66 protein-coding genes and 1 pseudogene (2 of these 67 cut by a window edge) are annotated in these 56,980 nt (G+C 27.8%); 27 read left to right on the top strand and 40 right to left on the bottom strand.

Annotation, left to right across the window (positions count from 1 at the left end):
* From CP965_RS03790 to CP965_RS03810, 5 genes are all read right to left on the bottom strand, one after another.
* Positions 1-3,062, bottom strand: partial view of an AAA domain-containing protein gene (locus CP965_RS03790; protein ID WP_164970989.1) — the 5' portion only. The gene continues 229 nt to the left of window position 1, outside the view; 3,062 of the gene's 3,291 nt are visible here — the first part of the coding sequence; its start codon is at positions 3,060-3,062; its stop codon lies off the left edge, out of view.
* Between the two features lie 34 nt (positions 3,063-3,096).
* On the bottom strand, positions 3,097-4,230 hold the full coding sequence (locus CP965_RS03795; RefSeq protein ID WP_129060718.1) for a restriction endonuclease subunit S: 1,134 nt from the start codon (positions 4,228-4,230) through the stop codon (positions 3,097-3,099).
* Positions 4,223-5,248, bottom strand: a complete 1,026-nt coding sequence (locus CP965_RS03800; RefSeq protein WP_129060719.1) for a PDDEXK nuclease domain-containing protein — start codon at positions 5,246-5,248, stop codon at positions 4,223-4,225. The genes CP965_RS03795 and CP965_RS03800 overlap by 8 nt, the downstream gene beginning before the upstream one ends.
* A gap of 9 nt (positions 5,249-5,257) precedes the next feature.
* On the bottom strand, positions 5,258-6,814 hold the full coding sequence (locus CP965_RS03805; protein WP_129060720.1) for a type I restriction-modification system subunit M: 1,557 nt from the start codon (positions 6,812-6,814) through the stop codon (positions 5,258-5,260).
* A gap of 74 nt (positions 6,815-6,888) precedes the next feature.
* Positions 6,889-7,725: a sensor histidine kinase gene (locus CP965_RS03810; protein WP_164970990.1), complete on the bottom strand. Its 837-nt coding sequence runs from the start codon at positions 7,723-7,725 to the stop codon at positions 6,889-6,891.
* Between the two features lie 217 nt (positions 7,726-7,942).
* On the opposite strand from CP965_RS03810, the gene CP965_RS03815 reads away from it, so the two are divergent.
* Complete coding sequence (locus tag CP965_RS03815; protein WP_129060722.1) at positions 7,943-8,428, top strand: helix-turn-helix domain-containing protein; 486 nt, start codon at positions 7,943-7,945, stop codon at positions 8,426-8,428.
* Between the two features lies 1 nt (position 8,429).
* Here the strand turns inward: CP965_RS03815 and radC are convergent, their stop codons facing one another.
* The 4 genes from radC to CP965_RS03835 all read right to left on the bottom strand — a co-directional run bounded on the left by radC (position 8,430) and on the right by CP965_RS03835 (position 11,758).
* Positions 8,430-9,092: a RadC family protein gene (gene radC / locus CP965_RS03820; RefSeq protein ID WP_129060723.1), complete on the bottom strand. Its 663-nt coding sequence runs from the start codon at positions 9,090-9,092 to the stop codon at positions 8,430-8,432.
* Between the two features lie 81 nt (positions 9,093-9,173).
* Positions 9,174-9,392 carry an exodeoxyribonuclease VII small subunit gene (gene xseB, locus CP965_RS03825; protein ID WP_129060724.1) on the bottom strand — a complete coding sequence of 73 codons (219 nt, stop codon included), beginning with the start codon at positions 9,390-9,392 and terminating at the stop codon, positions 9,174-9,176.
* Entirely contained in the window at positions 9,389-10,498 is a 1,110-nt protein-coding gene (gene metX, locus CP965_RS03830; RefSeq protein ID WP_129060725.1) for a homoserine O-acetyltransferase MetX, read from the bottom strand. The genes xseB and metX overlap by 4 nt, the downstream gene beginning before the upstream one ends.
* Positions 10,499-11,758 carry an O-acetylhomoserine aminocarboxypropyltransferase/cysteine synthase family protein gene (locus CP965_RS03835; RefSeq protein ID WP_129060726.1) on the bottom strand — a complete coding sequence of 420 codons (1,260 nt, stop codon included), beginning with the start codon at positions 11,756-11,758 and terminating at the stop codon, positions 10,499-10,501. It lies immediately after the preceding gene.
* A 145-nt stretch (positions 11,759-11,903) separates the two neighbouring features.
* Here CP965_RS03835 and CP965_RS03840 point away from each other — a divergent pair, with 145 nt between their 5' ends.
* The 3 genes from CP965_RS03840 to CP965_RS03850 all read left to right on the top strand — a co-directional run bounded on the left by CP965_RS03840 (position 11,904) and on the right by CP965_RS03850 (position 13,888).
* Complete coding sequence (locus tag CP965_RS03840; RefSeq protein ID WP_129060727.1) at positions 11,904-12,164, top strand: hypothetical protein; 261 nt, start codon at positions 11,904-11,906, stop codon at positions 12,162-12,164.
* A gap of 129 nt (positions 12,165-12,293) precedes the next feature.
* A complete protein-coding gene (locus tag CP965_RS03845; protein ID WP_129060728.1) occupies positions 12,294-13,370 on the top strand; it encodes a YeeE/YedE family protein in 1,077 nt (358 codons plus the stop codon).
* Positions 13,371-13,465: 95 nt separating this feature from the next.
* Positions 13,466-13,888, top strand: a complete 423-nt coding sequence (locus CP965_RS03850) for an FKBP-type peptidyl-prolyl cis-trans isomerase (protein ID WP_129060729.1) — start codon at positions 13,466-13,468, stop codon at positions 13,886-13,888.
* A 26-nt stretch (positions 13,889-13,914) separates the two neighbouring features.
* Here the strand turns inward: CP965_RS03850 and CP965_RS03855 are convergent, their stop codons facing one another.
* The gene (locus CP965_RS03855; RefSeq protein WP_129060730.1) at positions 13,915-14,271 is read right to left on the bottom strand and encodes a thiol-disulfide oxidoreductase DCC family protein; all 357 of its coding nucleotides are present in this window, start codon (positions 14,269-14,271) and stop codon (positions 13,915-13,917) included.
* Between the two features lie 72 nt (positions 14,272-14,343).
* Here CP965_RS03855 and CP965_RS03860 point away from each other — a divergent pair, with 72 nt between their 5' ends.
* Positions 14,344-14,976, top strand: coding sequence for a LysE family translocator (locus tag CP965_RS03860; RefSeq protein WP_129060731.1), 633 nt, complete (start codon positions 14,344-14,346; stop codon positions 14,974-14,976).
* Between the two features lie 106 nt (positions 14,977-15,082).
* Entirely contained in the window at positions 15,083-15,577 is a 495-nt protein-coding gene (locus tag CP965_RS03865; RefSeq protein ID WP_129060732.1) for a flavodoxin, read from the top strand.
* 27 nt (positions 15,578-15,604) lie between these two features.
* Here the strand turns inward: CP965_RS03865 and CP965_RS03870 are convergent, their stop codons facing one another.
* Complete coding sequence (locus CP965_RS03870) at positions 15,605-16,165, bottom strand: LOG family protein (RefSeq protein WP_129060733.1); 561 nt, start codon at positions 16,163-16,165, stop codon at positions 15,605-15,607.
* A 138-nt stretch (positions 16,166-16,303) separates the two neighbouring features.
* On the opposite strand from CP965_RS03870, the gene CP965_RS03875 reads away from it, so the two are divergent.
* The gene (locus CP965_RS03875) at positions 16,304-16,723 is read left to right on the top strand and encodes an FKBP-type peptidyl-prolyl cis-trans isomerase (RefSeq protein ID WP_129060734.1); all 420 of its coding nucleotides are present in this window, start codon (positions 16,304-16,306) and stop codon (positions 16,721-16,723) included.
* A gap of 21 nt (positions 16,724-16,744) precedes the next feature.
* On the opposite strand, the gene CP965_RS14415 is transcribed toward CP965_RS03875, so the two are convergent.
* The gene (locus CP965_RS14415; RefSeq protein ID WP_267285274.1) at positions 16,745-16,876 is read right to left on the bottom strand and encodes a hypothetical protein; all 132 of its coding nucleotides are present in this window, start codon (positions 16,874-16,876) and stop codon (positions 16,745-16,747) included.
* 135 nt (positions 16,877-17,011) lie between these two features.
* Between CP965_RS14415 and CP965_RS03880 the strand changes: the two genes are divergently transcribed.
* The gene (locus tag CP965_RS03880; protein ID WP_129060735.1) at positions 17,012-17,458 is read left to right on the top strand and encodes a hypothetical protein; all 447 of its coding nucleotides are present in this window, start codon (positions 17,012-17,014) and stop codon (positions 17,456-17,458) included.
* 52 nt (positions 17,459-17,510) lie between these two features.
* Here the strand turns inward: CP965_RS03880 and CP965_RS03885 are convergent, their stop codons facing one another.
* From CP965_RS03885 to CP965_RS03905, 5 genes are all read right to left on the bottom strand, one after another.
* Positions 17,511-17,774, bottom strand: a complete 264-nt coding sequence (locus CP965_RS03885; RefSeq protein ID WP_129060736.1) for a hypothetical protein — start codon at positions 17,772-17,774, stop codon at positions 17,511-17,513.
* Positions 17,775-17,849: 75 nt separating this feature from the next.
* Positions 17,850-18,194, bottom strand: a complete 345-nt coding sequence (locus tag CP965_RS03890) for a hypothetical protein (RefSeq protein ID WP_228712665.1) — start codon at positions 18,192-18,194, stop codon at positions 17,850-17,852.
* Positions 18,195-18,289: 95 nt separating this feature from the next.
* A complete protein-coding gene (locus CP965_RS03895) occupies positions 18,290-18,715 on the bottom strand; it encodes a hypothetical protein (RefSeq protein WP_129060737.1) in 426 nt (141 codons plus the stop codon).
* Positions 18,716-18,813: 98 nt separating this feature from the next.
* On the bottom strand, positions 18,814-19,020 hold the full coding sequence (locus CP965_RS03900; RefSeq protein ID WP_129060738.1) for a hypothetical protein: 207 nt from the start codon (positions 19,018-19,020) through the stop codon (positions 18,814-18,816).
* Between the two features lie 65 nt (positions 19,021-19,085).
* Entirely contained in the window at positions 19,086-19,433 is a 348-nt protein-coding gene (locus CP965_RS03905) for a rhodanese-like domain-containing protein (RefSeq protein ID WP_206732241.1), read from the bottom strand.
* A 208-nt stretch (positions 19,434-19,641) separates the two neighbouring features.
* Here CP965_RS03905 and CP965_RS03910 point away from each other — a divergent pair, with 208 nt between their 5' ends.
* On the top strand, positions 19,642-21,159 hold the full coding sequence (locus CP965_RS03910) for an alpha/beta fold hydrolase (RefSeq protein WP_129060739.1): 1,518 nt from the start codon (positions 19,642-19,644) through the stop codon (positions 21,157-21,159).
* Positions 21,160-21,435: 276 nt separating this feature from the next.
* Here CP965_RS03910 and CP965_RS14195 read toward each other — a convergent pair whose 3' ends face one another.
* On the bottom strand, positions 21,436-21,606 hold the full coding sequence (locus tag CP965_RS14195; RefSeq protein ID WP_206732242.1) for a hypothetical protein: 171 nt from the start codon (positions 21,604-21,606) through the stop codon (positions 21,436-21,438).
* Positions 21,607-21,710: 104 nt separating this feature from the next.
* Between CP965_RS14195 and CP965_RS03920 the strand changes: the two genes are divergently transcribed.
* The 3 genes from CP965_RS03920 to CP965_RS03930 all read left to right on the top strand — a co-directional run bounded on the left by CP965_RS03920 (position 21,711) and on the right by CP965_RS03930 (position 22,874).
* Entirely contained in the window at positions 21,711-21,956 is a 246-nt protein-coding gene (locus CP965_RS03920) for an AbrB/MazE/SpoVT family DNA-binding domain-containing protein (protein WP_129060740.1), read from the top strand.
* Complete coding sequence (locus CP965_RS03925; RefSeq protein ID WP_129060741.1) at positions 21,950-22,285, top strand: type II toxin-antitoxin system PemK/MazF family toxin; 336 nt, start codon at positions 21,950-21,952, stop codon at positions 22,283-22,285. Before CP965_RS03920 ends, CP965_RS03925 begins: the two co-directional genes overlap by 7 nt.
* Before the next feature lie 277 nt (positions 22,286-22,562).
* Positions 22,563-22,874: an IS110 family transposase gene (locus CP965_RS03930; RefSeq protein WP_129060742.1), complete on the top strand. Its 312-nt coding sequence runs from the start codon at positions 22,563-22,565 to the stop codon at positions 22,872-22,874.
* A 659-nt stretch (positions 22,875-23,533) separates the two neighbouring features.
* Here CP965_RS03930 and CP965_RS03935 read toward each other — a convergent pair.
* The gene (locus tag CP965_RS03935) at positions 23,534-23,974 is read right to left on the bottom strand and encodes a GNAT family N-acetyltransferase (RefSeq protein ID WP_129060743.1); all 441 of its coding nucleotides are present in this window, start codon (positions 23,972-23,974) and stop codon (positions 23,534-23,536) included.
* Between the two features lie 333 nt (positions 23,975-24,307).
* On the opposite strand from CP965_RS03935, the pseudogene CP965_RS14420 reads away from it, so the two are divergent.
* The 3 genes and pseudogenes from CP965_RS14420 to CP965_RS14430 form a co-directional block, all read left to right on the top strand.
* A pseudogene (locus CP965_RS14420) lies at positions 24,308-24,486 on the top strand (site-specific integrase); the annotation flags it as partial.
* A gap of 150 nt (positions 24,487-24,636) precedes the next feature.
* On the top strand, positions 24,637-24,822 hold the full coding sequence (locus CP965_RS14425; protein ID WP_267285276.1) for a tyrosine-type recombinase/integrase: 186 nt from the start codon (positions 24,637-24,639) through the stop codon (positions 24,820-24,822).
* Between the two features lie 2 nt (positions 24,823-24,824).
* Positions 24,825-25,268, top strand: a complete 444-nt coding sequence (locus CP965_RS14430) for a tyrosine-type recombinase/integrase (RefSeq protein WP_267285277.1) — start codon at positions 24,825-24,827, stop codon at positions 25,266-25,268.
* A gap of 64 nt (positions 25,269-25,332) precedes the next feature.
* On the opposite strand, the gene guaB is transcribed toward CP965_RS14430, so the two are convergent.
* The 8 genes from guaB to rpmJ all read right to left on the bottom strand — a co-directional run bounded on the left by guaB (position 25,333) and on the right by rpmJ (position 31,234).
* A complete protein-coding gene (gene guaB, locus CP965_RS03945; RefSeq protein WP_129060744.1) occupies positions 25,333-26,778 on the bottom strand; it encodes an IMP dehydrogenase in 1,446 nt (481 codons plus the stop codon).
* A 22-nt stretch (positions 26,779-26,800) separates the two neighbouring features.
* Positions 26,801-28,162, bottom strand: a complete 1,362-nt coding sequence (gene gatA / locus CP965_RS03950; RefSeq protein ID WP_164970991.1) for an Asp-tRNA(Asn)/Glu-tRNA(Gln) amidotransferase subunit GatA — start codon at positions 28,160-28,162, stop codon at positions 26,801-26,803.
* Between the two features lie 172 nt (positions 28,163-28,334).
* The gene (rplQ, locus tag CP965_RS03955) at positions 28,335-28,685 is read right to left on the bottom strand and encodes a 50S ribosomal protein L17 (RefSeq protein WP_129060745.1); all 351 of its coding nucleotides are present in this window, start codon (positions 28,683-28,685) and stop codon (positions 28,335-28,337) included.
* Between the two features lie 14 nt (positions 28,686-28,699).
* Complete coding sequence (locus CP965_RS03960; protein WP_129060746.1) at positions 28,700-29,698, bottom strand: DNA-directed RNA polymerase subunit alpha; 999 nt, start codon at positions 29,696-29,698, stop codon at positions 28,700-28,702.
* A 15-nt stretch (positions 29,699-29,713) separates the two neighbouring features.
* Positions 29,714-30,340 (bottom strand): 30S ribosomal protein S4, encoded by a 627-nt coding sequence (gene rpsD, locus CP965_RS03965; protein WP_129060747.1) that lies wholly within the window; start codon positions 30,338-30,340, stop codon positions 29,714-29,716.
* A gap of 10 nt (positions 30,341-30,350) precedes the next feature.
* On the bottom strand, positions 30,351-30,743 hold the full coding sequence (rpsK, locus tag CP965_RS03970; protein ID WP_129060748.1) for a 30S ribosomal protein S11: 393 nt from the start codon (positions 30,741-30,743) through the stop codon (positions 30,351-30,353).
* Positions 30,744-30,752: 9 nt separating this feature from the next.
* Positions 30,753-31,118 carry a 30S ribosomal protein S13 gene (rpsM, locus tag CP965_RS03975; protein ID WP_129060749.1) on the bottom strand — a complete coding sequence of 122 codons (366 nt, stop codon included), beginning with the start codon at positions 31,116-31,118 and terminating at the stop codon, positions 30,753-30,755.
* 2 nt (positions 31,119-31,120) lie between these two features.
* On the bottom strand, positions 31,121-31,234 hold the full coding sequence (gene rpmJ, locus CP965_RS03980) for a 50S ribosomal protein L36 (RefSeq protein WP_044415264.1): 114 nt from the start codon (positions 31,232-31,234) through the stop codon (positions 31,121-31,123).
* Positions 31,235-31,551: 317 nt separating this feature from the next.
* Here rpmJ and CP965_RS03985 point away from each other — a divergent pair, with 317 nt between their 5' ends.
* Together CP965_RS03985 and CP965_RS03990 are read left to right on the top strand one after the other, a co-directional pair.
* Positions 31,552-31,938 (top strand): HIT family protein, encoded by a 387-nt coding sequence (locus CP965_RS03985; protein ID WP_407646391.1) that lies wholly within the window; start codon positions 31,552-31,554, stop codon positions 31,936-31,938.
* Between the two features lie 48 nt (positions 31,939-31,986).
* Complete coding sequence (locus tag CP965_RS03990) at positions 31,987-34,038, top strand: BCCT family transporter (protein ID WP_129060751.1); 2,052 nt, start codon at positions 31,987-31,989, stop codon at positions 34,036-34,038.
* A gap of 32 nt (positions 34,039-34,070) precedes the next feature.
* Here CP965_RS03990 and CP965_RS03995 read toward each other — a convergent pair whose 3' ends face one another.
* The 3 genes from CP965_RS03995 to CP965_RS04005 are packed head-to-tail and all read right to left on the bottom strand — an operon-like array spanning position 34,071 to position 36,580.
* The gene (locus tag CP965_RS03995) at positions 34,071-34,997 is read right to left on the bottom strand and encodes a DHHA1 domain-containing protein (protein WP_206732245.1); all 927 of its coding nucleotides are present in this window, start codon (positions 34,995-34,997) and stop codon (positions 34,071-34,073) included.
* An 18-nt stretch (positions 34,998-35,015) separates the two neighbouring features.
* Complete coding sequence (leuB, locus tag CP965_RS04000; protein ID WP_129060753.1) at positions 35,016-36,080, bottom strand: 3-isopropylmalate dehydrogenase; 1,065 nt, start codon at positions 36,078-36,080, stop codon at positions 35,016-35,018.
* Positions 36,080-36,580: a 3-isopropylmalate dehydratase small subunit gene (locus tag CP965_RS04005; protein WP_129060754.1), complete on the bottom strand. Its 501-nt coding sequence runs from the start codon at positions 36,578-36,580 to the stop codon at positions 36,080-36,082. Before CP965_RS04005 ends, leuB begins: the two co-directional genes overlap by 1 nt.
* Before the next feature lie 158 nt (positions 36,581-36,738).
* Between CP965_RS04005 and rpoD the strand changes: the two genes are divergently transcribed.
* Both rpoD and CP965_RS04015 read left to right on the top strand, forming a co-directional pair.
* A complete protein-coding gene (gene rpoD / locus CP965_RS04010) occupies positions 36,739-38,616 on the top strand; it encodes an RNA polymerase sigma factor RpoD (protein WP_267285275.1) in 1,878 nt (625 codons plus the stop codon).
* Between the two features lie 5 nt (positions 38,617-38,621).
* Positions 38,622-39,308, top strand: coding sequence for a hypothetical protein (locus tag CP965_RS04015; RefSeq protein ID WP_129060756.1), 687 nt, complete (start codon positions 38,622-38,624; stop codon positions 39,306-39,308).
* Positions 39,309-39,320: 12 nt separating this feature from the next.
* Here CP965_RS04015 and CP965_RS04020 read toward each other — a convergent pair whose 3' ends face one another.
* The 4 genes from CP965_RS04020 to hemL are packed head-to-tail and all read right to left on the bottom strand — an operon-like array spanning position 39,321 to position 41,796.
* Positions 39,321-39,872 (bottom strand): hypothetical protein, encoded by a 552-nt coding sequence (locus tag CP965_RS04020; RefSeq protein ID WP_129060757.1) that lies wholly within the window; start codon positions 39,870-39,872, stop codon positions 39,321-39,323.
* Positions 39,865-40,173: an AtpZ/AtpI family protein gene (locus CP965_RS04025; RefSeq protein WP_129060758.1), complete on the bottom strand. Its 309-nt coding sequence runs from the start codon at positions 40,171-40,173 to the stop codon at positions 39,865-39,867. Before CP965_RS04025 ends, CP965_RS04020 begins: the two co-directional genes overlap by 8 nt.
* Positions 40,174-40,180: 7 nt before the next feature.
* A complete protein-coding gene (gene ppnP, locus CP965_RS04030) occupies positions 40,181-40,504 on the bottom strand; it encodes a pyrimidine/purine nucleoside phosphorylase (RefSeq protein ID WP_206732246.1) in 324 nt (107 codons plus the stop codon).
* An 8-nt stretch (positions 40,505-40,512) separates the two neighbouring features.
* Positions 40,513-41,796: a glutamate-1-semialdehyde 2,1-aminomutase gene (hemL, locus tag CP965_RS04035; RefSeq protein ID WP_129060759.1), complete on the bottom strand. Its 1,284-nt coding sequence runs from the start codon at positions 41,794-41,796 to the stop codon at positions 40,513-40,515.
* An 85-nt stretch (positions 41,797-41,881) separates the two neighbouring features.
* Between hemL and CP965_RS04040 the strand changes: the two genes are divergently transcribed.
* From CP965_RS04040 to CP965_RS04055, 4 genes are all read left to right on the top strand, one after another.
* Positions 41,882-42,646 (top strand): energy transducer TonB family protein, encoded by a 765-nt coding sequence (locus CP965_RS04040; protein ID WP_129060760.1) that lies wholly within the window; start codon positions 41,882-41,884, stop codon positions 42,644-42,646.
* Between the two features lie 68 nt (positions 42,647-42,714).
* Positions 42,715-43,638: a methylenetetrahydrofolate reductase gene (locus tag CP965_RS04045; protein ID WP_129060761.1), complete on the top strand. Its 924-nt coding sequence runs from the start codon at positions 42,715-42,717 to the stop codon at positions 43,636-43,638.
* Between the two features lie 10 nt (positions 43,639-43,648).
* Complete coding sequence (gene rrtA, locus CP965_RS04050; RefSeq protein ID WP_129060762.1) at positions 43,649-44,248, top strand: rhombosortase; 600 nt, start codon at positions 43,649-43,651, stop codon at positions 44,246-44,248.
* Positions 44,249-44,295: 47 nt separating this feature from the next.
* Positions 44,296-44,925 carry a Crp/Fnr family transcriptional regulator gene (locus CP965_RS04055; RefSeq protein WP_129060763.1) on the top strand — a complete coding sequence of 210 codons (630 nt, stop codon included), beginning with the start codon at positions 44,296-44,298 and terminating at the stop codon, positions 44,923-44,925.
* A 26-nt stretch (positions 44,926-44,951) separates the two neighbouring features.
* Here the strand turns inward: CP965_RS04055 and CP965_RS04060 are convergent, their stop codons facing one another.
* The 4 genes from CP965_RS04060 to CP965_RS04075 all read right to left on the bottom strand — a co-directional run bounded on the left by CP965_RS04060 (position 44,952) and on the right by CP965_RS04075 (position 50,993).
* On the bottom strand, positions 44,952-46,238 hold the full coding sequence (locus CP965_RS04060; RefSeq protein ID WP_129060764.1) for a choice-of-anchor U domain-containing protein: 1,287 nt from the start codon (positions 46,236-46,238) through the stop codon (positions 44,952-44,954).
* Positions 46,239-46,254: 16 nt separating this feature from the next.
* A complete protein-coding gene (locus CP965_RS04065) occupies positions 46,255-48,372 on the bottom strand; it encodes a TonB-dependent receptor family protein (protein ID WP_129060765.1) in 2,118 nt (705 codons plus the stop codon).
* Positions 48,373-48,385: 13 nt separating this feature from the next.
* Entirely contained in the window at positions 48,386-50,377 is a 1,992-nt protein-coding gene (locus tag CP965_RS04070) for a GlyGly-CTERM sorting domain-containing protein (protein ID WP_129060766.1), read from the bottom strand.
* Between the two features lie 106 nt (positions 50,378-50,483).
* Positions 50,484-50,993, bottom strand: coding sequence for a hypothetical protein (locus CP965_RS04075; RefSeq protein WP_129060767.1), 510 nt, complete (start codon positions 50,991-50,993; stop codon positions 50,484-50,486).
* A 124-nt stretch (positions 50,994-51,117) separates the two neighbouring features.
* Here CP965_RS04075 and CP965_RS04080 point away from each other — a divergent pair, with 124 nt between their 5' ends.
* Positions 51,118-51,831 carry an SOS response-associated peptidase gene (locus CP965_RS04080; RefSeq protein ID WP_129060768.1) on the top strand — a complete coding sequence of 238 codons (714 nt, stop codon included), beginning with the start codon at positions 51,118-51,120 and terminating at the stop codon, positions 51,829-51,831.
* A gap of 15 nt (positions 51,832-51,846) precedes the next feature.
* Here the strand turns inward: CP965_RS04080 and speB are convergent, their stop codons facing one another.
* Positions 51,847-52,698, bottom strand: coding sequence for an agmatinase (gene speB / locus CP965_RS04085; RefSeq protein ID WP_129060769.1), 852 nt, complete (start codon positions 52,696-52,698; stop codon positions 51,847-51,849).
* 2 nt (positions 52,699-52,700) lie between these two features.
* Positions 52,701-53,807, bottom strand: a complete 1,107-nt coding sequence (locus tag CP965_RS04090) for an FtsW/RodA/SpoVE family cell cycle protein (RefSeq protein WP_129060770.1) — start codon at positions 53,805-53,807, stop codon at positions 52,701-52,703.
* A gap of 19 nt (positions 53,808-53,826) precedes the next feature.
* Between CP965_RS04090 and CP965_RS04095 the strand changes: the two genes are divergently transcribed.
* The 3 genes in view from CP965_RS04095 to trmB are tightly spaced (at most 4 nt apart) and all read left to right on the top strand, a layout consistent with a single transcriptional unit that may run on beyond the window.
* Positions 53,827-54,813 (top strand): RluA family pseudouridine synthase, encoded by a 987-nt coding sequence (locus tag CP965_RS04095; RefSeq protein WP_129060771.1) that lies wholly within the window; start codon positions 53,827-53,829, stop codon positions 54,811-54,813.
* Positions 54,761-56,035 carry a fibronectin type III domain-containing protein gene (locus CP965_RS04100; protein ID WP_228712666.1) on the top strand — a complete coding sequence of 425 codons (1,275 nt, stop codon included), beginning with the start codon at positions 54,761-54,763 and terminating at the stop codon, positions 56,033-56,035. The genes CP965_RS04095 and CP965_RS04100 overlap by 53 nt, the downstream gene beginning before the upstream one ends.
* Before the next feature lie 4 nt (positions 56,036-56,039).
* On the top strand, positions 56,040-56,980 hold the 5' portion of the coding sequence (gene trmB, locus CP965_RS04105; RefSeq protein WP_129060772.1) for a tRNA (guanosine(46)-N7)-methyltransferase TrmB. Its footprint extends 256 nt past the window's final position; 941 of the gene's 1,197 nt are visible here — the first part of the coding sequence; it begins with the start codon at positions 56,040-56,042; the stop codon falls past the right edge of the window.

Below are 56,980 nucleotides of genomic sequence, written 5' to 3' on the forward strand. Positions count from 1 at the left end.
TTATAAAACTCATAATCCTGTTTTAATTCAATATATTTTTCCAAAACTTCAGTATACCGACCTGCTTTTTTCATTCCCTCTACACTACCAAAAACCCAAAATGCACTTTTAGCTCTTGATACAGCAACATTCATCATATTCCCATCATCTTTATTTGTAAAATGTTCAAAACTACAATCTTTTCCTATAGTAGGAGAAAATATAATAATTTCTTTTTCACTCCCTTGAAAAGCATGAACTGTACCAATTAGTATTTTATTTAAATTAAACTCTTTTGATAATGATTTTTTAATTAAATATTTTTGATTATTAAAAGGAGTAACTATTCCTATTTTTCTATAAAAGTCTTTTGATTCTATTGAATCATATGTTTCATTATCTTTTTTTGTATAATGTTTCCAAGCATTATACAACTGTGTCAATTTTTCTATATTATGAAATAAAAAATCTGCAATTGCAGAAGCTTCAAGTTCTGAACGATTTTTATAAACTTCAGATTCAAGATTAAATATTTTAATTGAAGGATACTCATCTTTAGCATCATCTAAAAACAATTGGCTATTTACTTCTCTAACTTTAGGAACAAGAATTCCATTATAAACAATATCATTACAATACTCAATAATTTCATCTTTACATCTAAAATGTTCTTTTAACCATAAAGAGTTTTTTTCATACTCTTTCATTTCAAAGGTTTTAATATAAGTGGATTTATTTATAAGCTTAATTAAATTCTGATTTAAAACTGAATAGCTATCAATAAACTGGCTATAACCTATCTTTAGTTTTTGTTTTTCATAGATTATATTATCTATAGATTTATCAAAAGGGGCAATAGGTTCTATTTGTTTTTCATCCCCGACTACAATCATTTTTTTACTACTATAAATTATTGGCATTGCAATATGAGGTAAAATCATACCTGATTCGTCAGTCAATGTTAAATCAAAAAAATCTTTTCTTAATTCATCATTTTTTTTATCTTTAAATGCACCATAAAAAGAGTGCATTGTAACACATAACATAGGGAATAAAGGAGTGATTATAAATATATTATCTAAACTATTAAACTCATTTTCTAAGATACTTATCTGATATTTTTTATTATTTTCATTATATCTTAGCCCATACCTTATATCTTCAATAACCAAAGAATCTTTTAATAATAAATTTAAATCATCAATTGTGAATTCATTTTTAAGTTTATTAAACTCTCTATTCTTCTCTACCTCAAAACTACAGTTTTTACACTCAATTTTATTTTCAATAATTAAAGAACTATTACAAATAGGGCAAGAAGATTCATTTGTAATATTCATTTTATTTATTTTTTTAATATTCAGAATAAAAAATGCTTCAAGTAGATGCAAAGATGCAAAAAAGAATTCAAATCGTTCAAATTTATCAAGTTTTTCATAAGTTTCAAAATCCATATTTTTATTTTCTGAAATACTCTTTTGAATTCTTTTTTTTGCAGTTTCCATAAAGTTTATTAAAAATGAGATACAATACTCAATTGTTATTTTTTCTTCTTTGAAATCTTTTGGTAATATTTTCTTGTATGATTCAATAAAACTATTAATGTATTTTTTTTCAAAATCTACATAATCAAGACTATGAATATATTGAAATATACTTTCTAAACTTGTAAATAAAATATCATCTTTATATTTTTCTTCACTATTTCTTATTTGAGGTACAACAACAAACTTATCAATTAAATCAACTTTATTATATTTTTTATTTGATAATTCTAGCCATCTTGTAAATCTTATATCTATTTTTGACGAATCTTGAAATCCTTCTGATATTCCAGAAATTAGATTGTTTATTGCTTGTCTAACACTAGAAGTACCAAGAATTGGTTTTCCAGTATCAATTAACTTAAAAGGATTTTTCTTATTTTTTAAATAGCTATTTGCTGCTTTATAAGCATTTTTTACAATATAATTTGAAAATATACTACGAAGAAGTGCTGTTTTTCCTGTACCTGGAGGTCCATTTACAGGAACAATATCCATATTAGAAACAACTGCACACATGGCAAGTCTTTGAGACTTTGTTAAAGGAAAATTCTTACTAAAAGAGCCATAATGACGTTGTTGTAACTTATTTACATTATCAACACTTAGATTAAGTGAATTAAAGTTATTACTTTTATTGAAAGATTTACTTTTATCTAATAATCTATTTTCATGATTAAAGAAAATTCTATTAAACTTATGCTCTTTTTTTGAATTTTCTTCAATAAAGGGAATTATGCTTTTTTTATATGAATACCTTATTCCTCTTAACATAATATCAGCGTCTAATATCGCTTCACTATCTGCTAAAAGTATTCCACTTTTAAATTCAAAGTTTTCTAAAGTATCGTTTTTACGATTAAAACTCATCAAACCTTTATGAAATTTTTTTAATAATTCAGAATATTCTTCATTAGGATTTATTTCTAATTTTAATTCACTTTTACAATTTTTTAAATACTCTATTAATAGACTTTTAAAAAACTCAAAATCTTTAATAGGATATTTTACATTAAACTCTTCATCATCAAGTAACTCTCGTAATGTATCTATTTCTTCAAAGTCCATTGAATAAATATCTCTAGAAGCATACAGAGTATTAAAAACAATTTGTCCATTTTTAAAAACTGCTTCATTTGATGAATTATCTATTGTAATTGAAACTAACTCATCTAATTTATCTTGTGTTTTATCATCAATATCAAATATAAAATATATAGGAGAAGTAATATATTTATCATTTCTATTTAAAGAGGAGTATTGAGTAAATTTATGAAGAAAAGGGAAATATATAAGTCTATAATCTTTTCTTTTCTCAGGTTTAATATTTTGAATATGTTTTCTTATCATGTTAAGATTATCTATATATTGCTTTTTATCTTCTTCTTGATGATTTATATAAAACAAATTTATTTTAGATAATACTTTCTCAACTTTTACATCACTTATAGGAAATTTTAATCCTTGAAGAGAACTCTCTACAATACACTGGTAGTAGTAGTTTAAAATCTCTTCTGAACTTATAGAACTTAAACTCATTTGACTAAACAACTCCTTTATAAATGATTTCATATTACACAAACATCTTTTGTAAAAGTGCTTTTTTAAACCTTTGAGTCTCTTCTAGGGCTTTTTTATTTTGTGATATTTTTGTATCAAGAGAAGATAAAAAGTTTGCTATTTTTGTTTGTTCTTCTATAGTAGGAAAAGAAAATTTAAATTTTAAAAACTCTCTAAAATGTACTCTTTTTTTCTCCTCTAAACTTCCTGTTGCCATTTTGTTATAAAATTGAATGCTATTGTAATTTGTAAAATATAATACTGCAAAATATGAATTTAATTTTTCATTACAATAAAATATATTATAATACTTTGAAACCATAACATCTAATTTTTCTTTATGTCGAGCTAATGCACCAAATCTTAAATTCATGGGATTATAAGCAAAATCATTTTCTTTCATTGTTTTATATTCATAATCACTTTTTACTAAAAAGGCTCTTTCATATCTCTCACTCTTTGGGATAATACCTTTTTCTATTGTTAAACTATAAATAGGTAATAATTCCTCTGGATATTCAACTCTTTCAATTAGAAACTCTTTTAATTCATATTTTTCCCACTTAGGATAATCACTTCCATCTTCTTTTTTAAATCTAAGCTTTTGTGAAAATATCTTTTGCATCATAGCTTTTTTATAGTTTTGTAACAACTCATCTTTTTTTGATAGTTGATTTATCTTTTTATCAATAGAGGATAAAAAAGAGGCAATTTTTTCTTGCTCTTGTTTTTTGGGAACGTTTACTTTTACTTTTTCAATTGTAGCTTTAGAAAGACTTGGTACTCCTGATGCTTCATTATATAATTTCCAATTTATTTTTTGAAAAATTGAAAATATAAATTCTGGGATAGATTCCTTAAATGAATGTGTATAAAAAAGCGTATCAACAGTCCAAAATTTACCACTTAATAGCATTGGTTTATCAATTGTTCCTTTTCGTCCAATGCATACACTTACACCATCATATAAATAATCATTTACATAAGTCATTAATCCGCCTGTGCCATAGACAGGAATATTGCCATTTTCCAAATGCTTATAATCTTTTCCACTCCCAATTTTTAGGACTTGTCCTGTAGCTTTCTCTTCCCACTCCCCAGAAAACTCTTTAAACCTAAGCTTTGGTATGTTTTCTTTATTACTCATCTTCACTACCTTTAAAAAGTAGATTTCTTTCTCTTAGAAGCTCTTTTTGAAGCTCTTCTTCTGTTGGTAAAAATGGTAAATATTTTGATGAGAATAGTTGTTTACTTTCACTTAACACTGAATATTTAGCAACTGCAAGTGAAGGTTCACTACAAAGGATTAGTCCAATGGTAGGATTATCATCTTCAGCTTTTTCAAACTTATCATAAACTCTTACATACGTATCCATTTGACCTACATCTTGATGAGTAAGTTTTCCAAGTTTTAAATCTATAAGCAAAAAACATTTTAGTTTAAAGTTATAAAAAACTAAATCTATATAAAAATCTTGTTCCTCTACACTCAATCTTTTTTGTCTTGATACAAAAGCAAAACCACGACCTAATTCAAGTAAAAACTGTTGAAGATTATCTATCAAAGCTTGTTCTATATTTGTTTCAAGTAATGATTCATTTGGTAGATTTAAAAAATCAAAAACATAAGGATCTCTAAGATAATTTTTTATATCTGTAGTTTGAAGCTCCTTTATTTTTTCATTTGCTTCATTTACAAGTGATTTTTTATCAGTACTACTTAATAATCTTTCATAATAAAGCTTTGATATTTGTCTACTTAATACCCTAATACTCCAGTTGTTTTCAATACTTTCTTTGATATACCAATCTCTCGCATCTTTATTTTCTATTCTCATTATTTTACAATAATGACTCCAACTCAATTTGAGAGACAGTGTCTCCTGAATTGGAAATGTAAGGTATAATCGTCTCATATTTCTAAGATTTGTAGTATCAAAACCTTTTCCAAACTCTTTTGATAAGGTATTTGATATTTGTTCTAATTGCTTTTTTCCATAAGTAGCTCTTTGCTCTCCATTTTGTTCATCCTCTACAATAATTCTACCTATATTCCAATAGGTTCTTACCATTATACTGTTAACCGATTGTTGCAGTTGTGTTCTTGAATTAATTAAAAGATTTCTAATCTCTTCTATCATTTGATTATTTACTAAACTACTCATGATAAGCTCCTAAAATGGTGTAGATATATTTAGTTCTTTACAATATGAAGCTATTTCTTCATCTGTAACTTTCATATCTAGTTCCAAAGCTTTTAACTCAACAGAAACCTCATCTAAGTCTATCTCCTTTTCTTCTTCGAAAGTATCTACATATCTTGGGATATTTAGGTTATAGTCGTTCTCTTTTATCTCTTCTAGACTTGCTTTGTATGAGTATTTGTCTTCTTGGATTCTTTGTTTGAATGTTGTTACTATTTTTTCTATATCTTTAGCTCTTAGATAGTTTTGATTTTTCATCTTTTCGAAATGTTTTGAAGAGTCTATAAAAAGTACATCATCACTATCTTCTCTACACTTTTTAAATACCAAAATACAAGTAGGTATTGAAGTTCCATAAAAGATATTTGCAGGCAATCCTATAACTGCATCAAGATAGTTTCTATCTTCAATCAAGTATTGTCTTATATGTCCCTCTGCACTTCCTCTAAATAAAACTCCATGAGGTAATACAACTGCCATAGTTCCATTGTCATCAAGATGCTGTATCATATGCTGTACAAAAGCAAAATCAGCTTTTGTTTTAGGTGCTAGCTTTCCATATTGGGAAAATCTATCATCACTTAGATGAAGCGGATTTGCCGACCAGTGAGCAGAAAATGGCGGATTTGCTACGATTGCTTCAAACTTCATTCCCTCGTGTTGTGGTCGCTCTAGGGTATCTTCTTGTTTTAGGTCAAATTTTCTATAGTGAACATCATGCATAATCATATTCATACGAGCAAGGTTGTATGTGGTTCTATTTAACTCTTGTCCATAGAAATTTGATACATCTTTTACCTCTTTTGCAACCCTTAAAAGTAGTGAACCTGAACCGCAAGTTGGGTCATATACTGATTTTAGTTTTTCTTTGTTTGTTGTAACTATTTTTGCTAAGATTTTTGAGACACTTTGAGGAGTATAAAACTCCCCTGCTTTTTTACCAGCTCCCGCTGCAAATTTTGAGATAAGATACTCATAAGCATCACCTAGTACATCTCTATCGTGATTTTTTAGCTCAAAGTTTATATCATCAAGGTGAGCTAATACTTTTGAAATAAGAGTATTTTTTTGCTCTTCTGTTCTTCCAAGTTTTTTAGAAGTAAGGTCAATATCTGAAAACAAATCCTCAAAATCATCTTCACTCTCATGCCCCATAGTTGAAGCTTCAATATTTCGTAAAATCTTTGTTAAATCATCTAAGATAAAATTGTCTTCATCACTATTTCCTCTTTGTGCAATAGCAGAGAAAAGTTCAGTTGGTTTTAGAAAATAACCAAGTTGTTCTAGCGCATCTTCTTTGATAGCTTCAAGATATTCTGTATCTTTTTTTTCATCAAGGTTTGTATATATAAGTTTGTCTTCTTCTAAAAGCTCATTTGCATATGTTTCCATCTTTTCAGATAAATACTTAAAAAAGATAAATCCAAGGATATAATCCCGAAACTCATCGGCATCCATCTTACCTCTTAGGGTATTTGCTATATTCCATAATTGTTGTTCTAATCTTCGTTTATTTTCTTCACCCATTACATTCCTCTTTAAAAGTTTGTATTCTACAAAAACTTTGTAGTCATATGCTTTAAAAATGTTATTTAAAAATATTAAGTCCTAGGAAGTGTGATAAAAAAAGATGCACCTTTATAGTTTTTATTTTTATATTCAAACTCTTCATTAGAAACTTCGATTTTTCCTTTTAGGTTATTTTTGATTATAAGATAAGAGATATACAAGCCTAAGCCTGTATTTACTTCTTGATGTTTTGTAGTAAAATACGGTTCAAATACCTTGTTTAAGTTTTTTTCTTCTATTCCTCCTGCTGTATCTTTTATATTTATTGTAAACTCTTTTTCATCGGAGTTTATATCTAAAAATATATACCTATCTTTTATATCTCTTATTTCAAATACTTCTTTTGAGTTTGTTAATATATTTAAAAGTATTTGTATCAACTCATATTTATATCCATATATTGAGATATCATCCTTTATATTTAAAATTAGATTTATATTTGACATTCCTGTAAAAGTTGCTGTTAATTTTTGGATAATATCCATAGCATCTTCTATTCTATAAATCTTTTTTGTTCTTCTTTTTTCTACCATATCACTAAAATTTTCTATTGTTTGAGAAAGGTATTGAGCATTTTCATTTATTAAAATACAGTTTTTAAGAAGGTCTTCTTTTTTCAGCTCTCCACTTTTCTCATATAGTTCTAAACTTGTTGCAGCTACTGAAATTACGGATAAAGGTTGTCTCCATTGATGGGCTAAATTTGTTATTAACTCTTTCATTGAAGTTAGTTTAGACTGTTGATAGATTATTTTATCTTTATTTTTGCTATTTTCTATTTCATTTTTAAGTTTATTCTCATATTTTATTTTTAAACTTTCAATTTTTTCTTTATTTTCTTCTATTGTTTTTAATAAAGTTTTTTTCACTTTTTTTTCTTTAATTAAGAAAAAAAGCAAAATAAAATTAATCATCAGCAGTAGAATACTACTTATTAGTTCTATACCCATAAAGAATTACCTTTATTACTACAAAAGTAGTATTTATAATCGCAAAAAATGCTTTATTAAATTCTACTTTTAAAAGAATTAATATTCTATTAAATAAATAACATTTTTATATACAATTATGAAAAAAGGGAAGATATTGGAAGTTTTTGAAAGAATCAATACTATTTTAAAAGAAAAAAAACTTACTAAAAGAGAATTTGCTAAAAAATTACAAGATTTAGAACCAAAACTACATAGCACTGGAGAAACTCCAAGTGAAAAAACTATTTACAAATATTTAAATGGTACTATTTCCATAAAAATTGAACTTATTCCTTATATTGCTGATGTTCTTCAAATAAGAGAACAAGACCTTTTTACAAATGATACAAAAAGTAGAAAAAAGTTTTTTCAAAATATTTTAAAAACTGCTTCAAAAGAAGAGTTAGATATTTTGAAAAATAAACTTAACTTAAAAATAGAAGAAGAAAATCTTTTAAAAGAGCCTAAAACTTCTTATAATAAAAAAACTTCTAACCTTGAAAAAGATTTAATATCTTTATTACCTTATGCACCAAAACCTTTACTTAAAAATTTTGTAACAAAACTAAAAGAAATCAAAGACTTCAATGACTCCTTATAAATCATAAGATATCTTCTTGTGAAAAGCTATAATATCCTTCTTTTGTAAAAATAAGATGGTCAAGAAGTTCTATTCCTAAAATTTTTGCTGCTTCTTTTAATCGTTTGGTTACATTTATATCTTCTATACTAGGAGTTAATACTCCACTTGGATGATTATGTGCAACAATAATACTTGCGCATCTTCTTTCAATAGCATAAGAAAAGACTTCTCTTGGATGCACTAAACTTTGATTTAATATTCCTATAGTTATAAGTTTTGTTTCGATTAAATGGTTTGCACCGTCTAAATAAAGTGCCAAAAAGTATTCTTGTTGTTTGTTATGATATTTTTTTAATTCATTATAAACATCTTCAGAAGAAGTTATTTTTAGATTTTGATTTTTGATTAAATATCTTTTTGATAGTTCTAATGAGCTTATGATTTGACAAGCCTTTGCCTTTCCTAAACCATGTATTTGTAAGAGCTTTTCTAAACTTAAGTTTTCAAAATCATTTTCTAAGAGTTTTATTAGTTCTTTTGATAGACTAAGAACATCTTTTCCTTTTATTCCACTTCCTAGAAGTATTGCCATTAGTTCATAGTTTTTTAAAGAACTTGCTCCATTTTTTAAAAGTTTTTCTCTAGGTTTATCAATATTTTCAAGATTGCTTAATTTATTCATAATAAACTTCTCCTAAGATTTTAAAAGAAGTTTATCAAGAAATAAAACTAGATGTTATTTATATGACAATTTGCAATATTTTTAGAAGGGTTCTTCTGTAGATTTTTCTTTTTGAGTAAAGATTAGTTTTGCTTCATCTAAAAGTTTTTGTGCTTCATCTAACTCTTTTATTCCTTTTTTATATACGTCTAAAGAGTCGCTAAGAGTAATATCAGGATTTGACAAAGCTTCTAATAATTCTTTTGCTTTTTCTACTTTTTCTTCAAAAGATATTTCTTCTTTTTTTTCATTTTCACTCATTTTTTTCCTTCTAATAAATTGATAATATAATCTTCAAACTTTTCTACTTCTACTAAAAAAGAGTCATGTCCTGATTGGCTTTCTACCATTTTATAAGTTACTTGCTCACCCTTTCCTATTTTTATCATAATATCTTTTATTTCTTCCATTTCTTCTGGAAAGAAAGTCATATCATCAGAAAAAGATATTAAATGCAATTTAGATTTCACTTTAGCAAAAGAGTTTTCTAATGTATCTTCATTTCTTCCTGAATCAAAGATATTCATCATTTTACAGGTATATAAATATGATAAAGGGTCAAATACTTTTGGAAAATTATAAGCATTGTATTCTAAATATTTTTCAATTTCAAATCTTCCAAAAAGTTCATAAAGTCCATCTGTACTTGCATAGTCTCTTCCAAACTTTCTATTAAAAAGATTTGGGCTTAAATAACAAATAAGTCCTGCCATTCTTCCAATAGCAAGTCCAGGTAAACCTAATGCTTGAATGTCATCTTTACTATAGTTTCCATTTTTAAAAATAGGGTCATGTCTTATTGCTTCCATTCCTATTTTATTGAAACTTATTGCCCAAGGTCTTGTATATGCTGTTGTTGCTAAGGCAAAAACTTGTTCAGCAAAATCTGGAAATTCAATAGAATAACAAAGAGCTTGCATTCCTCCCATACTTCCACCAATAATTGCTTTAGCTTTTTTTATTCCCAATCTATCATAAAGTTTCATTTGTGCTTTTACCACATCTGAAATAGCTAAAACTGGAAATTTTAGTCTATACTCTTTTTTTGTAGAAGGGTCAATACTTAAAGGGTTTGTAGAACCATATGAACTACCTAAAGTATTTGAACAAATTACAAAATATTTAGTAGTATCAACAGCTTTTCCATCACCTATTAAGTTATTCCACCATCCAGCTTTTGCTTCATCTGCATAACGTCCTGCTGCATGATGACTTAAAGAAAGAGGATGACAAACCACAATTACATTTGATTTATCCTCATTTAACTCTCCATATGTTTCATAAATAAGTTCATATTCTTCTAAAATACGTCCACTTTCTAAACGAAGAGGTTCTTTAAATCTTTCTTTTTTGGTCTGTATTTTCATTTATTTTAAAGCTTCATCTAAATCATTTATTAAATCATCAACATCTTCTATACCAACAGATAATCTAATAAGTCCAGGTGTTACACCACAAGCTTTTTGATCTTCTTCTGATAATTGCTGATGTGTAGTTGAAGCACTATGAGTTACAATAGATTTTGTATCTCCAATATTTGTTACAAGTGAAAATATCTTTAATTTATCAATTGCATTTTTTGCCACATCAAATGAACCAACATCAAAAGACAATAATCCACTCGCTCCATCTTTTAGATATTTAACTGCATTATTGTAATTTTTATCCCCTTCTAAAAGTGGATATTTTACTTCTTTTACTTTTGGATGATTTTTTAAGAATTTTGCAATTTTTAAAGCATTTTCACAATGTTCTTTCATTCTTACTTTTAAAGTTTCTAATCCTTGAATCATTAACCAAGAGTTAAAAGGTGATGGAACAGAACCTAAATCTCTTAATAAACTAAGTCTTGTTCTTAAACAAAATGCAGGAAAGTCTAAATCTGTATAAACTAAGCCATGATAAGATTCATCAGGTTCATTGAAGTGTGCATATTTATCATTGTTTTTAAGAAAGTCATTTAAACCTTCTCTTTCTACAACAATACCACCCATAGCAAGACCTTGCCCTGTAACATATTTTGAAGTTGAATGAACAGAAAGGTCAATTCCCCATTCAAAAGGTCTAAATAAATATGGAGTTGCCACAGTATTATCAACTATTGACAAGATTTTATGTTTTTGTGCAATTTGTACAATCACTTCAATATCTGGAATATCAATTGATGGGTTTGAGATTGACTCAAAAAATATTGCTTTTGTATTTTCGTCAATTAGTTTTTCTGCTTCTTGTGCATTAAAAGTATCAAAAAATCTAACTTCGACACCAAATCTTTTTAAAGTATGTTCAAATTGAGTATATGTCCCTCCATATAATTTATCAGAAGCTAAAATATTGTCCCCTACTTTTGTTGCGTTTGCAATAGCATAAAAAATAGAAGACATTCCAGAAGCTGTAGCAATCGCTGCTGCACCACCTTCTACTTGGGCAAACCTTTTTTCAAAAACATCTGTTGTGGGATTTGATAATCTTGTATAAATATTACCTAACTCTTTTAATGCAAACAAATTTGCTCCGTGCTCTGTACTTTTAAATTCGTATGCAGTTGTTTGATATAAAGGAACTGACATTGTAAGTTGTTCGTCTTTTTCGTATCCAGCATGAATTGCTAAAGTATTTGGTTGCATTATTATCCTTTGTTATTTATTTTTAAGTCAGTTATTTTAGCTAAAAGTAGCTAAAAGTCATTTTTACACAATTTTTATTTTTTATAACTAAATATTTAAATCAACTAGATATAATGTCAATTAATACAAATAATAAAGGTAAATAATGGATAACATAAAAAAATTAGAAGAACTTGTAAAAAATGATGTTTTAGTAGAAGTTAATGAAAATATAGAAGAAATTAAAGCAGAACTTTCAAAAAAGAAAGATAAAGATTTACAAGAAGAGTTAGAATATATGAACAAAATAAAAGAGTTTTTTGATGAAGTTATTACAGATATTGAAAATAATAAAATGACTCAAGAACAAGCTTTAGATATTCTTGAAGGCCTTGAAGATATGAGAATAGAAAATCAAGAAGTTTAAACCCTACTAAATAAATAAAGATTTATTTTTGCTTAATTATTTTATTAATAAGCTTCGTTAATACAGTATTTAAATATTTAAAGATAATATTTGATTAATTTAAACTGTATTAAAAGACTAAGGATTTAAATGAATTTAGATGTGTATGAAATTGTAAATATTCTAGGTTTTGTTTTAGGTTTAGCTTTAGGAGCAGTAGGACAGAAGAATCAGTTCTGTTTTAGTGGTTCAATAAAAGACTACATACTTACAAAATCAACTAAAAGAGGTGCTTCTGTTATCACAGCTATGATAATTGCAATTATTTCAACTGCAATTGTTTCAAATAGTTTTGAAATAGATTTAACCGAATCAAACTACTACAGAGAAAATATCAACTATTTTAGTATAGTTTTAGGTGGTTTAATTTTTGGTGTGGGAATGATGCTTGCTGATGGATGTAGTAATAGACACCTTATCAAATTTGCTCAAGGAGATATAAACTCTTTAATTGTGATTGTATTTACGGGTATTTTTGCTTATGCTACAGCTAAAGGTTTTGTAAATGGTTTATTTTCTCCAATCACTACAAATGAAACACTTCTTCAATGGTCAAATTATCTTGGAAATATTACAATGAATATTTATATTCTAGTTCCTATTTTAATCATACTATTAGCAATTTTAGTAAAAAAACTAAAAAGAGTAGTATCATTATGGGATGGAGTATTAGTTGGTCTTTTTGTTGCAGCTGCTTGGTATATAACAGGTGTTATTGGAGCAGATAGTATTGAAAGAATTGTTGACTTAGAAGCTTTATCTTTTGTTTTCCCAAGTGGAAGAACAGTAGAACTTTTTATGTATTATGATGCATTTGACTTAGTTTTTTCAGTTTGTTTAGTTTTGGGTGTTATTTCTGGTGCATTTTTAATGTCTAAAATCAATAGAAGATATAGTTTTGGATGTACTGCATCAAAAGGGCAAAAGAAAGTTCAATATAATATGATTGGTGGAGCTTTAATGGGTATTGGTGGAGTATTATCAATAGGTTGTACAGTTGGACAAGGTTTATCTGGGCTATCTACTTTAGCTTTTGCTTCTTTATTAGCAATTATTTCAATCTTTGTATCGGCTACTATTACTGCAATAATATTAAATAAAAAAGATGAACTACCTATGTGTTTTATCTTTGAATGGAAAGATACAAGAGCAGATTATCAAATATAAATTTTAATATTTTTTTCTAATATAGCCATATTTTACCTCTGTGTTATTTTATTTTGATAGAGTTTTACTTTAATAAAAATAAAAGGGGTATCAATATGGCTATAGAAAACAATCAAGTTGTAGCAATGATGTATGAATTAAAAGTAGATGGAGAGGTAGTTGATAGTAATATTGATAAAGATCCTTTAGAATTTACATTTGGAACAGGACAAATTATTCCAGGACTAGAAACTAGAATTATAGAAATGAATGAAGGTGACTCAAAAGATGTTACTGTTCCAGCAGCTGAAGCTTATGGTGAATATAATGAAGAAGCAAAACAAGTTCTTCCAAAAGAACAATTTGGAGACTTAGAACTTTCTGTTGGTATGCCACTACAAGGTCAAGGTGAAAATGGACAACCTATTCAAGTTGTAATTAGTGATATTAAAGAAGATGGTTCTGTTGAAGTTGACTTTAATCATCCACTTGCAGGAAAAGAATTAAACTTCTCAATTACAATTAATAGTATTATCTAATCTACATCCTAAGCTTAGGCTTGGGGTTAATCTTCAAATCTTATTTTTGAACTTTTTCCTAAAATAAATAAAACAATCTTTCTAAAAATTTTTATAATTGGATATAAGAAAACCTCAAAAAGTTTTGTTCCATATAAATAATTGTTTTTTATACTTAAAGAGTCTAAAACATAAATAGCTTTAGCACCTTGATAAATTTCATCATCTACTTGCACGATTATTCCATTATTTATATCAAAGCCATAAGAATACAAATATCTTAGTTTTTCTAAATCTTCTCTAGCATTTTTTATTATTACTTCATGTTCTTGTTTTAGTTTGAGTATTTGTGTATATTTTTTACAAAAAGGACACTCTTTATCATAATATATTTCTATTTTCATAATTTTCCTTTTTTATGTTTAATTATATCAAATTAGATAAAATAAGCTTTTAAAATTTTAAAGGAAATATAAATGATTGATTTAAGTTTTTGGTTACTTTATGCCTCTACTGTTTTTATTGTATCAATAATCCCTGGACCAAGTATGATTTTAGCATTAAACCATGGAATGAAATATGGCTATAAGTTATCTCTTTTTACAGCTTTGGGAAATACTGTTGCTTCAATAATACAAGCAACAATAGCAATTATAGGCTTAGGTATTATTCTTACTACATCAACTACACTTTTTATGATTATTAAATATGTTGGTGCTTTATATTTAATTTATTTAGGAATAAAACTTTTTAAAACTCCTTTTCATCTTGAAGAAAAAAAGCTATCAAAAGAAGTAAAGAAAAAAAATCTATTTTTTGAATCATTTATTGTAGCAGCTTCTAATCCAAAAGCTGTGGTATTTTTTACAGCTTTATTTCCTCAGTTTATAAATAAAAATCAAAATACTATTTTTCACTATAGTTTATTGATTATTATACTTGCACTTGTTGCCTTTACTTGTATGATGATTTATTCACTAAGTGCGAACTTTATTAAAAAAATATTTAATAAAACTTCATTATCTAAGTATTTTGGGAAAATGATAGGCTCATTATTTATAAGTTTTGGAATAGGATTAATTCTATCTGATAATACAAGAAAAGTGTAAAATTTAATTTAAATAAAATATAAAACTTAATAAAAGTAAAGGCATAGTGCTTTAAATTTTTATATGATATATTTTCATCTTAAATAATTTCAAAGGATATCTTATAATGGAAACTATCGGTTTATTTTACGGAAGTGATACAGGTACAACAGAAGAAATAGTAGAAAAAATAAAAGATGCTTTTTCAAAAGAAGTTCAAATACATAATATAGCAAACTCTTCAGTAGAAGATATTGAACAATATGATAAATTAATTTTTGCTTCTCCTACTTGGGGAGATGGTGATTTACAAGACGATTGGGAAGAATTTGAAAGCAATCTTTCAGATATAGATTTTTCAAATAAAACAATTGCACTTGTTGGATTAGGAGATCAAGAAGACTATGGAGACACTTTTTGTGATGCTTTAGGTCATCTATATAAATATGTAAAAACTGGAAAGATTATTGGGCAGACTTCAACTGAAGGCTATGAATATGAAGATTCAACTGCTGTAGTTGATGGAAAATTTATAGGATTGATTTTAGATGATGTTAATCAAGAAGATTTAACAGATGAAAGAATCGAGAATTGGGTAAAAAAAGTAGAAACTTCATTTTAAATAATATTCACTTTTAAGTGAATATTATTAATTCCATTTCTCACTAGGTGCTTTATAGGATTTTATTTCTGATAATAATTTTTTTTCATCAGAAGTATTTATAAGCATATTTAAATACTCTTCTTTTAAAAAAGCTTTTTTTGTCATAGTTTCTAACATATTAAATAAATCATCATAAAAACCATCAATATTATAAAAAGCACAAGGTTTATTGTGATAACCAAGCTGTGCCCAAGTCCAAGCTTCAAATATTTCTTCTAAAGTTCCAGCACCACCAGGAAGAGTAATAAAAGCATCTGCCATTTCAGCCATAATTGCTTTTCTTTCATGCATAGTTTTTACAATTGTTAAATCTGTTAATTGAGGATGAGCTAGCTCTTTTTCTACTAACTTTTCAGGAATTACACCATAAACTTTAGCACCATTTTCTAAAAAAGAATCTGCAATAGTTCCCATAAGCCCTACTTTACCACCACCATAAACTAAGTCAATATTATTTTGGGCTAAATATTTTCCTAATTTTTTTGTTTGTTCAATAAATTTATTATCATTTCCACTACTTGAACCACAGTAAATTGCAACTTTCATTATTAACTTTCCTTTTTTAAAATATAAAGATAGATTATATACAAAGAGCTTTAAAAGGGTATAAAATAAAACATATAAACTTTATATCAGTATATTAAGGTATAGTTATTTCTTAAAAAACTCTTACTAAGGATTCTTATGTCAATAAATAAAAATCAAGTTGTATCTATGTCTTATGAAGTTACACTAAATGATGAAATAATAGATAGCAATATAAACAAAGAACCTATAAAATTTATTTATGGTTCTGGAGAGATTCTAAAAGGCCTTGAAATAGGTATAAAAGATATGGAAGCTGGGGAAACAAAAACTATAAAAGTTCTTTCAAAAGATGCTTATGGAGAATATGATTCAAAACTTTCTGAAACTTTGCCAATAAGTGATTTTGATGATATTGATTTAGAAATAGGAATGGTACTTGAAGCAGATGATGATAATGGAGACATTATTAGAGCTACAGTTACAGAGGTTACAGAAGATAATGTAACAGTTGACTATAACCATCCTCTTGCAGGATGTGACTTAGATTTTAAAGTAACTATTCACTCTATTGCTTAAAGTAAAAAATATAGCCAACGCTTAATTGGCTATATTTTTTTGTTGCTCAATTTTTATATTAGTTTCTTTTATACTATCATATCTATCTTTCATAAGAACAAACATATAAGCTATTGCAACAACTATCATAAGTATGATTAAAATATTTTTCATAAATTTTTCCCTACACAAAAGTTTTGATTATAATAGCAAGTATCTATTTTAAACTAATTTAAACTATATTTTTTTATTTTATATGTAAATAATATTATTTTTATATAATACGATTATTTATAATAAAGGACAGAAATGGAAGGCAAAATTTTAGGTGTAGATAAAAATGAGAATCTATATACTATAAAAGCAGAAAATGCAGAAAGATATACATTTACTAAAGATGAATGGAAAAGTGAAGAAAGCCCAAGTGTAGGACAAACTGTTGATTTTGATATTTCAGAAGACAACAAAGCTATTGCTGTATTTAATATTACTAAACCTGTAATAGAAAAAACAGAAGACACTACTTCAAAAGCTATTATTGCACTGTTAATAACTTTATTTTTTGGTTTTATTGGAACAGCTGTTACAAGATTTGCAATTATGGAAGATGAAAGAGAAGAAGAGTTTGGAAAATTAGCACCAACTATAATCCACTTTATTACGGCCATTTTAATTATAATTCCAATTGTTGGATGGATAATTGCTATTATTGCAAATATTTATTATGCAATTCAAAACTATAAAGCTTGCAAATAATCATAAAAATTAATAAAATAAAAGAGGTTTCATAATCTCTTTTATAAAAACTTTACTTTTTTGGTGGAGGTAATAATTTATTAAAATCATAAGTAACTATATTTCTTTCAACTTCTTCAGAAAAATCATATAATTTTATACAAATACCAAAAAGAATAAACCAAGCAAATATTTTGTTAATTATTGGAATAGAAAAGTATAAACCAATAGCAACACCTAAAATACCTATGAGAATCATATAAGTATCTATTTTCTTTGCCTTTATAAGATTATAATAATATTTAACTCTCTTAATAAAATCACTTATTTTAATCATATTCTTTCCATTTATACTTAGATAACAAATACTACAATTAATGAAATTAGACTAATCTGAAATTTTAGAAATAATTTAATCTAAGGTTTTTATATCTACAAGTTCTACAAAAGAGTCTTTTTTTAGTAGTTTTTTACTTGTAGCATCATCTTCTGCAAGACTTACAATATCTGCAAAATCATCTTTTGACACAGTAAAACTATGATGCTCTTTTATAGTTTCTAATTTAAACTTATCACTTAACTCTTGATCAATTTGAATATCAATATTTCTAAAACCTTTAGCAAACTCTGATTTGATAGTCTTTACTATCTTTTCATTTTTTAAAAGCTCTTGTAAACTAAGAGTTAGATTTAAATCCTTGTTATTTACTATTTTGTATGTAACTTCTATATTCCCATTCACTATTTTTTCCTTCATAAGGTAAAACCTCTATTTTATTTTACGAAGTATATAAGAAAAAAAAATGAAGACTTAAAAATATTACAAACTGCAATTTGAATTGATGTTAAAATCTATTCTTCAAATAAATAGAAAGTATTAACACCGATTTGTCTATCATAGTTTTTACTATTTTTATCTTGATAATCACAAACAATAGAACGTGCTTGAATAAATGAGTTTACTGTTGTAACTATCTCTTTTGTATCTACTGGTAAAATTAATTTTCTGTCTTTTGTTTTAAAAAACTTTTTCGCTCTTTGTTCATCTTTGAAAGTTATTTTGATAATATCAATTGATCTTTTTAAATCAATTCTAGCTTTTTTGCTTTCATTTTCAAATCTTAAAATTCTATTTCCATTTGAAGATACTTTCATAGTCTTTGCAGTTTCGATATTTTCTGTAGTTTCAAGAATAATGTATTCTTTTCCATTTATTAGGATTTCATTATCTTCTAATAGTTTAATTTCTTTAATAATTGTTTTTTTACCTTTTGGCATATATGTCCTTGTATTTTAGGCATTATAGCGAGTTTTTCTCTTTAATCAATATCTTTAAAACTTTATGCCCTTTGATTTAGGCTAGTAAGACTTTTAGTCTATCTAGCTTTTTTTCTAGAAGCCTTTGCCATTTTAGCTTTTTTCTTTGCTTTTACTTTGTTTTGGCTAGCAGCTTTTCTTGCATTTACAATTTGTTCTTTTACTGTCGTATCTTTGGAAAATGCTTTTTGAGTAGCGTTACTACCCAATTTGATTAAATCAACTTTTGAATTTTTTACACTATTAGTATTTTGACTTTTTGCCATATTGTAGCCTTAGATTTTTGAATTTGGTATTGTAGTGAAAAGTTAATAAAAGAATAGATTTGCTTTTAAAATTTTAAAAGAGACTTCCACATTCCAACATTATGCACATTCTCAAAGCCTTTTGTGATTAGAAGTCGTTTTGCTAAAGCACTTCTACTGCCACTAGCACAACAAATGATTATAGGTTTACTATTGTCTAGCTCATTTATTCTTGTTTTTAAAGAGTCTAATGGAATATTGATACTTCCTTTTTTATTGCCTTGTGTAAACTCAGCTTTTGTTCGAACATCAATAATTTGTCCACCCTCTTCTAAAAGAGATGGTACAAGTTTTAATACCTTGTATTGAGTATATTTTTTATAAATTATAAAAATTATTATTCCAAGAATTAGATAGATTATCATTTCATTCATAAATTTTCCTAATTAAAATTTTTGGAAAGTGATTATATCTATTTTGGTTTAATTCTTGCTCTTATTTAAAATATATAATATTCCTTATAAGGATTAGAGTATAAAAGTGGTGATTCATCTTCAATTATTTTAATTAAAGTATGGTATTATTAATATTTATCCCTTATAATCTGATGGCTTTTTTAACTTTTTATAAAAAAGGAAGCGTATGCAAACTGTTATTTTCTCTCTTATTATAGGTATTTTTATCTTTTCAGGCTGTGGTAGTGATAACACTACCCCACAGATTTCTAAAACTTATTATACAACAGAGTGTAGTAATTTTGATATTAATAGAACTGACCTTGAGTGTGGAGTGTTAGAAGTACCAAACGACTACTTTAATCCAACATCAACGTTTACCCTTCCAATTGTTATTAAAAGAGCAAAAAAAGAAGCTATAAAATCACCAGTTATTTATGAAGTAGGAGGTCCTACTGAAAAAGGAGCTTTAATAAGTCTATCTTTGATAGATTGGTTATCATCTAACTTCTCTACTTTTGATGATAGAGACCTTATCTTTTATAATCGTAGAGGGGAGCAATACTCCTCTTCTCATCTTTCTTGTTCTAGTGTAGATGAGAGTGAATTCAAAGAAAACCTAAAAGAGCTTCTTGGTGAAAACAACACAATAAGTTCTATAAACCAAGAGCAGTTTGAAACTTCAATTAAAAGCTCTTATACAGATGCATTAATTGGGTGTAAAAATTTTCTACAAAGTAAAGGTCTTTTTAAAAAAGATTTTACAACAAGAAATAGTGCACATGATATTGAATCTTTAAGAAAAAGTTTAGGATATGAAAAAATAAATCTACTAGGTGTATCTTATGGAAGTAGGCTCTCTTTAGAGTATTTAGAACTTTACCCTGAAAATTTAGAAAGTGTTGTGTTAGATGGTGTTTTACCAGAAAATAGTGATTTTATGCAACACTCAGTAACTCAATATAAAGAAGCTATCGAACGTTTTTTTAAGGTGTGTGAAAGGGATAGTAAATGTAATGGAGCGTATCCAAATTTGAAAGATGAGTTTCTCTTTGTAATGAACCATTTACATAATAAACCATTTTTTTATACATTTAATGGAGATAAATACAATATTGATGGGAGAAGTCTAGCCGTAAAAGTTTACGAAAATCTTTATTCGAGAAGCAATTATAGCTCTATTCCTTATATGATACATAGGCTATATAATGAAATTCTATATGATAACTACACCTTTTTAGAGTCTCTTGCCACAACTTACACGGAAGAAGGGGATGAAGATCTTATATATAACTTTATTCACTACCAAGACTATCCTATTAATCTCAATACTCTTTTAGCTAAAAAAGATACTTTAGGAGAGTTTACAAACTCTTACAGCATTTATAACATTATGACACATAAGGAGCTTTATGAGGTATATGGAGGTGGAAAATTTGTACAGTATCCTTATAAAAATAACGTTCCAGTACTTATAATAACAGGTACACTAGATCCCGTAACTCCATACTTTTATGCAGAAAATATTGATGCAAGACTTCAAAACTCAACAAACATTGTTCTAAAAAACTATGGTCATGGAAACTTCACTTCAAACTGTGGGAAATTGGCATTGGAAAGATTTTGGGAAAGTAAAAATGAATTTACTCCACCTGACTGTATAAATGATGAAAATCCTATTGATTTTTTTGTTGCAGAAGAATGAGAATATATTGAATAACGAAAAGGTAAAATTTAAAAATGAGAATTTATCTTCTAGGATAAATAAAAAGAAAAAAAGCTAGCTATTTAAAATAGATAACTTTTTAGAACCAACATTTTTTATTATCAATATAAATTTTTTCGAAATCTTCTTCTGATTTAATTAAATATAATATTGCCTCAATAAATGCAATCATTCCGATAAAAATACTTGGGACTACTAATAAAATAAAACCAAATAAGAAAACTAAAAGTATTATAATACCAGCAGTATTACAACCTAAATAAAAACTGCGCTGTTTTCATTCATATCAAAATCTACAGTTTGACCAACTGCAGGTGCTTTTTCATTTTTCCATTCTGAAATAACAAAATCATACCAAGTTCCATTATCATCAGAAATAATACCTTTACCCTCTTGTAAGCTAAAGTCTAATATTTTTCCTTTCACTTATAGTCTCCTTATATTTTAATACTAATATATTATTATTTTTAATTATAATTTGACATACAAAAGTTTAAATGATATACTTCGGATATACATAAAGGAGTAAAATGACTGCTAAAATATCAAGATGGGGAAATTCACAAGGACTTAGAGTTCCTAAAGATGTCATGGAAAGTTTACAATTACATATTGGAGATAATGTAAATATTACAATAATAGATGGCAAAGCGATTATTGAGCCTATAAGACAAGATATTCCAGAATTTAATTTAAATGAACTAGTATCTAAAATACCGCAAGACTATAAAGCAAATGAAGAGTTTGATACAACAATAGGAAAAGAGGAATGGTAGAAAATTATATTCCTAAAAAAGGAGATTTAGTAATACTTACTTTTGATCCACAAGCTGGACATGAACAAAAAGGTCGAAGACCAGCACTAATTATTAGTAATGAAGCTTTTAATAAAGCCTTAGGATTAGCTATAGCTTGTCCTATAACAAATACGAATAGAGACTTCCCTTTTCATGTAAAACTTGAAAGTGAAGACCTAACAGGGTTTATAATGACAGAACAAATTAAATCAATAGATTTCAATGCTAGAAAAGTAAAATTTGTAGAAAAAGTAGATGATAATATATTAAACCAAGTTCTTGGGATTACAAAGAGTATTATATTCTAAAAAACTATATATTCTTAGTTATCGTTATCACCTCGTATCTACATGCTATAATAAGAACCAAGAGTTCATTAGAGTTAATATATCGGAATAGTCGCCAAAGCGGTTAAATAAACTTAAATAAATTAACTAGCTTGAGGGTCAGTCAGATAATTACACTTTAAACTTGAGTGGCGACAAGATCAATAAATTTATTAGATCGTATTACACGAGATAAGGTTATGTGTAACAAATTAATCAGCTAGGAGTTAACTCCTAAATATAAATATTGGAGGTTCAGATGATTAATTGTATCGGTTTAGATATTAGTAAAAAATTAATTGCTGTACATATCCCCATCAATAAAACTAATATTGAGATTGAAAATAATTTAAAAGGGATAAAAGGTTTATACTCAAAGCTAAATAAACTTTATAAAAAAAGTATCAATAATTTAGTTTATATCTTTGAGCCTACAGGTAACTACTCTTTTGCTCTAACAAAATTTTGCAATGAAAAAAAAATCAAATGTTTTATGATAAACCCTAAACAATTTTTAAACTTTTCAAAGGCTTTAGGACAAAGAAATAAAACAAATTTAATAGATGCATAGGTTTTATCACAAGCTATCCATTTAGCTAAAAAAGATGAGATTAAAGTACCATATATTGATACAATAGTAGAAGAATTAAAAGAGCTAATCTCTTATTATAAATTTACTTCTAAAAACACCTCAAAGCTAATTAGCCAACTAGAAGCTATAAGTATAAAAGATGGTAGTAAATATATGATAAATGATTTAAAAAAGTCTATTAAAGTATCAAATGTCAAGTGCAAACCAAAAATGCACCAAAATGCAGTGCAAAAGTGCACCACTTAGTAACACCTATTTTCTGTTGACAGATCACTATGCTTTTTAATAATTCTGTGTCATCTAAATAACAAAATAAAAAATCTTCATGGTGTTCTAAACATATAAAGTATTTACTATCTTTTATATCTTCATATTTTCTAAAAATATATATAATGCACAATGTTTTTGAAGTTCATAACCACTAGAACCATCAACACCAGCATTAGAATAAGGTTTTTTCTTACTCATATTGAATAACTTTGATAAAAACTATTAAATTTAAAAGTGATTTTTTTAAGCATTTTATAACCTATTAATTTTATTTTAACTATTGATATTTAAAGTTTATTCTGTACACACAACGTTTAAAATGAGCTAATAAATTGCCCGCAGGGTAATTTATTGGCTCCTCTGATTTGTTATATTTTCTTTAATTTCATGTGTATTAAAGGAAATGGGTTACCTTCTCCATCAAGTACAGAGCGACCTGATTGAACAAATCCCATTCGCTGATAAAACCCAATTGCATTGGGATTTTGTTCGTTTACGTCAACTTTTGATGCGCCAAGATTCTCAATGGCGTATTTAGTTAACTTTCGACCGATTTTTTGACCGATATAATCTGGATCTACAAATAACATTTCAATTTTCGAATCAGCAACACCAATAAATGCCAATATCTTATCGTTACTATCTTTAAAACAACGCAAATCAACAGCATCAAAATACTGTTCCAAAATCAGAAGTTTTAACTCTGCAATTTTTCCCTCTGATAAAAATTTATGTGTTGCTCTAACAGAAGCTTCCCAGACATTGATTAATTCCTGATAATTTTCTTTTGTAACTTTTTGAATATTCATGGTTCCTTCTTTAAATATAACTATTTATTAGTAATACATTATATATTAATTACCCATAAAATTACTTAATAGGAATACATTTTTAATGTTATGATATTAAGTTAAATAAAGTCCTATAAATATAGCGATATCAATAAAGTTATAAATAATATATTATAATATATAATATTTTTTATTTTATTTCTTATACTTGGTATAATTATTTTCCTTAGATTATTACCAATATGTTTAATATCTTATCAAAATGTTCTGATATTGCTTAAAAACTGTAATAGTTTAACATAATGATAAATATATCAGGAGTGAGTTATGGGTAAAAAACTACTAGAAATAATGAGAGACAAAATACAATTTAAACACTACAGTATAAAAACAGAGCAAAGCTACATAAGCTGGGCTAAAAGATATATTATTTACCATAATAAGAAACACCTAAAGAGATGGGAAAATTTGAAATCGAACAATTTCTTACATATCTTGCCACAAAACTAAATGTATCTCCTACTACGCAGAACCAAGCATTTAATGCAATATTATTTTTATATGAACAAGTTTTGAATATCTCGTTAAAAGAGCAAAATATTCAAGCTTTAAGAGCAAAAGAGAGGAAACATATTCCAGTGGTTTTAACTATAGATGAAGTAAAAAATATTATATTAAATATGACGGGTGTTTATCAACTTATAGTTAAACTTATGTATGGTTGTGGATTAAGAATGAAAGAAGTACAAAATATAAGAATTAAAGATATTGATTTTCTCAAAGAGAGTGCAAGCACAAGGGATATGACAAAATTTATATTTGGGATAGTAAATCACTTAAAGATAGGACTTTACCACTTCCTTTAAAAATAAAGGAAGAGTTAAAAGTTCAAGTTGAAAAAGTAAAAGAACTTCATAAAAAAGACTTAGAAGATGGATTTGGAAGTGTTTTTATACCTTATGCATTGGAGAGAAAATTTAAAAATGCTAAATATGAAACAAAATGGCAGTATGTATTCCCTATGAATAAAATTTCAAAAGACCCCATAACTGGAGAACAAAGACGTCATCATATTTTAGATGTAACTTTAAGTAGAAATATAAAAAATGCAGTTAATAAGTGTAATATAGATAAAAGAGTTACATCACATATTTTTAGGCGTTCATATGCAACTCATTTACTCCAAAATGGTACAGATATAAGAAGTATTCAAGAGCTATTAGGACATAAATCTATTGAAACAACTATGATATATACACACGTGGTAAAAGAGTTAAATAAAAATGAAATAAGAAGTCCATTGGATTTCTAAAATAATATTATAAAAGTTTTAAAAAACTCAATGGAATCTAAAAGTGATGTTTATAACATCACTTTTAAACGTGGTAGTTAGGAGCTTCATTCGTAATAGTAACATCATGAACATGAGACTCTTTAAGTCCAGCAGATGTAATCTCTACAAATTCAGCTTTCTCTTGGAATGTAGGAATATCTTTAGAACCTAAATAACCCATTGAAGCTCTTAGTCCTCCAACCATTTGGTGAATAATATCAGCAATTGCACCTCTATATGCAACTCTACCTTCAATTCCCTCTGGTACAAGTTTATCAGCGGCTGTTCCTTCTTGGAAATATCTATCGTTACTTCCTTTAGTCATAGCTCCAATAGAACCCATTCCTCTATATGTTTTGAATTTTCTTCCTTGGAATAATACTACTTCTCCTGGAGATTCATCAGTACCAGCTAAAGCGGAACCCATCATACAAGATGAAGCTCCAACTGCAAGTGCTTTTGAAACATCTCCAGAGTACTTAATACCACCATCTGCAATAACTGGAACACCATATTTAGCACCTTCTGCTGCACATTCATCAATTGCAGAGATTTGAGGAACACCTACACCTGCAACAATTCTTGTTGTACAAATAGAACCAGGACCAATACCTACTTTAACAGCATCTGCACCTGCATCGATTAAAGCTTTAGTTCCTTCAGCAGTTGCAACATTACCAGCAATAATTTCTACATTTAATTCTTTTTTAATAGTTGCAACTGAATCTAAAATACCTTTTGAATGTCCATGAGCTGAATCAAGAACTAGAACATCAACACCTGCTTCAACAAGCGCTTTTGCTCTGTCCATTTGTCCTACACCAATTGCAGCACCAACTCTAAGTCTTCCAAACTCGTCTTTGTTTGCATTTGGATATTCTCTTTTTTTGTTGATATCTTTAATTGTAATAAGACCTTTTAATAAGCCATTTTCATCAATAATTGGTAATTTTTCAATCTTATTTTGGTGCATTACATCAGCAGCTTCTTCTAATGTAGTACCCTCTTTTCCAGTGATTAAAGGCATATTAGTCATTTTATCAACTACTAATTCACTAAAATCTTTTGTAAATCTCATATCTCTGTTTGTCAAAATACCTAATAATTTATTATTATCATCTACAACTGGTACACCTGAGATTTTATAAGATGCCATAATATCTTCTGCATCTTGTAAAGTTTGATTAGGAGTGATTGTTACAGGGTCAATAATCATTCCAGATTCACTTTTTTTAACTTTTTTACATTGTAATACTTGAGCTTCTATATCCATATTTTTATGAATAATTCCAATACCACCAAGTCTTGCCATTGCAATTGCAGCTTGATATTCAGTAACTGTATCCATTGCAGCAGATACAAAAGGAATATTTAACTCGATATTTTTTGTTAGTTTTGTTTTAATACATACTTCTTTTGGTAGTACTTCAGATTTTGCTGGTACTAATAACACATCCTCAAATGTTAACGCTTTTTTTCTAATTCTCATAATATAACCCTTAATAAAATATCTATTTTTTGTAATTTACAGCTTTTTCTAACGCTAAAGCACCATCAAATACAGTTTGTTCATCATAAGCTTTTCCAATTAACTGTAATCCAACTGGCATACCAGTTTCATCTTTTGAAATAGGTAATGAGATTGCAGGTAATCCTGCAAGGTTTACAGAAATAGTATATATATCACTTAAATACATTTCAAGTGATGTTTTAAAGCTTCCAAACTCAGGAGCAGTAGTTGGAGCTACTGGAGAAAGGATTAAGTCAGCATCCTTGAAAATTGCTTCATATTCATCTTTAATTAAATGTCTAACTTTTTGAGCTTTAATATAATATGCATCATAATAACCAGAACTTAAAACAAAAGAACCAAGCATAATTCTTTTTTGTACCTCTTCACCAAAACCTTGTGTTTTAGTTTGAGTATACATATCTTTTAAACCACCCTCACCTTTTCTATTTCCATATCTAACACCATCAAATCTAGAAAGGTTTGCACTAGCTTCTGCTGTCGCAACAATATAGTAAGATGAAAGGATTTTACTTGTATCTAACATATTTTTGTGAACAATTGTATGTCCTGCATCTTCAAAAGCTTTTATAGCTTTTTTATATCCTTCTTGGATAGCTGAACTTGCTTCTTCTACAAAACTATCAATAACTGCAATTGTTAATTTTCTATCTCCATCAAGTTTAGGAGCAACTGCTTCATATTCAACATTAGCAGAAGTAGAATCCATTGGGTCATTTCCTGAAATAATGTCATATAAAATAGCAGCATCTTCTACATTTTGAGTAATAGGACCACATTGATCTAAAGATGAAGAATATGCAGTAATACCATATCTTGAAACTCTTCCATAAGTTGGTTTCATACCAACAACACCACAATAAGCTGCTGGTTGTCTAATACTTCCACCCGTATCAGTTCCTAAAGCTGCAATAGCAATTCCACCAGCAACAGCTGCTGCAGAACCACCTGAACTTCCTCCAGGAACTTTTGTATTATCAATAGGATTTAAAGTCTTACCATAGCAAGAAGACTCTGTAGAACTTCCCATGGCAAATTCATCCATATTTGTTCTACCAAAAGCACATAATCCTGCTTCTTCAAGCTTATTAATTACTGTTGCATTGTATGGAGAATTATATCCTTTTAGAATATTACTCGAACAAGTAATTTCCCAATTTTTAACGTTTATATTATCTTTTATAGCAATTGGTATACCATTATTAGAATCTGTTATATCAGTATTTGTCAGCTGTTCCACATAAGCACCAATGTTACTCTCTTTTATTTTAGAAGTTAATTCTTCTTTTAATTTCTTTACTTCATCACTATTTAATTTTAGTGCTTCTTTTAGAGTTATCAAATGTCTCTCCTAGGATTTACAAATATGTAGTATAACGCGCCATTATATATAAAAAATGATTAAAAAAAAGTAAATGAAATTTTAATATTAAAAAAGTATGATTATTTAGAAATAAAAAAAGGTAAAAGTCATTGACTTTTACCTTTTAAGAGTAGTAAATTATTTTTTACTATTATACAAAAGAAATAAATGCCATTTGTGTAGCATCACCTCTTCTAATTCTTGTTTTAACAATAGAAGTATATCCACCATTTCTACCTTCGTATTTTGGTGCAATTTCATTGATAAGTTTTTTAGTAGCTTCTTTATCTTGTAATAAAGCAAATACTGCTCTATGTGTATTAAAGTCTGCATTTCTTGCAGTAGTAACTAATCTTTCAATATATCTTCTTAACTCTTTTGCTTTTGGTACAGTTGTTTCAATCTTCTCTCTTTCAATGATAGCAATTGCTAAGTTTTTTAGTAATGCTTTTCTATGAGAAGATGTTCTGTTTAATCTTCTATATCCGTGCTTATGTCTCATATCAAACCCTTAATTTATGCTTTAAGTTGCTCTAGCTTTCTTCTTAAAGCTGAGGCAACATTTTCTGGAAGTGTACTATCAATTGGGAAACCTAAAGATTCTAATTTCTCTGAGATTTCATCAAAAGATTTCTTTCCTAAATTTTTAATGTTTTTAACTTCTACTTCACTCATAAGTACTAATTCACCTAAGAATTTTAATCCTGCTCTATCTAAAGAGTTAAATGATCTAGCACTTAAGTTTAAGTCATCGATTTTTACAATTAAATCTTTTAATTCTACTGGTTCTTCACCAGCATCATTTACAGTTACTTCAGATAAATCAAAAACTTTGTTAAACACTGACATTTGAGAGTACATAACTGATACCGCTTCTTTAAATGCAGTAATTGGAGTAATTTGTCCATTTGTTTGTACTGTAAATACAGCTTTTTCAAAGTTAGGGTTATCTTCAACTAACATTTTTTCAATATTATATACAACTTTTTTTACAGGAGTAAAGAAAGCATCTAATGGAATATATTCTGTTCCAACAATATCTCTAATATCTTCAGAAGGCATATAACCAATACCTCTTTGAATAATTACAGAAAATGTTAGATTACAATCAGAGTTAATAGTCGCAAGATGTGCTTCAGGAGAAACAACTTCTACATCAGCATTTCCTAAGTCAGAACCTTTAATTTCTTTTGGTCCATCAAAAGAGTATTCAACTACAACTTGTTCTTCATCACCATTAATTTTAAATTTAATGTTTTTTAGATTAATTATAAAAATAGCTATATCTTCAAGCATTCCTCTTAATGAGTCGAACTCATGCGAAGCACCTTCAATTTTAATTGCAATTGGAGCATATCCAACTGAACTAGATAAAAGTAATCTTCTTAAAGGATGTGCTAAAGTTATTGCAAAACCACTTTCAAATGGATATGCTGATATTTTAGCTTCATTATCGCTAATTGCTTCTATCTCAACTTCTGTTGGTAAAAACGGTGTGTCTGCAAATTTTTTCATAGCTAACCTTATTTATTATTTAGAATATAACTCTACGATTAATCTTTCTTCAACAGGAATAACAACTTCTTCTCTAGTTGGGATTCTTGTAAAAATTCCGAATACTTTATCTTTATCTACATCAACCCATTCAACCATACCAGTTTGGTTAGTTAATTCTAAAGCTCTTACAACTTGTGGATTAGATTTAGATTTTTCTTTAATTTCAATTTTTTGACCTGGTTTTACTACGTATGATGGAATATCAACTTTTTTACCATCAACTAAGATATGCCCATGAGTTGTAAATTGTCTTGCATTTGCTCTAGTTGTAACAAATCCCATTCTATAAACAACATTGTCTAATCTTTGCTCGATTAATGAAATAAGGTTTGCCCCTGTATTTCCATCTCTTCTTGCAGCTTCTTTAAAGTATTTTCTAAATTGTTTTTCAGATACACCATAAAGGTATTTTGCTTTTTGTTTTTCTCTTAATTGTAAACCATATTCAGAGATTTTTGTTCTTCTTTGTCCATGTTGTCCTGGAGCATATGGTCTTTTTTCTAAAGCAGATTTACCGTTAAGTCTTCTTTCACCTTTTAATCCAAGGTCAGCATCTAACCTTCTTTCAATCTTTTCTCTTGGTCCTCTATATCTAGCCATTAACTACTCCTTACACTCTTCTTCTTTTAGGAGGTCTACAACCATTATGTGGTAATGGTGTAACATCTTTAAACCATTTTACTGTAATACCTTCCATTGCTCCAACAGATTTAACTGCTGTATCTCTACCTGAACCTGGTCCTTGGATTTTAATACCAACATTTTTGATACCATGTTCCATAGCTTTTGTCATTGCATCTTCAACAGCTTGTTGTGCTGCAAATGGAGTAGATTTTTTAGAACCTTTAAAACCTAAGTTTCCTGCACTTGACCATGCAATTGCGTTACCTGCATTGTCTGTAATAGTTACCATTGTGTTATTAAACGTTGCTGCAATATGTACGATACCGTCAGCAATATTCTTTTTTACTATTTTTTTTCTAGTTACTTTTCTTTTTGCCATTCGTTATCCTTATGATCCTGCACCAACAGTTTTCTTTTTACCTTTTCTTGTTCTAGCATTAGTTTTAGTCTTTTGCCCTCTACAAGGTAAACCTTTTCTGTGTCTTAAACCTCTATATGAACCCAAATCCATTAAAGATTTAATATCCATTGCAACTTTCTTTCTAAGATCACCCTCAACCATATAGTTTTTTTGGATTTCTTGTCTAATTGATGCTGCTTCATCTTCTGTTAATTCATGTGCTCTTTTATCATAAGAAACTCCAGTAGCATCTAAGATTAATCTAGAGTTATGTAAACCAATTCCATAGATATACGTTAAAGCATATTCCATTCTTTTTTTATTTGGTAAATCAACACCTGCAATTCTTGCCATGATTATCCTTGTCTCTGTTTATGTTTTTTATTTTCGCAGATCACTCTTACGACACCGCCTCTTTTGATAATTTTACATTTATCACACATTTTCTTTACTGAAGCTCTAACTTTCATCAGTGAGTCCTTTTTGTGTTTATTCCCACATTCCAACAGGGAAGAACTACACTTGAAAAAAGCAAACTGCTTTGCTTTTTTGTAGTTCGCCCCGATTTTTTATATTGCATTGCAATAAAAATCGGCCTAGCCAAGCTAAAACAACCATTGTATCTCAGTTGAGACAAGGGCTATTTGCTTTTTTCTGGTTCTGCCCAACTCTTTATAAAACACAAAAATTTTATAAAAAATTCCTTGATGGTTGGAAAAATGGATTCGGATTATAATTAATTTTTGCTTAAATGTAGTTTAATTATACCTTTGTTAATATACTTCATATTAATAAAAGAAAAGAGAAACAAATGATATATAAAAATGACTTAATTCATATTAAATTTGAAGAAAATGAAATTCCTTGGTTCATTGTTTTTACCAATGAAAAGAAAAAAGAGTTTTCACATTGTACACAAGAAGAAAAAATGGAAATACTAAGATGTCTTGATATTATTGAAAAACTTATGCTGGAATATTATAATCCAGAAAAAGTAAATATTGCTTCATTTGGTAATTATGTTCCACATGTACATTTTCATATAATGGCAAGATTTAAAGAAGATTCTTTTTTCCCAGAATCAATGTGGGGGAAAAAGCAAAGAGAATCAAATTTAAAGTTACCATCAAATAAAGAGTTTATTTCTAGTTTAAAAATAAAATTAAACTCTTAATACTTTTTTGTTAATATATAGTACTTTACTAAATAACAAAGGAGGACAATGTTAGAAAAATTTAAAAAATCTAACTCAACAATTTTAATTCCTGTTTTTATTCCAGCAGTAATTGTTATTTTACTACTTGTCATTGGAGCAATTTCAAATCCAAAAGGAATGGGAGAAGTATTTTCAGTAACATTAACATATATAACAAATGATTTTGGATGGTTTTATATGTTAGCTGTTGCCTTATTTTTAATCTTTATTGTATCAATTGCATTATCTCCATGGGGACAAATAAAATTAGGACCAGACCATTCAGAACCTGAGTATAGTTTTTCATCGTGGTTCGCAATGCTATTTTCAGCAGGTTATGGAATTGCATTACTATTTTTTGGTGTTGCAGAACCAATTTTACACTATGCTTCACCTCCTACAGGAGAAGGACAAACAATTGCAGCTGCAAAACAAGCAATGCAAATTGCGTACTTCCACTGGGGATTTCATATTTGGGCAATATATGGATTAGTTGGTTTAACCCTTGCGTATTTTGCTTTTAGACATGGTTTACCTTTATCTATGAGATCAACTTTATATCCATTAATTGGAGAAAAAATTCATGGTCCTGTGGGACATACTGTTGATACTTTTGCTATTTTAGGAACTCTTTTTGGTATTGCAACTACTTTAGGATTATCAGTTTCACAAATAAATGCAGGATTAAACTATTTATGGCCAGAAATTGAAGTAAACATTAATGTACAAATTATTACCATTGCTATAATAACTGCATTAGCATTATTTTCTGTTCTTGCGGGTATGGATAAAGGTGTAAAGAGATTATCACTTTTAAATATACTTTTAGCAATTTCACTTATGGTATTTGTTTTTATTGTTGGACCAACAATTTTTATACTTAATACATTTTTAGAAAATACTGGTAGTTATTTAAGTAATATTGTAGAAAGAACATTTAGCCTTCAAGCTTATACTTCAAATGATTGGATAGGAAACTGGACACTGTTTATTTTTGGATGGACTATCGCTTGGGCACCATTTGTAGGTCTTTTTATTGCTAAAATCAGTAAAGGAAGAACTATTAGACAATTTGTTGTAGGGGTTATGTTAGTACCTACAATTTTTACTTTTCTTTGGTTTTCTATTTTTGGAGACACAGCTTTACATATGGTTATGGTTCAAGGTTATGAATCTTTAATTACTGAAGTACAAAATGATAAAGCAATTGCTTTATTTAAACTTTTTGAAAGATTACCTTTAACTAATGTACTTTCTTTTATTGCTGTTTTTCTTATAATTACTTTTTTTGTAACATCTTCAGATTCTGGTTCTCTTGTTATAGATTCATTGGCTTCTGGTGGTGCAATAGAAACACCTGCGTGGCAACGTTCATTTTGGGTTATTCTAGAAGGTGTTGTTGCTTCAGTTTTATTAATCGCAGGAGGATTAACAGCTTTACAAACGGCATCAATTGTTAGTGCTTTACCTTTTGCAATTATTATGATAATTGCTGGTATTGGTATGTGGAGAGCTTTAATTATAGAAAACCATAGAGAAAATAGCTTACAACATACTGTAAATATGAATTTCCAACATCCAGATATTGATAATGATGAATATTGGAAAGGTAGACTTAAAGAATTAATAAACTTTCCTAAAAAGAATGTTGTTGAAAAATTTATAAAAAATGATGTTCAAAATAGTATGAAAAAAATTCAAAAAGAACTTAAAGAGTCTGAGTGGGATTGCGATGTTGATTATGATGAAGAGTATGTAAGGGCTATAATTTTTATTTATAAAGATGATGATATTAAATTTACATATGAAGTAAGATTAAGAGAGTATGAAATACCAGAATTTGCTCACTTAGAAGATGCTAATAAAAAACAAAAATACTATTATAATGCAGAAGCCTTTTTGAAAAGAGGAGGATTACATTATGATTTATATGGATATGAAGAACATACAATTATAAATGATATTTTAACTCAATTTGAAAGATATTTAAGATTTGTTCATACTACTCCAGCAACATTACCTTGGGATATGGAAGAACATGATGACTTACTAGATAATGAAAGTCAAACAAATAAATAGGAGAAATCCTATTTATTTATACAGTTAAAGAATTAACCATCTGCATTAATTTGAGTAATTAACTCTTCTAGTACTTGCTGGGCTTTATCGTGATCAATTTGGCAACCACCAGCAGCTTTATGACCACCGCCACCATATTTAAGCATTAATTCTCCAACATTTGTTTTTGAAGTTTTATTTAAAATTGACTTACCAGGAGAGAATACTACATTTTGTTTTTCTCTTCCCCATACAACGTGCATAGAAATATTAATCTCAGGATGTAAAGCATATACTAAAAATCTATTTCCAGGATATATTATTTCTTCATTTCTATAATCAATTATTGCAAGATTACCTTTGATTGTAGTACATCTTTTTAGTTGTTCTTTAAACTCTTCTTCATATTTAAAGTATAAATCAACTCTCTCTTTTACATCTGATAGTTTTAAGATATCTTCAATTGTATGGTCTTTACAATAATCAATTAAATCCATCATTAATTGATAATTTGAAACAGTAAATTCTCTAAATCTTCCAAGTCCAGTTCTAGAATCCATTAAGAAACTTAATAACTCCCAACCTTGAGGGTTGAGAATATCCTCTTTTGTAAAACTTGCACTATCTGCTTTATTTGCTGCATCCATCATTGTTATAAAACTTGAAGGAAATTTTTTATCTCCTCCATAATATTGATATACAACTTCAGCGGCACTTGGGGCATCAGCCTCAATTATATGGTTATCTCTTTTTTCATTTCTAAGTGTTTCAGAAAAATGATGATCAAAAGCTAAGTAAACACCATCTACATATGGTAAGTTAGTTGTAATATCATTTTGCGTTATTTCAATTTTACCATCTTGCATATCTTTCGGGTGTACAAAAGTAATTTCATCAATAATACCTAAGTACTTCATTAATGTTCCACACACTAAACCATCCATATCACTTCTTGTAACTAATCTATACTTTTTAGACATAACCATACACTCCTAAACTTATTTTATGTTATTTGCAATAACATCACCCATTTCAGCAGTAGAAACAACTTCTTTTGCATCATAAGCAGCTAAATCACCTGTTCTATATCCATCTTTTAATGCTTTTTTAATTGCTGCATCAATTTTGTCTGCTGCTTCAATTTCTCCTAAAGAGTATCTTAACATCATTGCAGCACTTTCAATTGTTGCAATTGGGTTTGCAATTCCTTGTCCAGCGATATCAGGAGCTGAACCATGAATTGGCTCATAAATAGCCGTTTTATCACCAGTTGAAGCTGATGGTAATAATCCAATAGAACCTACAACCATAGATGCTGTATCAGAAAGGATATCTCCAAAAATATTTCCAGTTACAATAACATCAAACTGTTTTGGATTTCTTACAAGTTGCATTGCTGCATTATCAACATACATATGAGATAATTCTACTTCTGGGTAATCCTTTGCAATTTCTTCCATTGTGTCTCTCCATAATTGAGAAACTTCTAAAACGTTTGCTTTATCTACAGAACAAACTCTTTTATCTCTTTTCATTGCTAATTCAAAAGCTTGTTTACCAATTCTTTCAATTTCAGGTTTTGTATAAACCATAGTATTAAATGCTTTAAAACCATCATTTTCTCTTGGTTGACCAAAATAAATTCCACCAATAAGCTCTCTTACGATCATAATGTCAACACCTTCGATAACTTCAGGTTTAAGTGTTGAAGCATTTACTAATTCATCATAAATAATTGCAGGTCTTAAGTTTGCATAAACCTCCATAGCTTCTCTAAACTTTAAAAGTCCAGTTTCTGGTCTTTTATCCCTTGGTAAAGTATCCCACTTTTCTCCACCAATTGCCCCAAATAAACAAGCATCAGAATTTAATACTCCTTTTACAGTTTCATCTGGTAAAGGATCTCCTGTAACATCAATAGCAATTCCTCCCATTAAATACTCTTTATATTCTAAAGAGAATCCACAAGAATAAGAAACTGCATCTAAAACTTTAATAGCCTCATCTACAATTTCAGGACCAATTCCATCACCTTTGATTATTGATATATTATATTTTTTCATTATTTTTCAACTCCCATTTCAGCTTTTGCATAATTTATTAATCCACCTGTTGCAATTAGTTCTTGCATAAACTCAGGAATTGCAATAAATTTATATGTTTTATTTGTTGTATTATTTGTGATAATTCCTTCGTCTAAATTAATTGAAATCTCTTCACCTTCTTTTATTTCAGCAGATTCTGGTAATTCAAAAATTGGTAATCCCATATTAAACGCATTTCTATAAAAAATTCTTGCAAATGAAGGAGCAACAACTGCTGCAATACCTGCTGCTTTTAAAGCAATAGGTGCGTGTTCTCTTGAAGAACCACAACCAAAGTTTTCTCCTGCAACAATAATATCACCTTTTTGTAACTTCTTCGGAAACTCTGGGTCTGCATCTTCCATAACATACTTTGCTAAGTGTTCTGGATCAGAGCTATTTAAATATCTTGCAGCAATGATAACATCAGTATCTATATTTGCTCCAAAATTCCAAACTTTTCCTGTAATTGTATTCATTTTATACTTCCTTGTAATTCAATATTTTGTTTTAAAACTCTTGGATATTTTTCTAAAGTTGATTATTTTATCTAAAGTTAAAAAAATAATAGATTAAATCAAATAATTAATACACCTTTCAAATAATTTCGGTATAATGTATACTTATCTTTAAAACAATGAGGAAAAAATCATTTATGAGTGCAAAAGATTTAAATAAAGAGATTGAAAATACAGTTAAAGAATATAAAGACTCTGTCTTAACCTTTGAAAAACTTATTAAAATCTTTCCAAAAGCTCCCTCAGCAGCAAATGTAAAAAAACTTTTAGCTTTTATCCAACTATATAATGTAACACTTATAAGTTCACAAGAACAAGCAAAAAGAATGAATGCTGAAGAAGCAAAAAAGAAAGAAGATTTAAGAAATAAATTAAGAGAAAATGAAGAAGATGTTTATGACCTATTAAAAAATAAAGAACTTTTAGAGTGGTCAAGATCAGATTCACCTGTAAGAATGTATTTAAGAGAAATGGGTCAAATTCCACTTCTTACAAAAGAAGAAGAAATTGAAATTTCTAAAAAAATAGAAATGGGTGAAGATATCATTCTTGATGCTATTTGTTATGTTCCATATTTAATTGATTTTATTTTGGAATACAAAGAACCTTTAGTAAATAGAGAAAGAAAAGTAAAAGAGTTATTTAGAAACTTTGATGATGAAGACTCTGATGACTCTTCTGATTCTGAAACTGAAGTTGAAGATGAAGAAGAATTAGAAGAAGATGAAAAAGCTTCTAAAAAAATAAAAAAACTTGATAAAAGAGCTGAAACTATTATTGCTTCATTTAAAGTTCTAGAAAAAGCAAAAAAAGATTGGCTTAAATTTCAAACAAAAGAAGAAGCAAAATCAGATGATGAGCAAGATTTAATGCAATTTAATCTTTCAGCAGCATTTAAAAAGAAAGTTGTAAAAGATGCATTAACAGATTTAGGTCCAACTTCTAAATTAATTTCAGAAATTGTAAGAGCTATGGAAACAGCTTTAAAATCAGAAACTGGTTTTGAAACAGAATTAAAAAAATTAGAATATAAATTACCTTTATTCAATGATATTTTATTAAAAAATCACCAAAAGATTTTAGATAATATTCTAAATTTATCAAAAGCTCAAATTACGACAATGGTTCCTGAAGCAACGATGGTTTCAACATATATGGAAATTAAAAAACTTTTCCAAACTGCAGAAGCATCAAAAGGTGGTTTTGATTTAGAAGAAGAAGAACTAAAAGATGTTCTTGAACAAATCAAAAGAGGTAAGAGAATTACTGACCAAGCTAAAACTAGAATGGCAAAATCAAACCTTAGACTTGTGGTATCTATTGCAAAAAGATACACAAATAGAGGCTTACCTTTCTTAGACCTAATCCAAGAAGGAAATATAGGTCTAATGAAAGCTGTTGATAAGTTTGAGTATAAAAAAGGTTATAAATTTTCTACTTATGCAACATGGTGGATTAGACAAGCAATTTCAAGAGCAATTGCTGACCAAGCAAGAACTATTAGAATTCCAATTCATATGATTGAAACTATTAATAGAATTAATAAAATCATTAGAAAAGGTATTCAAGAAAATGGTAAAGAGCCAGATGTAGAAGAAATTGCAAAAGAAGTTGCATTGCCTGTTGATAAAGTAAAACAAGTAATTAAAATCACTAAAGAGCCTGTATCACTTGAAGCACCTATTGGATCTGATGATGATGGTAAATTTGGAGACTTTGTACCAGATGAAAAAGCGCCAACTCCAGTTGATAATATCATGAAAGATGACTTACAAGGTCAAATTGATCAAATTTTAGCGCAATTAAATGAAAGAGAACAAGCTGTTGTAAGAATGAGATTTGGACTTATGGAAGATGCTAGTGATAGAACACTTGAAGAGATAGGAAAAGAATTAAATGTAACTAGAGAAAGAGTAAGACAAATTGAATCAAGTGCAATTAAAAAGCTTAAACACCCTAAAGTAGGTAAAAACCTTAAAAATTATGTGGAAAGTTAATTTTAATGAACTTTTATGAGCAATGGGTTGAATTAGACTTAAACCCTATTATTTCTTTTTCCTCTTTAGGAAAATTAACATTTTCTAATCATGAAGCTCAATTTTTGCTTAGTAGAATTAAGCAAAAAGAGCTTTACGATTTAGCAGTAAAGTATGCTCCTAAAACTTTTGGAGTAGAGACAAGCTATATTGACTTAAATATAGAGAACTATACTTTTTATGCTATTACTGTAAAATATGAAGATGAAGATGAAATCCATATGAAACTTTATAAAAGTGCAATGGTAAAAAAAGATTCTCAATTAAGTACAAAAAATACAAATATTACAAATATTTTTACTTTAGTAGATTTAGCAATTTCAAGTAAAAAAATTAAATCTAAAGCTAAATATATCAAAAACTATGACCCTTCTATCCCTGAATTCAAAATTAATGCAAATGAATTTATAAAAACTTTGAATTTAATCTATGATGCTTTTGAAAAAAATCAAATAATAAATACATCAGTTATTCTTAAAATTGGGGAATATATTAAAATTGAAGGGAAAAAATATTCAATTATTAGTGTTGAAATATCTTCTCCTGAAAAAGTAAACCTTGACAACTTTACTTATAAAGACGAAAATGCTTCTTTTATAGTTGCAAAAACAAAAGAAAAAATTTCTATAGACCTTCCTTTAATTACAAAGTAAGGTCTTAACCTTCTACTTTCTTCTATAAACTATTTTTGAAAGTAATGTTCCTAAAGGAACAACTGAAAGGCCTATCAAAAATGGTATTGCTATGAAAATTTTATTATTGTTTAAAGCAAAAAAACCTAAAACTAGAAAACCATAAGCTACTACTCTAAAAATAGATATAAAACCACTTGCCGAAGTAAAAGTATTTTTTATTGAGTTTCTTTTTACTTTTGTTTTTTCTTCTTTTATAATCTCTTTAATTTTTTCAGTATTTAACTCTTCTTCTGGTATTTCTTCATATTCACTATATAAATCATAAGGATCATCAATTTCATCAATTTTATCCCTATCTTCTAAAGTTCTAAAATCATTTTTTTCTTTTAAATTAGAAAGTCTTTTATTTACATTTCTTCTATAAGAAAAATAAGAAGAAAGAGTAATTAGTAAAGAAGCAAAGAATGCAACTTGTGTATTTAAAACCCAAGTTGCATTTTGAAATAAAAAAGAATATAAAACTAGAAATAAATCTAATACAATAAAAACTTTTATAAAATTTATAATTTGAGCATTATTCATCTTCTAAATCAGCTTTATCCCCATGTTTTGCTCTATAAGCATATCTTGGATCATTTTCAAGACCTTCAAACTCTTTTTGAGCTCTTTTATAAGCTTTATATATATTAAGTCCTGCTGCAGCAACACCCCAAAATATTCCTAACCATAAAGTCCAAGCATAACCTGTCCAAGTTTTTAATCCATAACCTATTGCAAAACCTAATATAATAGCTACAACAATTGATATTCCTAAAGATAAATTATCTAAAGCTCTTAATTTACTTTCATGTTTAGGTTTATTATCTATATTTTTATTTTCCATTTTTTACCTATTCATTTAAATATGTACAACAATAATCTGTTATTTCTTCAACTTTTACTTCAAAACTTGAGTTTGCAGGAACTTCAAAAGAACTTCCACCTTGAAAAGTTTCCCAATTACTTTCCATACCCGCAAATAAAACTTCTAGTTTTCCTGAAATAATTTCCATATGTTCTGCTGCTTTTGTACCAAATTTATATTCACCAGGTAACATAATTCCTAATGATTTTACAACACCTTCAGAGTTTGTATAATTTCTACTTGTAACTCTTCCATCAAAATATATATTTGCTTTTTTTAGTAAATCTACTTTTTCTTCAATAATATTCATTTTTTTTCCTATAATTCTTTCATAATTTCATTTGCTGCATTAATACAATCATCTATCATTTCATCAGTAATTGCAGTTGAGATAAATCCTGCTTCATATTGAGAACAAGCAAAATAGAAACCTCTTTTTATCATTTCATGGTGAAATTTACCAAATCTATCAAAGTTGCAAAATTCACTTACTTCTTTAAAGTTTTTTGGTTCTTTATCAGCAAAAAAGAAACCAAACATTGAACCAATAGTTCTAACTTGAAGTCCAATAGAATTTGCATTTGCAGCTTCTTTTAAACCATCAACTAATCTTTGTGCTTTTTTATTTAGTTCTTCATATAATGAAGTATTTGATTTAATTTTTCTTAAACTTGTAAGCCCAGCTGCCATTGCAACAGGATTTCCACTTAAAGTTCCAGCTTGATAAACTGCTCCATCAGGAGATAAATGAGCCATAATATCTTTATTTGCAGCAAAGGCTCCAACAGGCATACCACCACCAATTACTTTTCCAAATGTTACAATATCACCTTTAACATCAATAACACCATGAGCTCCTGTCGAAGAAACTCTAAATCCAGTCATAACCTCATCTAAAATTAATAAAGCTCCATGTTTATCACAAAGTTCTCTACACTCTTTTAAAAACTCTTTGCTTGCTGGAACAAATCCCATATTACCTGCAATTGGTTCAATTATAATACAAGCTATATCATCTGATTGCTCAAAACATTTTTTTAGATCTTCTATATTATTGTATTCGCAAACTAAAGTATGTTTTGTTAAATCAGCTGGTACTCCTGGAGAACTTGGTGTTCCAAATGTTGCCATTCCTGAACCTGCTTGTACTAAAAGTGAATCAGAATGTCCATGATAACAACCTTCAAACTTAACAATATTATTTTTTCCAGTAACACCTCTTGCTAGTCTAATTGCTGACATTGTTGCTTCTGTTCCAGAATTTACAAACCTTACTTTATCAATATTGTCATACATTTCTACAATTTCTGCAGCAAGTTCTGTTTCTAAAACTACTGGTGCCCCAAATGATAAACCTTTTTTAACTGTTTGGATAACTGCTTGCTCAATATCACTATCACAATGTCCAAAAATCAAAGGTCCCCAACTTTGAACAAAATCTAAATATCTATTTCCATCAACATCTATTAAATACGCTCCTTCTCCTTTTTCTATAAAAGGAGGTGTTCCCCCAACACTTTTAAATGCTCTAACAGGAGAGTCAACCCCACCAGGAATTACTTCACAAGCGTCATTATAAGCTTTAACTGATTTTTCAAACATATTAATATCCTATTTCTCATTATTTTTTCTAAAAGTTTTTCAATTTCTTCTATAATTAAAAGCAACATTCTACTATAATTGCGTTATGAAACTTATTATACCAGCTTTTATTTTATCAATAATTCTTCATCTTTTATTTTTAATGAATTTTGAAACAAAAAAAACTGAGCCTAAAAAGCAAAATAAACAAGTAGAAAAACCAATTAATAAATCTGCTGTAAAGTATGTAAAATTAAAACCTAAACCTGAAAATAAACCAAAAGTCATAGAAAAAACTGAACCTAAGAAAAGTATAAAAAAGGTTGAAAGACCAAAGAAATTTAAAGAAGCAAAAAAACCACCTAAAACTGTAAAAAAAAGGGAAGTAGTAAAAATACCAAAACCTAAAAAAGAGATAAAAGAACCCAAGATAACTTTTAAGCAAAGAGAAAAAGATATTGAAAAAAGATCTTTAGAAAACTTTTTATTAGCTGAACCCATTCCTTTAGATAAAGAAATGTTAGATGAAATTACAAAGAGTTATTTAGATCTTTATGGGGAAGAGTATAACTCTTTTACAAAAGTTCAGAAAGTTTTTATTCAAAATAGTATTAAATCTATTGTTCAAATCACAAGAAATCATTATAGATTTCCAGAACTTGCCATTAAACTTAGAAAGAATGATTTTAACATTGTTGAATTTGTTTTACATCCAAATGGAGATATAAGTAATTTAAGAATTGTAAAACCTGGAAACTATTCTTTTTATGATAAATCTATTTTAGAAGCAATTGAAATTGCATATAAAGATTACCCTAGACCTAAGGAACCTACAAAAATAAAATTTTATATAACTTATAATGTTTATTAGTTTTACATCATTTTAACCATAAAAAAAGTAAAATTCTATTTTATTTAATAAATACAATTGGATTTTTAATGTTAACAGATAAGATAAGAAATAAAGAAGGTGGAATTTTACTATATGGAATTACACCACCAAAAATAAAACACACAAAAGAAGAGATTAAAGAAATTGCAAATAAGCATATTGATAGAATCTCAAAACTAAATGTAGATGGACTTGTTTTATATGATATTCAAGATGAATCAGATAGAACAGATGAAAAAAGACCTTTTCCTTTTATAAAGACTTTAAACCCTTGTGAATATTCAAGAAATTATTTACAAGAACTAAAAACTCCAAGAATAGTTTATCGAGCAGTGGGAAACTATACAGCTAAACAGTTTACCGCTTGGTTAGAGCAAACAAGAGAAACTCAAGTTCATTCTGTATTTGTTGGAGCTGCTAGTCATGAGCAGCAAACAAATATTACTCTTAAAGAAGCTTACTCTTTAAAAAGAGAAGTAAATGATAATTTATGTCTTGGAGGAATAGCAATTCCAGAAAGACACTCAAAAAAGCATGATGAACATCTAAGAGTTGCTTCAAAGATAAATGAATCTTGTGAATTCTTTATAACACAATGTGTTTATGACCTTGAAGCTTCTAAAATCTTCTTAACAGACTATGCTAAATATGTAAAAGAAAATAGTATTGATGCTGTTCCTATTATTTTTACTTTAACACCTTGTGGAAGTTCAAAGACCTTAGACTTTATGAAATGGTTAGGAATAAATATTCCTAACTATTTAGAAGAAGAATTAAAAGAATCAAAAGATATTCTAGCTGAATCAGTAAAACTATCAAAAGAGATTTTTGAAGAACTATTTATTTTTGGCAAAAAAAGAGATATACCAGTAGGTTGCAATATTGAAAGTGTTGCAATTAGAAAAGCAGAAATTGATGCTTCTGTAGAACTTCTTGAAGAAGTTAAAAAAATAATAAAAAAACACTCTTAAAGTAAAGTTATTGAAATTAGTTTTAAAGAACAATAGTATTTTTTTTATTATTGTTCTTCTTTTAACTAGTTTTTATATTTTAGATACTTCAATTTATAAGTATCTTGAATACAATTTATATTCAATAGAAAAACTTCAATTATGGCGTTTATTTACAGCAAACTTTTTACACACAAACTTTTATCACTTTATTCTAAATACTTTTGCCTTTACATTTATTTTTTTCTTATTCAAAAATAATTTTTCATTTAAATTTTATATTTTTTTATTTACTTTTTTATGTTTTGCAGTAAGCACTTGTATCTACTTTTTTTCCAAAGATATTATAAATTATGTTGGATTATCTGGTGTTTTACATGGTTTATTAATTTATAGTTTATATCTAGAAAAAAAATCAAAATTAAACTATCTTATGATTTTAATAATATGGCTTAAAGTTATTTATGAACAAATATTTGGAGCAAGCAAGCAAATTGAAGAACTTATAAAAGCCCAAGTAGCAATTGATGCACACTTCTATGGAGTAATATTAGCTACATTTATCTATTTTATAACTAAACGATATATAAAGATTAAAAATAATAATTACAAGAATTTATCTCAAAATTAATTAAAAAATATAATCTATTCTTTACTGCTATATAGATAAAATACAAAATGGAAAAATTAAAAAACATAGAACTTTTTAACTCATTAAATGATACTCAATTAAAAAAAATCAAAGAAATAACTTTATTTAAAAACTTTGATAAAAATACTATTCTCTTTTTTGAAGGAGAGAAACCTAAGTATTTTTATTTACTTTTGGATGGAAATGTAAAAGTATATAAAATTGACCATAAAGGAAATGAAATTATAGTGCATAATTTTGTAGGTCCAACTTTGGTTGCTGAAACTGCAAGTCTAGATGACTTACTTTTCCCTGCAAATTGTATATGCTTAGAAAATTGTAGATTTGCACTTATAAAAAAAGAAGAGTTTCATCATATCTTAAAAAATGATAGTGAAATTTCTTTTCAAATAATAAAATCTTTAGCTAAAAAAATCAGATATATGAATACTTTTATTGATAGTAGTTTAGTCTTTGATATAGATACAAGAATAGCTAAATATATAAACAAAAGCCCAGAAGAGTTTAAAAGTAAAAAAAATAAGATAATTGCAGCTGAATTAAATATTTCCCCTGAAACTTTTTCAAGAAGTCTAAAAAAATTTAAAGATTTAGAAATTATAGATAAAAACCTAAATCTTTTGAATAAAGATAAACTTCAAACATTTATAAAATAAGATGTTATATAGCACTTTTTCAAGTGCTATATTTTTCTTTTCATAAATTTCTTTTGTAAAAATATTAAACTTAATAACAATAATAAGCTATAAATACTACCTCCTGCACTTTCATCCTTCCTTTCAATCTGTCCTAATGTGTTTTGAGCTATTGCAAGTGATGTTTTAATTTCATTATTTTTTAAACCATCTAAATCTTTACCATCTAAATCAGTTATTGTGATTTTTATAGTATTATCATCTACTTTTTCCCACTTATTAGAATCCAATAAACTATAAACTTGAGACTCATATTCTTTCATATATATCAATAATTTTTCAGGTAAAAATGAAGATAACTTCAAAGTAACTGTTGTTGAATCCTTTGAAGAATCATTTAAAACTGTTGTAAAAGTTAGATTTCCTAGAGAATACTCTAATCCTGGTTCTCCTAAAGTCAAATCATCTTCAATCAAATCTCCAATTCCGGTATTATCAGGTATTTCTGTTTCCATACTTTCTACACTAACGTTTTGTAAATTCATACTTTCTTCAACACTTATAGAAATAGTACTATCATTTAATAATTTGATATCTTCTATAGAGTTTGAACTAAAAGCTAAATCTCCTGCTTCTAAAGCATCAATAATCCCATCGCCATCACTATCCTTAGGATTATTAATATCTTCTCCTACTTCTATATAGTCTGGAATACCATCACCATCAGTATCAAGTTTACAAGGATCTAATCCTAATCTAATAGCATCTTCATCACTTATTCCATCATCATTACAATCAGCTCCTACTAATCTTGCCGTTCCCATTGGTGCAGGTTCAATAGTTAAAGGGAAAACTCCTGGAATTTGAGTACCTAAAATACCATCTAAAACTCCATCTTCTGCATCTATTGTATTTATTTCTAAACTATTATCTGTTTTTATTATTTCGAAAGTGATTGTTGTATTTGCTCTTGGATTACCTAAATCAGGCTTATATATTTGAAATTGTGGAAAGATAGTATATGTTCCATCTGTATTATCTACAAAATTAATAATATCATTGTCTGGATCTGCATTATCAATATCATGGAAGGCATAATTAAATCCAACAGACAAAGTAGTACCTGTTATAACTACTTCTTTTTTATCAAAATCCCAAGTCCAAGGAACACTTCTAACACCATAACCTAAAACATTCCCTGTGGGGTGAGCTCGAACTGTAATTTGATAATCTCCTGTATAAACACCTGTTAAACCTGCTGTTCCTGCTGCATAAATATTTGTAGAAACAAATATTGCACCTAGAAGTAAATATTTTTTTATTTGTTTTTTCATTTTTTCTCCAATTCTATTACCATTTATAAACTAAACCAGCAGTAAGATTAAAGCCTGCACCAGGTATGAAGTTTGGTAAATCAGGGGCACTTAAACCTCTAACGACATAAGCTGTTTGATAAACTTCATCTGTAATATTATTTAGGTCAAGAAATAATCTAAGGTTTTTTGTAATGTTATAACTTGTTTCTAAACCCAAAAGATAATAAGCATCTTGTTTAGTACTTTCTGTATTATAATGGTCTATATAAGTTTTTTCTGGTTGCAACCTTAGATTTGCACCTAAATACCATGAACTATTTGGCCAATACCCAAATTCTGCTTGAATTAGATGTTTAGGAACACCTGCTAAATACTTTCCTTCATATTCTCCATCATCAAAAGTAAAATGACTATAATTGTAAATTAGTTTTGATACAAATTTATCATTTTCTAAAAATACTGAATCAATAAAATGTTTTACACCTAACTCAATTCCTTTATGTATAGTTTTTCCATCATAATTTATAGTTTTTCCATTTACTGCAAAGTCCCCTACTACAGATATCAATTCATCATCTACTTCTGAATAATAAAATGCCGTACTAAAATCAAAGTTTTCATATTTTGTACTTACCCCAACTTCAAAAGTTTTTGCTTTTTGCATTTTTAAATCATTTATTTGAACATGATCATTTAAAGGATTTCCTGGATTTGCAACAACTGTTGCAAGTTGCCAAAAGTTTGGAGATTCTGAACTGGTACTAAAATTTGTATATAATCTTAAGTCTTCATAGGGTTCATAGATAAGCCCTACTTTAGGATTTAAAACTGAATATGAAAAATCACTGTCTAAAAGATTTTTACTTTTATTATCTGTTATTTCTCTCTTATTTAATACCCACTGAACTGAAGCTAAGGCTTTTAAATCACTTGTTAATTCTTGTGTTACTTGACCACCAAGAACAACATTTGAAGCATCTAAATCAACATCTGCAATTTTTCGTAAAATACTTCCATCTAAAGGATTTATACTTTTATATGTTCTTGGCATTTCACCTTTATTTGCAGAAACAAATAATAAATAGTTTGTTAAGAGGTTATTTTTTAGAAGATGATTATAATTAAAAGAATAATCTAGTCCAAAATTACGAATGTCAGTTTCCATTTCAGTTAAAGGATTTCTAAAAGTATCTTCAGTCTTTGAAGTATAAAAACCTATTTTTTGAACTGAATTCTCTGTAAAAACTTTTGTTTTATTTGCTAGTCTATACTCTTTTGATTCTCTTTTTGGTTTTCTAATTGAGATATTTAAAAGTTCACCTAAAGGTCCATGTCCTTCTCCCATAACAAGTTCTGGATTGTTTTTTGCTTCTTCTTTTCTTAATAAAAATGGAATATCAAAATCATTTTTTGTATAGTTAAAATAAGTTCTATTATCCCAATTTTCCTCAGTGTACCCCAAGTTAAAAGCTATACTATCTCTTTTACCTTCACTATGATTACGAAAACCTTCTTGTTGAGAATGACTTGCATATAAATGATAATCGAATTTACCTATTTTTTCTGCAAATGTCATTTTTGCTTTTCTAAATTCAAAAGAACCAACTTCAAAGGCTAAAGAATTTGAACTATTATATGCATTTCTAATATTTAAATCAATCGCCCCACCTAAGGTAGTAGCTCCATAACGCATTGCATTACTTCCCCTATATATAGATAAGTGATCAGCTTGTTCAGGGTCAATCATTCCTATAATAAAAGAACCATCTGGATGATTTAAAGCCAACCCATCATAGAGTATTTGGATTCCTCTATTTACAGGGTTATCTTGAATCCCTGAACCTCTAATATTAATTCGTGGTTGGTCATTTCCTCCAAAAAACTCTTGAACAATAATTCCTGGTTCATAGTTTAAAACTTTTGAAATAGAAGCTTTACTAGAAGTAATATCATCCATCTTTATAAGATTTGTTCCTCCTGGAACTTCTTTTAATGTATTTTCTAAATCTATAGTTTCTGGATTTTTTTTATTTACTGATTCTTGTATAGTTATATCATCTAATTTCACGTCTTCTTTTCCTTGAGAAGCAAATAAAATATTTGCTCCTAAGAATAAAGATATAATTACATACTTATTTAAATTGTAAGGCATAATATTTTCTCTCTTATTTTTTTCTTTTAAATAATGTTAAAGCTAGTAAAGAAAGTAATAACCAAGAAAAGCTTCCTCCACTTCCTCCTGAACTACCACTATTATCTGTATTATCATTTCCACTATTTGTCTCATCTTCTATTATTCCATTTGCTATTAATGAGTTTTTTAGATGTTCTTTTACTTCTTCCATTGGTTTTATCTCTATATTTGCTGCTGTTAGTACTTCTTCTACATTAAAATCACTTGATTGGATATCTCTTATTCCTTCTGCTTCTAATGCTGCTACTGATATATCATCTATCTCTATGTTTTCTGTTGTTGTATCACTATCTAATGATTGCAGAAATTGTGCTATTTTTAGTACGGTTTCATTTTCTAAATTATCTCTTTGCACTCCTACTATATCTTGAATAAAAATCTTTCCATCTTCATTTACTTTTGAGATTGTCCCTATTTTTACATTCCCTACTGAAAATTTTACTTCTCCTGAGCCATAATAGAAACTCCCATCTTCTCCTATCTCTCCTTCATAGCCTGGATTTAAATTAACAAATTCTAATTCAGATGGTGTAGACTGAGTATATGTATATTTAATACCTTCAACTGCTGAATCAATAAAGTATACTTTTCTTTTTTCTCCCATTGCAAAGATTACCGAACCTCTAAGACCTTCTTCATCAAAAGCATCAAAACTAATTTGATTTTCAGATATTTTTTCCCAAGTTATTTTTGTATAATCATAATAAGATATTGTTTTCCCTGTTTCTGGATCAATCTCATTATCACTAGAATATTTTTGAATACCTAAATATGCTTGAAAGTTTTCAGGAATTTTATCCTCAAAAGACATAATAAGTTTTTGAGTTTTATCTTTGACAAAAGCAAGATCATCATGAAAATTTAGATTAAGTGTTTTATAATATATTTCTACACCATTTTCATTTGTTTTAGGTGGAATATCTCCACTAGTCTTAATAACAACATGAGTACTTCTATTTTTTAACTCAGGATTATAGTCTTCAAAAAATAAAGACTGACCATTTAATCTATATTTTCCTTGATTCTCAATAGAAAAAGATGGACCAATTTCATTTGTAAATTTACCTAAAAGATAACCTTTTTGAGCTTCCTCTCCACCTTCTAAATAATTAGGAATTCCATCTTCATCTGTATCTTCAGGAGTATAAATAGTTATCATTTCATCTATATCATTTATTCCATCTCCATCAGTATCTAATACATTCTTATCTAATCCTAAGAATTCTGCTTCAATATCTGTAATTCCATCATTGTTACTATCTTCTCCTGTATCTTTTTTCATCTCTACAGAGTAGTAACTTGGTTGAACAACAAGAGGAAAAACATTTGCAATTCTTCCTCCTGGAATACCATCTAATTCTCCTCCATCTGTTTCATAATCTAAACTTTCAATTTTTAATTTTTCATTCTGAAAGCTAACTTTAAATTTACCAGTAGTGTTACCAAAAGGATAACTTTGTAGCGAAAGATGAATTTTTTTACCAAAATCAACAAGATATGTACCATCATTATTATCAATAATATCCATTGTAATTTCATCTTCTGAACTTATATGAGGATAGGTTTCTTTAGCCTCAACCCAGTTAGAATTTTCATCCATATGTGCACCATCTTTTTCTTCCTTAACATTTTGATTATAAGGTTGAAATCTCACTCTAATGCCTTCTAAAGCATAAAGTTGACTTCCACCCCAAGTAACTTTCATATTATCAAAATCCCATTTCCATAAGCCATTATTTACACTATAACCCAAAGTTATATACTCTACACCTTCACTTGATGTTTTAAGAGGAAGTCCAGATACAAATCCTGATGCATTTTCATCCGCTGTATTCATTAATAGCCTATAAGTTCCAACATAAGTTCCAGTTGGTTTTGTATAAGATGTTTCTTCTGCTGCAAAAGCAGTTCCTGCGCTTGACAATAACGCCCCTGCAAGTAATATATTATGTATTGTTTTCATTGTTATCCTTTATTTTTTAAAGTTAAAATTATTTTGTATATTAAAAGAGTAAGAGTAAATAAAAAGTGAATATCCCAAAAGGGATACTTACTTTTTATTTATAAAATCAATTTGTATATCCATACCAATTTAATTCAACAGGGAAAGTTCCAGTTGTAGAACTAGATATAGTACCAGGGACACCATTTGATTCTGTATCTACAGAGATAATAGTCAAACCATTAACTGTTTCTGTGATATCAAGTGTAGTTGAGAAAGTAAAGATAGGAGAACCAAAAAAACTAAAATTAGGTTGAAAAGTATAATTTATAGTATATGTTCCATCACCATTTGAAACTAAAGTTTTAGGTCCTGCTATTGTATATTGAATACCTGTACCTAAAAGAGCATCAACTTTACCATTTTGAGTAGTTATTGTTCCATTATCAAAATCTAAAGTCCAATTATAACTTTTTTGAGTGGTTCCGAATTGAGCATTACCTTGATCTGGTCTATGGGCATTAAAATCATATGTCCCACTATGTACTCCTGTTATACCTGGTGTTCCTGCTACTAAAGAACTAGCACCTAAAGAAAGAGCTAATAGCCCTGCTAAAATAATTTTACTAATTTTCATTTTTACTCCTTTAATTAATTAGTTCAAGAATGATACCAAATATCATTATTAAAAATATTGATTTAAATCAAGATTTTATATATTTATATATATTTTAATTATTCATTATTATTTTGCTAAAATAATGAAAATAAAATCTTGGAGTAATTATTTGCCTGGTCGCTTAGCTATATTTGATGATAAATCTTTTAAGAATGATGTTAAAGAATTAATATCAAACGATATGATAAGAATTATAAATAAAAAGTATAATATTCCACCTACTTTACCAATTCCTACTTTACTAAATAATGGTAATTATTTATATGCTCATTTTGGATATCTTCCTTCTTGGGCTAAAGATAAAAAAAGTATGAATATAAATGCTAGAAGTGAATCAATATTTGAAAAAGTAACCTTTAGAGAATCCTATAAATATAGAAGATGTATTATTCCTATTAATGGTTTTTTCGAATGGGAAATAGAAGATAAAGAAAAAACTCCTTATTTTGTAAAAGATAAAGAGCAAGATTATTTAGCTATTGCTGGGATTTGGGATGAATACTTTGATAATGAATTAAATATGAATATAGTTACCGTTGCTTTGATTACTTGTGATGCAAATGAAAAACTAGGGAAAATTCATCATCGTATGCCAATTGTTTTAGAAAAAAAAGACTTTAAAATTTGGCTTTATAGCGAAAGTCTAAAAGAGACAAATTCACTTTTCAAAGTTTATCCAAGTGAGAAATTAGAACTTTATAAAGTTACCCAAGATGTAAATAAAGTTCTTTTTGATGAGAAATCTTGCATTGAAAGAGTTGAAAAAATCAAAAAAGGACAGCAAACTCTTTTTTAGAGTTTACTGCAAATATTATTTTACTGTTGCTAAAACCAATTCTCTTAAAGTTTTACAGGCAACTGCTGTTGAAACACCACTAGCATCAAACTTAGGACTTAATTCAACAATATCCATTCCCACTACATTTTCTAGTTTACTTAAAATTTTTATGATTTCCATCATTTGATGAAATGAAATTCCACCTGGTTCTGGAGTACCTGTTCCAGGGAAAACTGAAGGGTCTAATACATCTAAATCAATTGTGATATATACTGGTTTTTCTTTTAATCTTCTTACACAAGATTCTAAAGTATTATAAGTAAACTTTTCTAAATGAGTATGTTTTTTAGCCCATTCAAACTCTTCTTTTAATCCACTTCTTATACAAAATTGATTTACATTTCCATCACCTACTTGGTCATAAATTCTTCTTAAAACAGTAGCATGACTTAAGGCTTCTCCCAAGTAATCATTTCTTAAATCAGTATGGGCATCAAAGTGAATAATTTGTAGATTCTTATATTTTTTACTTAAAGCTTTTACAGGAGCGAGGGATACTAAATGCTCTCCTCCTATCATAATTGGTATTTTATTTGCTTCAATAATTTCTTGTGTTAAATCTTGAATCATTCGTAAAGCATTTTTTTTGTCTCCAAAAGGAAGTTCTAAATTACCATAATCAAATAATTCTAAATCTTCTAAATCTTTATCAAAATATGGACTGTAACTTTCAATTGCCCAAGAGTCTTCTCTCATAGCATTAGGAGCAAACCTTGCGCCTGGTTTAAAAGAAGTAGTTCCATCAAAAGGAGCTCCAAATAAAACAGCTTTAGCTTGAGTAAAATCATCTTCAAAACCTATAAAACAATTATTCTGTGCTTGCATTTTTATAATCGCCTTTCAAAATTATACATATCCATGTATCTAAATGCTAATAAATTTTCTAATATCGCAAATAATGCAATAAAGTTAATAAAGGAACTTCCACCATATGAAAAAAGTGGTAAAGGAAGTCCAACAACAGGTGCATATCCTATAACCATAAGTATATTAATACTCATATTTAGAAATATCAATAAACCTAAACCGGAGGCAAAAGAACGAATTACAAAATCATCATAAAAATAATAATTAAAGGAAAGAAGATGATAAATAAGTAAGCCATAGACAAAAATTAAACCTATAGCACCTAAGAAACCATATCTTTCTACAAAATATGCAAATATAAAATCACTTGTAGCAATTGGTAAAAACTTTAATTGAGTTTGTGTTGCTTCATCAGAATCTTTTCCTACTAAGCCACCATTTCCTATTGCAATAATTGATTGTTGAACTTGATAACTTGGCTTTTCAGATAAAAAATCTTTTATTCTTTTCTTTTGATAATCTTTAATTAAATTTGTGTAAATAAAAGGTGAAGCAATTGCAATAGTAATAAAAATACCAGTCCAAATTCTCCAATTTACTCCAATAATAAATAAAATTCCATATCCAACTAATAAAAGAACCAATGCCGTTCCTAAATCAGGTTCCTTTGCAATTAATACAAAAGGTAAAACTATATAAAATGAGAAATAAAGAAAATCTTTAAAATTATATCCATCATCACTTGGAGGCTTATTATGAATTAAATGTCCTAACATTAAAATAAAAACAGGTTTAAAAAGTTCACTTGGCTGAATTGTCATATTTATAAGTGGTATACTTAACCATCTTTTTGCACCAAGTTTCGTCACACCCCAAAATTCAACAGCTAATAAAAGAAAAATCCCCAACCAATATAAAATAGGAATAAGTCTAATATTTCTTCTAATAGGTAAAATAAAAACTATACAAAATACTATAAGTGCAACTGTAAAATAAATTAATTGTTTATTCGCTAATATACGATTTGTTTCACTTATAAGGTTATAAGATAACAATACTAATGGAAGTATGAATATAATCATTAAATAATCAAAATGTGAAATAATTCTTTTGTCAAATAAACGCATAGTGAAAGAGTACCCAAATATGAATAAAAACTTTATTGTTCAAGAAAATAATAGACTAGATAAATTTTTAAGTTTACAAATTGAAGCATCAAGAAATCAAATAGAACAACTTATAAATAAATCTTATGTAAAAGTTGATGGAGAAACTACTACAAAAAGAGGTTTAAAATTAAAACCTGAACAAAAAGTAGAAGTTTATTTTCCAGAAGCTCAAATAAATCCAATAAAAGATGAAAACTTCATTAAAGATTCACTTAAAGATAAAAATATTGAAAAAATATATGAAGATGATTATATTTTAGTTGTGAATAAGCCTTATAATTTAACAGTGCATGATGCACCTAGTGTAAAAGACGCTACTTTAGTGGATTGGCTAAAGTTAAATAATATCTCTTTATCAACACTTAGTGGAGAAGAAAGACATGGAATTGTTCATAGACTAGATAAAGGAACAAGTGGTGTAATGGTTATTGCAAAAACAAATGAAGCTCATACTGAACTATCTAAACAATTACAAGATAAAAGTATGGGTAGATATTATCTTGCAATAATTGATTTACCTTTAAAAGATAATATAATAATTGAAAAACCTATTGCAAGAAATCCTAATAATAGACTAAAAATGAGTATTCAAGAAAATGGTAAATATGCAAAATCTGCTTTTTGTAAACTTACAAATTCTAATAATGAAAAATATGAGTTAATTGCTTGTAAATTATTTACAGGAAGAACCCATCAAATAAGAGTGCACTTAAGCTCTATGAATAGGCATATTTTAGGGGATAATTTATATGGATTTAAGGGCGAATTAAATAAAATTAATAGATTTTATTTGCATGCATACAATCTTTATTTAATTCATCCTATTACAAAAGAAAAAATGAATTTTACAGCAAAACTTTCAAATGACATGCATAGCTTTTTAGAAAAAAAATTTAATATGGAGATAGTAAATGACAAAATTAATGAAAATAGTATCATTAACAACTTTAACTTTGCTTATTAGTGGTTGTTCTTATAAAAATGTCAATTCAACAAAACCAAAAATAGATGAAACTTTAGAAGTAGTTGATTCAGCTTCAATTAGAAGTATCTCAGACATAAATGCCATCGCTTTTGAATGGAGAAAAGTTGATGACCCTAGAGTTACTGGATATCATTTTTATAGAGCTAACTTACAAAAAGATGGTTCAAAACTTAAACTAATTGATACTATAGAAAATAGATATACAACTCACTATCTTGATGAGGACTTAGAACCAAATACAAAATATATTTATAAAATATCTTCTGCAACAGCAAGTGAAGTAGAATCAAAAACAACAAATAACTATACTACTTCAACTCTACCTGTTATGGAAGGAGTTAGTTTTATTCAAGCTATTTCAAATCTTCCTAGACAAATAAAAATCATATGGAGACCTCATTCTAATCAAAGAATTGAAAGTTATGAAATTCAAAGAAAAACTCCTACAACAAGTGAATGGGAAGAAATAGAAACCGTAGATGGAAGACTTCAAGCTGAATATATAGATATGGATTTAGAAGACAATGTAGTATACCACTACAGAGTTATTGCAAAAACTTTTGATGATATAGAAACAATGCCTAGTGCTTTAGTTAAAGCACAAACAAAACCTTTACCAGATGGAATTATAAGTTTAAGAGCAAGTAATGACTTACCAAGAAAAATTGCTCTTAACTGGCAAGCTTCAAAGTCTTCTGATGTTATAAAATATAATATTTACAGAAGTACAAATGCAGAAAATAGTTTCTCACTTTTAAAAACAGTAGGTGCTAAAACTTTAACTTATGAAGACTTTATAAATGAAGATGGAAAAGTATATTTCTATAAAGTAAGCTCAATAGACAATGATGGCTTAGAGAGTAATTTAAATGTAAACGCTGTTATGGGGATTACTTTAGGAAAGTTGAAAAAACCTATTATGACTTTAGCTCAAATTCAAGGTGAAAAAGCCATTCTGAACTGGTTAGCAGGTGATAATAGAGCTGCTTCTTATACTGTATATAAGACTATAAAAGAAGGATTATTTAAATCTAAAACTATTAAATTTCAAGGAATAAAAGCCCTTAGATTTGAGGATAAAGATATAGTAAGAGGTGTTGAATATAATTATGCGATTCAAGCTGTAGATAGAAATGGTATTGTTTCAGAGGTTACAAATAAAACAGAATTAGTATTACCTAAGCTAGTGGAAATGAATTAAATAAATGCCTCATATAATTTTTGAAAAAGATAATAACAATATTACTGTGCCATCAACAATTGATGGTACACAATTTGAGTTTATTGCAAAATCATACAACTTTACTCAAAAACAAAGAAAAGAAGAATATAGAATTTCTACAAAAAAAGATGATAAAAGATTTTTACTAACTTTAAAAGAAAAAAATGAAAACTACCTTTTAAAAGCAGACAAAGTAACAAGAATTAGTCCAGTTCAAATATTAAAAGATTCTATAAACTCTTATATAAAATTAAGAGAATCAAAAATAATCTCTTCAAACACTCAAAATTTTAATAAAAAAGTTGAGCCTTCACAAGAATATCTTAAAGATATGGACTTTTTTGTTAATGATTTTAAAACACAAAAAGAGATTCAAATTGAAATAGGTTTTGGAAGTGGAAGACATCTTTTACATCAAGCAAAAAACAATCCTAATATTCAATTTATTGGACTAGAAATACATACTCCTTCTATTGAACAGTTATTAAAACAAATAAAGATACAAGAACTTAAAAATATTTTAGTAGTAAATTATGATGCAAGACTCTTTATGGAATTTATTTCTTCAAATAAAGTTGGAAAAATATTTGTTCATTTTCCAGTTCCTTGGGATAAAAAACCTCACAGAAGAGTCTTTTCTAATGCTTTTATAAATGAAGCTTTAAGAGTATTAAAAATAGATGGAACATTAGAATTAAGAACTGATAGTAGAAAATATTTTGATTATTGTGTAGAACTACTTACAAACCTTCCTAAAGGTAAAATAACTATTGATATAAATAAAGACTTAGAAGTATCTAGTAAATATGAAGATAGATGGAAAAAACAAGGTAAAAATATTTATGATGTAGTTTTAACTTGTAATCAAGAAGACAAAGATATAAATTTTGATTTTGATTTTTCTTTTGATGAATTTATTGATTT

Source organism: Halarcobacter mediterraneus (genome assembly GCF_004116625.1).
Classification (GTDB): domain Bacteria; phylum Campylobacterota; class Campylobacteria; order Campylobacterales; family Arcobacteraceae; genus Halarcobacter; species Halarcobacter mediterraneus.

Bases quoted from the DNA above. Each gene is read 5' to 3' on its own strand.
- CP965_RS03795 (WP_129060718.1), bottom strand. From the start codon at position 4,230: ATGAGTAATAAAGAAAACATACCAAAGCTTAGGTTTAAAGAGTTTTCT.
- CP965_RS03800 (WP_129060719.1), bottom strand. From the start codon at position 5,248: ATGAGTAGTTTAGTAAATAATCAAATGATAGAAGAGATTAGAAATCTT.
- CP965_RS03805 (WP_129060720.1), bottom strand. From the start codon at position 6,814: ATGGGTGAAGAAAATAAACGAAGATTAGAACAACAATTATGGAATATA.
- radC (WP_129060723.1), bottom strand. From the start codon at position 9,092: ATGAATAAATTAAGCAATCTTGAAAATATTGATAAACCTAGAGAAAAA.
- xseB (WP_129060724.1), bottom strand. From the start codon at position 9,392: ATGAGTGAAAATGAAAAAAAAGAAGAAATATCTTTTGAAGAAAAAGTA.
- metX (WP_129060725.1), bottom strand. From the start codon at position 10,498: ATGAAAATACAGACCAAAAAAGAAAGATTTAAAGAACCTCTTCGTTTA.
- CP965_RS03835 (WP_129060726.1), bottom strand. From the start codon at position 11,758: ATGCAACCAAATACTTTAGCAATTCATGCTGGATACGAAAAAGACGAA.
- CP965_RS03840 (WP_129060727.1), top strand. From the start codon at position 11,904: ATGGATAACATAAAAAAATTAGAAGAACTTGTAAAAAATGATGTTTTA.
- CP965_RS03845 (WP_129060728.1), top strand. From the start codon at position 12,294: ATGAATTTAGATGTGTATGAAATTGTAAATATTCTAGGTTTTGTTTTA.
- CP965_RS03850 (WP_129060729.1), top strand. From the start codon at position 13,466: ATGGCTATAGAAAACAATCAAGTTGTAGCAATGATGTATGAATTAAAA.
- CP965_RS03855 (WP_129060730.1), bottom strand. From the start codon at position 14,271: ATGAAAATAGAAATATATTATGATAAAGAGTGTCCTTTTTGTAAAAAA.
- CP965_RS03860 (WP_129060731.1), top strand. From the start codon at position 14,344: ATGATTGATTTAAGTTTTTGGTTACTTTATGCCTCTACTGTTTTTATT.
- CP965_RS03865 (WP_129060732.1), top strand. From the start codon at position 15,083: ATGGAAACTATCGGTTTATTTTACGGAAGTGATACAGGTACAACAGAA.
- CP965_RS03870 (WP_129060733.1), bottom strand. From the start codon at position 16,165: ATGAAAGTTGCAATTTACTGTGGTTCAAGTAGTGGAAATGATAATAAA.
- CP965_RS03875 (WP_129060734.1), top strand. From the start codon at position 16,304: ATGTCAATAAATAAAAATCAAGTTGTATCTATGTCTTATGAAGTTACA.
- CP965_RS14415 (WP_267285274.1), bottom strand. From the start codon at position 16,876: ATGAAAAATATTTTAATCATACTTATGATAGTTGTTGCAATAGCTTAT.
- CP965_RS03880 (WP_129060735.1), top strand. From the start codon at position 17,012: ATGGAAGGCAAAATTTTAGGTGTAGATAAAAATGAGAATCTATATACT.
- CP965_RS03885 (WP_129060736.1), bottom strand. From the start codon at position 17,774: ATGATTAAAATAAGTGATTTTATTAAGAGAGTTAAATATTATTATAAT.
- CP965_RS03890 (WP_228712665.1), bottom strand. From the start codon at position 18,194: ATGAAGGAAAAAATAGTGAATGGGAATATAGAAGTTACATACAAAATA.
- CP965_RS03895 (WP_129060737.1), bottom strand. From the start codon at position 18,715: ATGCCAAAAGGTAAAAAAACAATTATTAAAGAAATTAAACTATTAGAA.
- CP965_RS03900 (WP_129060738.1), bottom strand. From the start codon at position 19,020: ATGGCAAAAAGTCAAAATACTAATAGTGTAAAAAATTCAAAAGTTGAT.
- CP965_RS03905 (WP_206732241.1), bottom strand. From the start codon at position 19,433: ATGAATGAAATGATAATCTATCTAATTCTTGGAATAATAATTTTTATA.
- CP965_RS03910 (WP_129060739.1), top strand. From the start codon at position 19,642: ATGCAAACTGTTATTTTCTCTCTTATTATAGGTATTTTTATCTTTTCA.
- CP965_RS03920 (WP_129060740.1), top strand. From the start codon at position 21,711: ATGACTGCTAAAATATCAAGATGGGGAAATTCACAAGGACTTAGAGTT.
- CP965_RS03925 (WP_129060741.1), top strand. From the start codon at position 21,950: ATGGTAGAAAATTATATTCCTAAAAAAGGAGATTTAGTAATACTTACT.
- CP965_RS03930 (WP_129060742.1), top strand. From the start codon at position 22,563: ATGATTAATTGTATCGGTTTAGATATTAGTAAAAAATTAATTGCTGTA.
- CP965_RS03935 (WP_129060743.1), bottom strand. From the start codon at position 23,974: ATGAATATTCAAAAAGTTACAAAAGAAAATTATCAGGAATTAATCAAT.
- CP965_RS14425 (WP_267285276.1), top strand. From the start codon at position 24,637: ATGACGGGTGTTTATCAACTTATAGTTAAACTTATGTATGGTTGTGGA.
- guaB (WP_129060744.1), bottom strand. From the start codon at position 26,778: ATGAGAATTAGAAAAAAAGCGTTAACATTTGAGGATGTGTTATTAGTA.
- rplQ (WP_129060745.1), bottom strand. From the start codon at position 28,685: ATGAGACATAAGCACGGATATAGAAGATTAAACAGAACATCTTCTCAT.
- CP965_RS03960 (WP_129060746.1), bottom strand. From the start codon at position 29,698: ATGAAAAAATTTGCAGACACACCGTTTTTACCAACAGAAGTTGAGATA.
- rpsD (WP_129060747.1), bottom strand. From the start codon at position 30,340: ATGGCTAGATATAGAGGACCAAGAGAAAAGATTGAAAGAAGGTTAGAT.
- rpsK (WP_129060748.1), bottom strand. From the start codon at position 30,743: ATGGCAAAAAGAAAAGTAACTAGAAAAAAAATAGTAAAAAAGAATATT.
- rpsM (WP_129060749.1), bottom strand. From the start codon at position 31,118: ATGGCAAGAATTGCAGGTGTTGATTTACCAAATAAAAAAAGAATGGAA.
- rpmJ (WP_044415264.1), bottom strand. From the start codon at position 31,234: ATGAAAGTTAGAGCTTCAGTAAAGAAAATGTGTGATAAATGTAAAATT.
- CP965_RS03990 (WP_129060751.1), top strand. From the start codon at position 31,987: ATGTTAGAAAAATTTAAAAAATCTAACTCAACAATTTTAATTCCTGTT.
- CP965_RS03995 (WP_206732245.1), bottom strand. From the start codon at position 34,997: ATGTCTAAAAAGTATAGATTAGTTACAAGAAGTGATATGGATGGTTTA.
- leuB (WP_129060753.1), bottom strand. From the start codon at position 36,080: ATGAAAAAATATAATATATCAATAATCAAAGGTGATGGAATTGGTCCT.
- CP965_RS04005 (WP_129060754.1), bottom strand. From the start codon at position 36,580: ATGAATACAATTACAGGAAAAGTTTGGAATTTTGGAGCAAATATAGAT.
- rpoD (WP_267285275.1), top strand. From the start codon at position 36,739: ATGAGGAAAAAATCATTTATGAGTGCAAAAGATTTAAATAAAGAGATT.
- CP965_RS04015 (WP_129060756.1), top strand. From the start codon at position 38,622: ATGAACTTTTATGAGCAATGGGTTGAATTAGACTTAAACCCTATTATT.
- CP965_RS04020 (WP_129060757.1), bottom strand. From the start codon at position 39,872: ATGAATAATGCTCAAATTATAAATTTTATAAAAGTTTTTATTGTATTA.
- CP965_RS04025 (WP_129060758.1), bottom strand. From the start codon at position 40,173: ATGGAAAATAAAAATATAGATAATAAACCTAAACATGAAAGTAAATTA.
- ppnP (WP_206732246.1), bottom strand. From the start codon at position 40,504: ATGAATATTATTGAAGAAAAAGTAGATTTACTAAAAAAAGCAAATATA.
- hemL (WP_129060759.1), bottom strand. From the start codon at position 41,796: ATGTTTGAAAAATCAGTTAAAGCTTATAATGACGCTTGTGAAGTAATT.
- CP965_RS04040 (WP_129060760.1), top strand. From the start codon at position 41,882: ATGAAACTTATTATACCAGCTTTTATTTTATCAATAATTCTTCATCTT.
- CP965_RS04045 (WP_129060761.1), top strand. From the start codon at position 42,715: ATGTTAACAGATAAGATAAGAAATAAAGAAGGTGGAATTTTACTATAT.
- CP965_RS04055 (WP_129060763.1), top strand. From the start codon at position 44,296: ATGGAAAAATTAAAAAACATAGAACTTTTTAACTCATTAAATGATACT.
- CP965_RS04060 (WP_129060764.1), bottom strand. From the start codon at position 46,238: ATGAAAAAACAAATAAAAAAATATTTACTTCTAGGTGCAATATTTGTT.
- CP965_RS04065 (WP_129060765.1), bottom strand. From the start codon at position 48,372: ATGCCTTACAATTTAAATAAGTATGTAATTATATCTTTATTCTTAGGA.
- CP965_RS04070 (WP_129060766.1), bottom strand. From the start codon at position 50,377: ATGAAAACAATACATAATATATTACTTGCAGGGGCGTTATTGTCAAGC.
- CP965_RS04075 (WP_129060767.1), bottom strand. From the start codon at position 50,993: ATGAAAATTAGTAAAATTATTTTAGCAGGGCTATTAGCTCTTTCTTTA.
- CP965_RS04080 (WP_129060768.1), top strand. From the start codon at position 51,118: ATGAAAATAAAATCTTGGAGTAATTATTTGCCTGGTCGCTTAGCTATA.
- speB (WP_129060769.1), bottom strand. From the start codon at position 52,698: ATGCAAGCACAGAATAATTGTTTTATAGGTTTTGAAGATGATTTTACT.
- CP965_RS04090 (WP_129060770.1), bottom strand. From the start codon at position 53,807: ATGCGTTTATTTGACAAAAGAATTATTTCACATTTTGATTATTTAATG.
- CP965_RS04095 (WP_129060771.1), top strand. From the start codon at position 53,827: ATGAATAAAAACTTTATTGTTCAAGAAAATAATAGACTAGATAAATTT.
- CP965_RS04100 (WP_228712666.1), top strand. From the start codon at position 54,761: ATGACAAAATTAATGAAAATAGTATCATTAACAACTTTAACTTTGCTT.